The sequence below is a fragment of the Cysteiniphilum halobium genome, from assembly GCF_003574425.1.
GTDB classification, from domain to species: Bacteria; Pseudomonadota; Gammaproteobacteria; order Francisellales; family Francisellaceae; genus Caedibacter; species Caedibacter halobius.
Window position 1 is genome coordinate 1 of the sequence record NZ_QLIU01000009.1, and the last position, 57,671, is coordinate 57,671.

Sequence of the window (57,671 nt, forward strand, 5' to 3'; positions counted from 1 at the left end):
TTTTGGAACTACTATAAAAGGTTTAAATCCTTGCCATGCGCCTATTTGATTTACTTGTTTAGTATATAGCTCACTTTCTTTTTGAATCAACAAATTAGCTAAATAGCCATAGGCTTCAGACCATGCATTAAGCACTTCATCCTCTGGGTTTAAAACTTTTATGATTGCTTCGATAAGGTATTTAGCAATAACTGGATAGTGCTCTGGTTTAACATGGTTGGCAACGTGCTTAGTAACCATTACTTCAATCGCCTGTGATAAGACAGCAAGATTATCAATATTTTGCGCATATGCATAAACGGCATTGGCTAATGCCTTAGGTTGTGCGCCTGAGTGTTGATGTGATTGATTAAAAAGCTTTTTGATCTCGGGTTCATTGGCAAAGACATTTTTATACATGGTTTGTGTAATCTCAAGCCCTTTTTCAGCCAGGATTGGCGCCGTTGATTTGACGATATCAATAGTTTTTTGTGATAGCATATTTTGGCCTTGTTTGACGTATGAAATTAAATATGTGATAAATATACATATTTACAAATATGCATGTCAAAAGCATATTAGCAAAAGTTTAATAAAAGTTGAGAAAGATCAATCATATGCAACTGACGAGCTTTACAGATTACTCATTGCGTACTTTGGTTTATTTAGGTATGCATCAACAGCGCCTATGTACAGCAAAAGAGGTTGCCAAGTTTTACCATATTTCACAGAATCATATGGTTAAGATCGTGCATAATCTGGCAAAGTTAGGTATTATAAATTCATCAAAGGGTAAAGGTGGTGGAATCACCTTGGCTCAAACACCTAAAGAAATCAATATTGGTGAATTAGTAGCTAAATTAGAGCCAAATTTCTATATTGCAGAGTGCTTTAACCAATCACTTAAAAATTGTGTTTTATTGCCTGATTGTAAGTTAAAAGGTCTTCTAAATAATGCGCTTCAAGCATTCTTTAATGAGCTAAACCAGTATACTTTAGCAGATGTTATAACATTGGATAGGATGGGATAATGGTGGTTTTTCTAGGTAATCTCATTATTCTGAATAGACCATTAAATAATTGCTTATTGCCAATAAATGACTGTTTAAGTGTTATGCTACAAAGTATGATTTCATTGTGAGTTTTAATCTTGGACATAGCGTAATGCCTCTTTGAATGTATGAACGTCTGCCTCGGGGCAAGTAGCATGTTCACTTAAAAATCGGCGATAAAGGCGTGCGTTAGGGTAGCCATTAAATAAGTTAAGCGTGTGCCGGGTAATGTGGTTTAGTTTGCGATCAGGCGCTCTAAGTTCTTCTTCAATGTAGGGAATTAAGCTTTCAGCAACTTCAAAGGGTGTGAGATCACGATTTGGTGCATTATAAAAATACTGATCCATATCCTTAAACAGCATGGGATTGTGGTAAGCTTCGCGTCCAATCATGACACTATCAACATATTGTAGATGTTGATTAATGTCAGCTAAGGTCGTCACACCGCCGTTAATGCCGATTAACTGTGTGGGGAACAACTTTTTAATTTGATAAACTGTGTCATATTGCAAAGGCGGGATCGTGCGATTTTCTTTAGGGCTTAAGCCATTTAACCAGCCTTTTCGCGCATGAATACAAATAAAATCTGCTTTGGCATCGACAATGCCTTTGATAAAGTATACAAGTTCTTCAAAGCTATCTTTGTCATCAACACCAATCCGACATTTTACTGAAATAGGGATTTTGACAGCCTGTTTTAAAGCGTTGACACACTCAGCAACCAGCGCAGGCTTATACATCAATGACAGACCAAAATCACCACGACAGACACGATCACTAGGGCAGCCAACATTCAAATTAATTTCACTATATCCCAAATCTTCAGCAAGTTTAGCGCAAAAGGTGAGATCGATTGGGTTATTGCCACCTAATTGTAATGTGAGAGGGTTTTCCTCTGGTGAGTACTGTAATAAACGTGCTCGAGGACCGTGAATGATTGCGTTAGCTGTAATCATCTCGGTATAGAGCATAGTTTTTTTGGTAATTAAACGCATTAAATAACGGTAATGTCGATCCGTCCAATCGATCATTGGTGCGATACAAAGTGTGCGATTGAGTGGTTGTGTCACTGATATTCTGCTAAAGGTTTTCATAAAACACTTTGATAATGCCATCTTCTAGCATTCGTGCTTTGATGCGCTGATAGTGTGTGAGATTATTCAACATAATTGAAAAACTTAATAGGTGATTACGCTTTGTTAAAAGGTAGCCAGAAAGCGTTGAGACACCAGCTAATGTACCTGTTTTGGCATGTACGCGGCCTTGTAGTTTGCCACCCATGCGATAAGCCAATGTGCCATCTTCACCAGAGCTAGGTAATGCACTGTATAAGCGTTTGCCAATGCTGCTGTTATAGACGCTAGTTAATAAGGATACCATAAACTGAGGTGTTACAGAGTCAAGCTTAGAAAGACCAGAGCCATCCTCCATGTGCAATTCACCGGTATCAACTTTATAGGTTTTACGAATGAGTGATTCAACAGCTTTGGTACCAGTATCATTAGTGCCTTGACCTGCTTGCGTATAACCGATAGTACGCATAAAGCTCTCGGCATATAGGTTATCAGATTTCAATAGCATATGCGTAAGCAAAGCATCGATAGAGTCGGATGAGATGCTCGCAACTTCAATTAAGCTTGATTTGCTAGGTAAATTGCCAAATAAAGTATTACCACGATGCTTGATGCCAACTTGTGACATGAAATCATCAATTGTTTGCTTGGTTTTTAAGGCTGGATTAGCAATTGCAAGATTAAGGTAAGTTTCGGCTTTTGGTGGAATACAACCTGAAAGGTTAAGTACATTATTTCGGGTCATATCAATGTCAAATTTACACTTGCCACGATCCTTTGCTGTGGCTAATCGCGTTGTATTGTTAATTGTAATATTGGTTGTATTAGCAATTTCTTTGACCTTGGTATTTGTGCCACTGGTATTGATAAGCTTTATCACAAAGCAGTTTTTATTCATATTTAAGCTGGAAGCAGGGGCAGCAAAACAGTAAGGTATGTCATTTTTAGACCAGCCGTTAGGAACGTAATTGCCAGAGAAGTGATTGGCAATTAACACAACATCACCATTAATACGTTTGATCCCATGCTGCTTAGTCTGTGAGATAAGATTGTATAGTGCAGCTCCGGTGAGGCTTGGATCACCTGTGAATTCAATGTACAAATTACCATTTAAGGTGCCGTTTTTATATTGTGCTTTTTTATAAAAAACTGATGTTGTAAACTGGAAGTTTTTTGGCAGTGCTGTTAACGCAGCAATTGCTGTGAAAACTTTGTTGTTACTAGCTGGAGTAAAGGGTCTATCTTTGGCATATTGATAAAGGAGCTGCCCTGAGTTAACACGCTCAACTGCGATGCCAATAGAGGCATCAGATAAGCGGTACATCTTAACAAGTGATTGAATCTCACTGCGCACGGAGGCGTGCGCAACCATAATGGTGCTGATTAAAGCACAAGCAAATAAAATAAATTTTTTCACAGTGAATGCTATTTAAAACTATCGATATTTAACGATGTCGTCGATAATACCAAGTTTTGGAAGTGAATGTAATTACTGAATTGGCATATACCACTTGTAAATCATTTTATGGTGTTTTATGTCGAAGAGGTTTTTGATATTTATGGGCGGTACATATGTATAAATTGAAATTAACTGAAGTCATCCTGGATGTTTACCTTGGTGTCTATGATTTTGAGCAAGTGCAATTGCAGCAAGTTAAACTGGATTTAATCATTAGCTATCACAAAGCACCAACAGCGTGTATGAGTGACGATCTTAATGAAACGATTTGCTACGCAACAATCAATGAATTATTATTAAAAACCGCGCGACAAAAGCGCTATCAATTGATCGAGCATCTGGCGCAATCACTCCTTAATGCGCTTAAAAATATGCTCAAAGCACATGAGGTAGATATTTACCTTGAACTACATAAAAAGCCACCACTTGATAATGTTGCATTGGCAAGCTTTTGTGTGGAGCATATATGCGCGAGGTAGTTTTAGGTTTGGGAAGTAACGTTGGGCATAAGCTGTCTAATTTGCGTCAAGCTGTTGATTTGATTACAAAACATGTTGGTCAGGTGCAAGAAGTCTCACCCATCTACCAAAGTAAAGCATTATTGCCACCAAATGCGCCGTCGACTTGGGATATTGACTATTATAATTTGGCGATACTGGTGCAGACGGATTTAGATCCAGAGGCACTGTTAAATGAAATTAAAGGTATTGAAACAAAGCTAGGGCGTGATCCTGATCATGCCTTTTGGTCACCACGTGAGATCGATATTGATATTTTGTGTTGTGCAAATTTAATCTATCAAAGTGATTATTTAACGATTCCGCATAAGGAATTGCTGAAACGCAACTTTGCGCTAAAGCCCTTGTTAGACGTTTATCCTTGTTGGCATCATCCTGAGTATCCAAATGATCTGTATCAGTATTCAAAAACAATGCCAGCGCTTAAGATAGCTCCTTTTACTTTATCAGGTAGCCAAATTATGGCAGTTGTGAATTTATCCAGTGATTCATTTTCGCAAGATGGTGAGTGTGTTATTTCGCTTGACGCATTTGCGCAGTATATTAGAAAACTTGTTGAAGAAGGCGCCGAAGTGATTGATTTAGGGGCTGAGAGTACCAAACCAGGTGTGAGTCCGCTAACGGCGAAAGTTTATTGGCAGAGATTAAGACCTTATTTGGAGATTGTTGAGTCGCTTGTTAATGCGCGTGTTTTACCTATTGACCTTAAGGTGAGTATTGATACCTATCATGCTGAAGTTGTGGCAAAAGCACTAAATTACACCTGTGTCAAAATCATTAATGATGTTTACGGTCTTGAAGCAAAAGAAATCGTAGCGTTGATTAAAGACAAAGCGATTGATTATGTTTTTATGCATCAGTTAGGTATTGCTGGTAGTAAGTATCTAGCAAGTGACAGTAATCCTATCTCTGAAGTCATTGCTTTTGCTAAAAAGAAAATAAAAATGCTAACAGATGCTGGTATGCATACAGAAAAGCTTATTTTTGATGTTGGTATCGGTTTTGGTAAAACATCGTATCAAGCACAATGTTTACTTGAGAATATTGCTGAAATTAAAAAAAGTCTTGGTATTAAAATACTCGTCGGACACTCACGTAAAGCATCTGTGATGCCATATGTTGTTAATAAAGACAACACCCAAAAAGATCTTGCCACAGCGATGATTTCGCGTGATTTGATCAAAAAAGATATTGATTATCTGCGTGTACATAATGTTGCATTAACAACTATGGCGAAGCATATTTAATCGCTTAAGGCCACTGCATCTAGCAAATAGTTATGTTACACTTTTGCCCGCAAACATTATTAACTTTTGGAAGGCAGATGAATTCAAACGTAACACTTGCAAATGCTATTCGTTTTCTCTCAATGGATGCTGTACAGAAAGCAAAATCAGGACACCCAGGTATGCCCATGGGCATGGCAGATATCGCGACAGTACTATGGCGTAAATATTTCAAACATAACCCTAAAAACCCACATTGGCTTAATCGTGATCGCTTCGTATTGTCAAATGGCCATGGCTCGATGTTGCTGTATTCGTTATTGCATTTGACAGGATATGACCTATCAATTGATGACTTAAAGAATTTCAGACAATTACACTCAAAAACGCCAGGCCATCCTGAGTATGGCTATGCTCCAGGTATTGAGACAACGACCGGTCCTTTGGGACAGGGTCTTGCTAATGCCGTAGGTATGGCGTTGGCTGAGAAATTATTAGCGAATGCATACAATAAATCATCCCATGAGATTATTAATCACTTTACCTATGTATTTATGGGCGATGGTTGTTTAATGGAAGGAGTTTCACATGAGGTGAGCTCCTTAGCAGGCACTTTGAAACTAGGCAAATTAATCGCTTTTTGGGATGATAATAGCATTTCAATCGATGGTGATGTAAAGGGTTGGTTTACTGAAGATGTTGCTAAGCGCTATGAAGCTTATGGTTGGCAAGTTATTACACATGTTGATGGGCATGATTTTGATGCGATTGATGCTGCCATTGCTAAGGCACAAGCCGAAAGCTCAAAACCTACATTGATTTGTTGCAAAACTAAGATTGGACAAGGCTCACCAAATAAAGCAGGTAGCCATAGCGTGCATGGTGCACCTTTAGGGGATGAAGAGATTGCAAATACGCGTAAAGCACTTGATTGGCATTACGCACCTTTTGAGATTCCAGATGATATCTATGCAGATTGGTCATATGTTGAAAAAGGTTCAGTGTTAGAAAGTAGCTGGAATGTGCAATATACCCAATATCAAAAATCTTATCCTAATGAGTTTAACGAATTAAATGCGCGTTTAACCAAAAGCCTACCACAAGGCTTCGTAGGTCTTGTCGATGGCTATATAAATAAACTACTCAATGACAAACCAACAGTAGCAACACGTAAAGCGTCACAGATGGCATTAGAGGAAATCTGCAAAGTATTACCGGATATGTTTGGCGGTTCAGCAGATTTGACGGGCTCTAACTTAACCAACTGGTCAGGCAGCAAGTGGCTTAATAATCACGAACAGCATGCCAACTACTTATCCTATGGGGTACGCGAGTTTGGCATGGCAGCGATGATGAATGGTATGTCGCTTTATGGTGGTTTTAGACCATATGGTGGTACTTTCTTGGTGTTTAGTGATTATGCGCGAAACGCCATTCGTATGAGTGCGATTATGAAGCAACCAGTTGTCTATGTGATGACACATGACTCGATTGGTTTAGGTGAAGATGGACCAACACATCAGCCGATTGAACACGTCCCTAGCTTGCGTGTAATGCCGAACTTAAATGTCTGGCGTCCGGCGGATGTTGTAGAGACCGCTATTGCTTGGCAGTGTGCGGTTGAAGAGCAAAATACACCATCATTATTAGCGCTTTCTCGTCAGAATCTACCAACCTTGGTAGTGAGTAGCACGCAAGCTCAATTGGTTAAAAAGGGTGGTTATTTATTAAAAGAAACACAACATCCGGAGCTTACACTCATTGCCACAGGCTCTGAAGTGAGTATCATGTGTGATGCAGCGGAAAGGTTAGCTAAAGAAGGCATTGCTGTGAATGTTGTATCTATACCATGTGTTGAAAAATTTATGCAACAAGATGATTTATATCAACAGTCAGTGATAAATGAGCATATTCCTGCAGTAGTTATGGAGGCTGCACAAGGTGATTTATGGTATCGTCTATTACCAAAAGCAGGCGGTGATGTGATTGGTTTAAACCACTTTGGAGAGTCTGCTCCAGCTGAAAAGTTATATGAGGCATTTGGTTTGACGGCACAAAATGCTGTTGCTAAAGCCAAAGCGCTTCTAGCCAAAACAACGGTTGAAAGTTTATAAGTCATATATGGTATGGCTAGTTTAAAAAAGGAGAAATGAAAGATGGCAATTAAAATTGCAATTAATGGTTATGGTCGTATCGGTCGCTGTGTATTACGCGCGATTTATGAAGCAGGTTTAACAAACGAATTTAAAATCGTTGCCATTAATGATTTGGGTAGTCCTGAAGTCAATGTTCATTTAACAAAATATGACACAACACATGGACGATTTCATGCGGATGTTTCTTTGCAAAATAATGAAATGGTAATCAATAACGATCGCATTAAAATATTAGCTGAGCGTAATCCAGCAGATTTGCCATGGAAAGATTTGGATATCGATGTGGTATTTGAATGTACTGGTTTATTTACTTCAAAACAGAAATGTGGCGCGCATATTCAAGCAGGTGCAAAAAAAGTTGTTATCTCAGCTCCTGGTGGCAATGATGTGGATGCGACGATTGTTTATGGCGTTAATCACAATGTATTAACCTCTAATATGACCGTTATTTCTAACGCATCATGCACCACAAACTGCTTAGCGCCTATAGCCAAGGTATTAAACGATAGCATTGGTATTCAAGAAGGGTTAATGACAACCATTCACGCTTACACCAATGATCAAAAAATCGTTGATAGCTATCACAGTGATTTGCATCGTGCGCGTGCTGCAGCACATAATATGATTCCAACTAAGACAGGAGCTGCTGCAGCTGTAGGTTTGGTGTTGCCTGACCTTAAAGGGCGTTTGGATGGTTTTGCAATGCGTGTGCCAACCATTAATGTATCCGTTGTTGATTTGACCTTTACCGCAAAAAAACATACCTCTGTAGCAGAAGTTAATAGCTTATTAAAAGCAGCTTCTGAAGCGGGTAATTTAAAAGGTGTGTTAGGCTATAATGTTGAGCCATTAGTTTCTATGGACTTTAACCATAACGCGCATCCATCAATCTTTGATGCAACACAAACACGTGTTATTGGTAATCTTGTTAAAATTCTTTCTTGGTATGACAATGAGTGGGGCTTCTCAAACCAGATGTTAAGAACCACAAAAGCATGGTTTGCAGCTAAGTAAACAAGTAGTTAAGGCGTTAAGACGCCTTTTTTGTTTTTTAAGGATTAATAATGAACTTTTTATCAATAACGGATGTGCCTTTAAAGGGCAAGAAAGTGCTGATGCGCGTTGACTTCAACGTTCCTGTCAAAGATGGCAAAGTTACAAGTTTCGTACGTATTGATGCAGCACTGCCAACCATTAAATATGCACTAGATAAAGGTGCGAGTGTTATGCTTATGTCACACTTAGGTCGACCTGAGGAAGGTGAATATAATGAAGCATATTCACTTAAACCTGTAGCCGAATGCTTATCACAAAAACTAGATAGATCGGTAAGCCTTGTCAAAGACTATCTTTCAGGTATTAATGTCAATGCCGGTGAGGTTGTGATCTTTGAAAATGTGCGTTTTAACAAAGGTGAGAAAAAATCAGATGATGCACTATCACAAAAACTTGCTAAGCTTTGTGATGTGTTTGTAATGGATGCATTTGCAACAGCGCACAGAGCACAGGCCTCTACCTATGGTGTCGCCAAATACGCACCGATTGCCTGTGCGGGTATTCTATTAACTGAGGAATTAAACGCACTCACAGCAGTATTAAAAAGTCCGCAAAAACCACTAGCAGCAATTGTCGGTGGCTCAAAGGTATCAACCAAATTAACGGTACTTGAGAACTTAATCGATCAAGTTGATCAACTAATTGTCGGTGGTGGGATTGCCAATACCTTTTTAGTAGCCGCGGGTTTTAATGTTGGTAAATCATTGGTAGAAATAGATCTTGTTGATACAGCGCGTGCTTTGATTGATAAAGCCCGTGCAAAGGGTGCTGAGATCTCGTTACCAGTTGATGTTCGTGTTGCAAAGACCTTTAGTGAAGATGCCAAAGCTGAGGTTAAAACAATCGAATCAATTGAACCGGATGATATGATTTTAGATATTGGTCCTTTGACGGAAGTGAAGCTTGCCAAAACGATTGCCAAAGCCAAAACCATTTTATGGAATGGTCCGGTTGGTGTGTTTGAGTTTCATGCGTTTGCGGCGGGAACCAAAGCGATTGCTAAGGCAATTGCTGATTCAGATGCTTTTTCAGTTGCCGGTGGTGGAGACACTATTGCTGCAATTGAGAAGTTTAATATCAAAGACAAAGTATCATATATTTCAACCGCGGGTGGCGCCTTTTTAGAATTTATTGAAGGCAAAACACTGCCAGGTGTTGAGGTGTTATGTGAACGTGCACAAGAGGTGAAAGCATGAGAAGAACAAAGATCTTAGCAACGATAGGACCAGCCAGCGAATCCAAAGAAGTGCTAAGTAAAATGGTGGATGCCGGATTAAATGCCGTGCGTTGTAATTTTTCACATGGTACGGCTGATGATCACCGTAAACGTGTGCAACTGATTCGTGAAGTTGCCAAAGAAAAAGGTGTTTATATCGGTATTTTGGCGGACTTACAAGGGCCAAAGATTCGTGTGGCTAAGTTCAAAGATGGTAAGGTAATCCTGAAAAATGGTGATGCATTTGTCCTTGACGCTGAAATGGATAAGGCAGCAGGAGATGGAAAGTCAGTTGGCATTGACTATAAAGAATTACCAAATGATGTTAAAAAAGGTGATGTTTTACTGTTAGATGATGGCAAAATCGTGTTAACGGTTGTCAAAGTAGAGGGTGCCAAAGTGCATTGTAAAGTTACCGTTGGCGGTACGCTTTCTAATAACAAAGGCATTAATAAAAAGGGGGGTGGTTTAACTGCACCTGCGCTAACAGAAAAAGACAAAGAAGATATTAAAACGGCAGCAGCACTTGAGGTTGACTATGTTGCAGTATCTTTTCCGCGTGATGCTAAAGACATGGAGTATGCGCGTAAGTTATTGCTAGAATCTGGCTCAGAAGCGGGTGTTGTGGCTAAGGTTGAACGCACTGAAGCTGTGACTAATATACAAGAGATTATTAAAGCATCTGATGCAATTATGGTTGCCCGTGGTGATTTAGCCGTTGAGATAGGGGATGAGAATGTCCCAGCAGCTCAGAAGATGATTATCCGTTTAACGCGTGAACTCGATAAAGTCGTTATTACTGCAACGCAAATGATGGAGTCGATGATTACAAGCTCAACACCGACACGTGCTGAAGTATCCGATGTTGCCAATGCCGTGATAGATGGTACGGATGTGGTTATGCTCTCGGCTGAATCAGCAGCAGGAGAGTATCCGGTTGAGACAGTTGCAGCAATGTCACGTGTGTGTGAAGCAGCTGAGAATAGTAACTTAGTACACATCGTATCTAAAGATAATGTTACGCGTCACCATGATCGCGTTGATGAAGCAGTGGCAAGTGCTGCGGTTTATTTAGCAAATCATGTGGATGCTAAAGCGATTATTTCATTAACTGAATCAGGCTCTACCGCGTTATGGATGTCACGTATTAATACCCATTTGCCGATTTATGCATTATCACGCAATCGTTTGACTTTAGGTAAAATGACACTGTATCGCGGAGTGGTACCCATTGAGTTTGACTCAACGCGCATGGCACGCTTTTATGTTAACCGTGAGGCGTCTCTTGAGCTTGAAAAGCGTGGTATTGTCAAGCCGGGTGAGTGGATGGTATTAACCAGTGGTGATCACATGGGTGTTCATGGTGGCACCAATAAGATTAAGGTTATTCAAGCCGGTAATGTGGTTTAAATAAAAACAAAGGATAAGAAAATGGCATTAGTATCATTACGTCAATTATTGGATCATGCAGCAGAACATAGTTATGGTATTCCTGCATTTAATGTTAATAACTTAGAACAAATCCGCGCTGTGATGGAAGCGGCAAGCAAAGTCAAAGCGCCAGTTATCTTACAAGCATCAGCAGGGGCTAGAAAATATGCAGGTGCACCATTTATTCGCCACTTAGTGTTAGCTGCGATTGAAGAATATCCAGATATTCCAGTCTGTATGCATCAGGATCACGGAACATCTCCAGATGTTTGTCAACGTTCTATTCAGTTGGGTTTTTCATCAGTAATGATGGATGGCTCATTAAAATCAGATGGTAAAACGCCCGCAGATTATGCTTATAATGTTGATGTTACAAAGCGTACAGCTGAAATGGCACATGCTTGTGGCGTATCCGTTGAAGGTGAGCTTGGCTGCTTAGGGTCACTTGAAACAGGACAAGCCGGTGAAGAGGATGGCGTGGGTGCAGTTGGTACCTTGTCACATGATCAGTTACTTACAGATCCAGAAGAAGCTGCACAATTTGTTAAAGCAACAAAGGTTGACGCATTAGCAATTGCGATTGGTACCAGTCATGGTGCGTATAAATTTACTAAACCACCGACAGGAGATGTGTTAGCCATTTCACGTGTCAAAGAGATCCACGCACGTATTCCTGATACCCATCTGGTAATGCACGGCTCATCTTCGGTACCGCAAGATTGGCTCAAAATCATCAATGAATATGGTGGTGATATGGGTGAAACCTATGGTGTGCCTGTTGCTGAAATCGTTGAAGCGATCAAATACGGTGTCAGAAAAGTCAATATTGATACTGATTTACGTATGGCGGCAACTGGTGCGATTCGCAAGTTTATGGCGACACATCGTGCTGAATTTGACCCACGCAAGTATAATGCTGTTGCTAAAGATGCAATGCGTGATATTTGTCAGGCGCGTTATGAAGCTTTTGGTGCTGCGAGTATGGCAGATAAAATCAAACCAATGTCTTTAGAGAAAATGTTCCAAAGATATCAAACCGGTGAATTAGATCCGCGGGTTAAATAGTTATACCCATCATAAGTTATTTTGCGGTGTTCGATTGTAAAGTAGTTTGTGATGATTTTGATAAGCTGGGTGTATTAGCTCGTATGCTTTTTGTTGACTAAGGATAATGTCTTAGCGAAGTCTTTAGTCAGTGCTTCTATACTATTGTACTTATGATTACTAAACTTAGATTTTTTAGAAAATACGGTGTAATACGTTTTACTAAAAATCGGTGTTGGATGAATGACAATACCTTCAAGTTTAATGTCTTTATCTAAATGTTCTACGACTTCTGGAATTGCGGGAATGAGTTGAATTTTGTTCATGATTAACATTCTTAATGCTTGCTCAAGGGTGTTATATGTTTTGATATGCTTGGTGTTATATGATTTAGCTAAGCAGCTTAATAACTGACTTGAGTAGCTGTTGTCTTTGACAAGCCCAATGGTAATATTCAGTGCGCCTAGGTTTGGGCATAGATCAAAGTATTGTCTTTGGTAGTTTTGATTAGTAATCCAGGTGTAATTGACATGTGCTGTGGGTGTGTCAGGGTAATAGACATAAGCCTCGCGGACTTTCTTTTTAGAAACCATAAAAGCACCATCCATTTTGCCTTTCTTTACAAGTTGCCAGCATTGCTTCCATGGCATGACATAGGCTTGTGCTATGACATCGAGTTTTTTTAGCACTTGTTTATTTAAAGTAACATCAGAGCCTAGTACCGTATTGTTATGTTTGTAATCATATGGTGGCCAAGGCTCTGCACAAAACTTCAGTGTTGAGTGATTCTCTTGTGACTGGCTTAGAATAGGAATGACACATATGCCAAGAGCGATTATTTTTAGATATTTTTTAAGGTATTGTTGAAATCGTTGTTTACCTTCCATGTTATATTTCCTTCCTGTTTAATACGATAGGCAATACCAACATTACCACTTATACAGTTAGAAATCATCCATAATAATAGTCTTTTTTCATCAGTTAATTTTGGACACTATCACAGTTATCAGCAAAGATGGCATTAACAAATTTATAACCGTTAGCCGCATCTTGGTTAATACTCCAGCTCATCGCGCCACCAAATTGCGGATCATTAAAGACACTTGGTGTTTGGTATGCTTTGCATAGCTCACTGTAGGCACGTTTTTCATAAAATCCGTTGTAGACAGTGGCAAGTCCAGCTGCAGTTTTATCCGATGGTTGTCCTGGGACAATTTTAGTGCTTTGAGGAATAATTTGCTTTAAGCGCACAAAACTGTTCACAACGAATTGCGGATGCATTTGATTGATGTTGGTTTCGCTGGCACCATTACAGATTGAACCGACACCAAATTGATCAATACAGTAATGACCTGTGTTGTATTCTTGGATAAATATGTAATCAAACATTCCTGCGGCAACTGATTTTTCATAGATGCGTTGTGTGCCTGTGTTTACTAGGTGCACCTCACCGTTATTGATCAAGTTAAACTGAGGTGCAGCAGTAATGACAAAATCAGGATCAATTTGTTTGATAGCCTGAATCGTTGCATAGATATCGGCTTCCATTTTCTTTTCATCAATACCACCTAAATTTTCAAGGTCAAAATCAATGCCATCAGCACCAATTGACTTGGCATATTCAACAATATTTTGTGCAACAAGTTTTGGATCTGTACCATTTGGTTTAAAGGTATTATGTTCGCCACCAACGGATAAGATCACATGCTTTAATTTGCCACTTTGTTTTGCTTGTTCAATATCTTTTTGCATATTATCTTGCCAAGCGCCTTCATTTTGCCAGTCAGCATAGATATTCCAAGGGTCGGTCATCGTTACTGGGTTTGCACCATTGACGACAGCAAAGGCAAGTACAATCGTATTATAACCACGCTCAACGGCGTCACTTATTTTGACTTGCGTATTCCAAGGCGTTAAATAACCAACCATCAGCGGCTCATCTGCTTTTGCCTGATACTCTAGTTTAGCATCCCCTTGAATAGCTCCATCAATAATTGTAACAGGGGTTGCACTATATTTTAAACCACTGATGGTGAAGCCCGCGGCTTTAATTTGATAACTACCAATGCTTGGCACTTTAAATGCATTATTGCCTGCTTGTAAGTACTGCGCATCGGATTGATATTGATTGCCATTAGTGCCAACTATCGATGCTTTAGGATATGCCGCTGGCGCTGCACCATTAAAATTAACATCGATATTAAATGTGCTATAAGGTATTTCTTGAACATCAAAGCTAATATCAAGTGTATAGTGTTCTTTGTCTTTGGCGTCAACACTTGGTGTACTTAATTGTGCAACATAGATATGCCCATCTTCAAAGTCAATAATATCATTAACGGTAAAGCTATGCTCACCTTTGCTTAAACCAATGGTTGTGCCTGAAAGTGGGATCATATGAAGCTTGTCATCAATCATTAAGGCAATTTGATGATCATCAGCAATGCCATGGGTATCTCCACTTATGGTGACTTTAAGGTCAGCAACAATATGACCATCACATATTTGCCAAGCACTTGAAGTGCCAGGGACATCATTTGTCCACCAAGTGTTACTAGCTACTTGCCATATTTGATCTTCATGTAGGACAAAATCACCTTTACTGTAACCACTCCAATACCCACTATCACTACCTTTATATGCTTGTGGGTTGTTTGGTATATCACCTATACATTGTTCTGGTGTAGGTGTTGGGTCAGGTTGTGGATCAGGTGTTGGATCTGGATCAGGTGTTGGCTCAGGGTCTGGGCTTGGTGTGTCTGTTTCTTGCCAGGCAGATTGCCACCAGTGCTCAAGTCCAGCAACACCTGGCTCATTATGTGACTGTGTGCACCAAGCACCACCAATACACTCATAGGTTTTGCCATTATTCGTAACGGTATCTCCTGTTTGATAGCTTGCGATATTCTCAGGATAAGCAAAATGTGCGCTATGGGCAACACCGCTTAATCCCGCACTCATAATGCTAGCAATAATGACTTTAGATAAGGTTTTTTTATTTTTCATACTTTCCTCCGTAGATGGTTTAACTGATTTGTTTTTGACAGGGAAAGCATAAGTTGAAAGATACAATTAGTCGATAAAATGAGCATCAAGCGTTGTTATGGTAATATAAGATATACTAATAATGATTATACCTTTGTAAGAACATAACATAGGCAACAGTCAGTTGACTACGTAGTGTTGTTGACAGCTACCACAGAGCCATGGTTTGACTTGGTTTTTAGCATTCTGACAGGATTTTAATGCACTTTCACAAGCATTTTTATTAGCAAATGGCTGGCAACTTTGATGTGATATATCCCCACTGCACAGTTGATATGTAGCCTCATTGCCTTGACACTCTTTAATGCTTGGCAAAACAAGCTTTTGACCAGGGGTAATATGGTTAGGGTTATTGATATGGTTTCTCGCTTGAATGCATGCCATATATGCCTTAAATCCAATTAATTGTTTTGCCGCAATTTTGGAGAGTGAATCGCCTGCTTTGACAACATAGGTTTCGGTGTTGTTGTTTATTAAGTCGTGTTGTGTACTGCTGGTATTGTTGGCTTGTACAGAGCAAGTCAGGGTGATAGCAGTGGTTATGATTAGTAATTGTAATAAGTGTTTCATCATCTATTATCCTTAAAATTGGTTGATCACCAATGATAGATTAAGCGTAATTAAGGCAAATCACAATGGCATAACAAGGGATATTCTGTGTATAAGTGATAGGAAATCCATAGGTTTTTTGATACTCTTTTAAAGGGATTAAATCAGAAGGTTAAGGAGTCACTAATTATGTCAAAAGGTTGGTTGACAGAATACGCACAAAGTATTGAGCAAACTAAAGCATTCTGGGCAGAAAAAAGTAAAATTATAGATTGGATAAGTCCTTGGCAAACCATTAGTAGTGGTAGCTTTAGAGAAGGAAATATTAAATGGTTTGAAGAGGGCAAGTTAAACGCATGCTATAACTGTGTTGATCGCCATCTGCAAAAGCATGCTGATAAAGTTGCTTTCTATTGGGAGGGTGACAATCCTGAGCATACTCGCTCCATAAGCTATCAAACACTTTACGATCAGGTCAATCGTTTTGCTAATGTGTTAAAGTCAATGGGTGTGCAAAAAGGTGATGTGGTTTGTATCTATTTGCCAATGATTGTTGAAGCGCCTATTGCAATGTTGGCATGTGCACGTATTGGTGCAATACACTCGGTTATTTTTGGTGGATTTTCACCTGTTGCTATTGCTGATAGAGTCAATGATGCCCAATCAGAATTTATTATTACGGCAGATGGTGGTTTCAGAGGTGGCAAAGCCGTTGCTCTTAAGGCAAATGTTGATGAAGCATTAAAGCACTGCCCAAGTGTTAAAAAAGTGTTAGTCATTCAATATGCTAATAATCCAATCAACTGGAATAATGCTATTGATGTTGATTATAAAAAAGTCTCTGATAAGGTTCCGGCAATTTGCTCTGTTGAACCCATGAACGCTGAAGATCCATTATTTATCTTGTATACCTCAGGATCAACTGGGAAGCCCAAAGGTGTAGTACATACCACCGGTGGTTACTTAGTCTATGCTGCGACAACGCATAAGCATATTTTTGATGTCCAGAGCAATGATATTTATTGGTGTACGGCAGATGTGGGTTGGATTACAGGACATTCGTATGTTGTCTATGGACCACTAGCAAATGCAACCACGAGTGTGTTATTTGAAGGCGTACCAAGCTATCCTAAAAAGTCACGTTTCTTTGATGTGGTTGATAAGTACAAAGTCAGTATTTTCTATACCGCACCCACGGCAATTCGTGCGCTACAAGCAGAAGGTGATGATGCTGTATTGGGTGGAACTAAACGTGATTCTTTACGTATTTTAGGTAGTGTGGGTGAGCCAATTAATCAGGAAGCATGGCATTGGTATTATGCGCAAGTTGGTAAAAGTCAATGTGCCATTATCGATACTTGGTGGCAAACTGAAACCGGTGGCATTATGATTAGTCCGGATTTTAGTCATAAGCAGAAACCAGGCTCAGCGATGACACCATTTTGGGGTGTTGAGTTGGCCATTTTAGATAAAACATCAGGTAAAGAAGTCATAGGTGCACTAGAGGCACATGATTATGGTGCACTGGTAATTAAAACACCATGGCCAGGTATGATGCGTAGCTTATGGGGGGACCATGATCGCTATATGCAAAGTTATTTTGATGTTTATCCTGGGTATTATTTTCCAGGCGATGGAGCTTATCGCGATCAAGATAATCATTATTGGATCTCTGGACGCTTAGATGATGTCATTAGCATTGCTGGACATAGAATTGGTACGGCTGAAGTTGAAAGTGTGATTGATTCACATCCAGCTGTTGCTGAAACTGCTGTTGTTGGTATCCCAGATAGCATCAAGGGAGAAGTCATCTATGCATATATTACCTTAGAAAAAGGCATTAACCCTGATGATGCGCTTAAAAAAGAGATCATTCAATGGGTGCGGCAAACCTATGGATCTATTGCAAGTATTAAGGTGATTCAATGGGCCCAAGTGCTACCAAAAACAAGATCAGGCAAAATTATGCGTCGTATTTTAAGAAAGATTGCACATTTTGAGGAACAGCAAATTGGTGACACCTCAACCTTAGCAGATGAGAATTGTGTTAAAGATTTAATTGTAAATCGTGTAGACTATCGAAAAACAGTAAGTATATAGCATATACCCGTCGTAAATCATTTTGCGATGGGTATATTTTAAGGATTTATGACAAGCTTTACTTTTAATCTTCGCCACTTTAGTGGTATGGCACCTACGCTTAATACAGTGGATGAATGGCAAAAATGGTATAAACATAAAAAGAATCTGCCAAACTCTAGTAATATTGAAATAACACACGTACCTCTCAATTTAAAACGTCGATCAAGCTTAGGTGTAAAACAGGCATTAGAAGTTGCATTAAATTGTCTTGCGCAATCTCAAGATGAACGAGCTATTGATTATACGGTGTTTGCATCGCAACATGGTGAGGTTAATCGCCTACAGTCATTATTGACCCAAGTGGCACAAAAAGAGCTGTTATCACCGATGGATTTTTCACAATCGGTGCATAATACAGCGTCCGGTCTTTTGTCATTAGCTCAGGGCATCAAAACCAATATCAACTCAATCGCTGGCGGTAAAGATACATTTTTTATGGCGGTTTTTGAGGCATTGACTTATTTAAAGCTTAATCCGCATTCGCAAGTATTGCTGGTCATCTATGATGAGCCATTGTCAGCGTGCTATAAACCATATGCTTGCCACTATGATCAGCAATATGCTTGTGCTTTTATTGTCGATAACTATAAGCATACGACAGAGAACGCATTTAATTATCAATTGACGTTATCACAAAGCACTAAAGCAAAAATAAATGCCTTTCCACCTGCTTTAACATTTTTAGCTTGGGTGTATAATCAATCTGATAATACACTACAACAAGACAGTGCATTTTGGCAGTTTAATTGGTATAAGAAAGTAATACTATAGTGCAAAGACATAGATAAATCAGGTGAAGAAAATATGACTCAAAAACAAATGAGGAAAGTTGGCTTTATTGGCTGGCGCGGCATGGTCGGGTCGGTACTTATGACACGTATGTATAAGAACAATGACTTTGAATCATTAACACCTGTATTTTTTAGTACATCGCAAAAAGGGCAGCAGGTTGATATTCTTGGTGTCGGGGCTAGTGTGTTAAAAGATGCGTATGCCATTGATGTTTTGATGCAAATGGAGATTATTGTAACGTGTCAAGGCAGTGATTATACTGCTGATATCCTGCCAAAGTTAAGAAACAGTGGTTGGCAGGGATATTGGATCGATGCTGCCTCACATCTGCGAATGCATGATGACAGTGTTATTGTATTAGACCCAATCAATGGGGATTCTATTCAAAAAGCCCTTGATAAGGGTGTTAAAAACTTCGTTGGTGGTAATTGTACTGTAAGTCTTATGATGTTGGCGATTCAAGGTTTACTTAAAGAAGATTTAATTAACTGGATTTCGGTGATGAGTTATCAGGCTGTCTCTGGAGCTGGTGCCAAGGCAATGATTGAATTGGTCAACCAAATGTCTTTAGCTGGTAATGTGGATATTACAGATAGTTTGACGCTTGAGCGTGATATTCATACTAAAGTGAGTTCAAGTGATTTCCCATGCACTGAATTTCTGACACCAATGGCATATAATATTCTGCCATTTATTGATGCGCCATTGGCAAATGGGCAAAGCAAGGAAGAGTGGAAAGCACAAGCGGAAATGAATAAGATTTTACAAAAAACTCCTGCCTTACCAATTGATGGCATTTGTGTGCGTGTGCCTGTGTTAAGAGCACATAGTCAAGCACTAACGATTGAGCTGAAAAAATCGATTGCTCTGAATGACATACAGCAGAAACTTGAAAAAGCCAATGAATGGGTACGTTTTGTTGATAATGATCCAAAACTTACCGCCAAGCATTTAACACCTATGGCGGTGAGTAATACCTTGGATATTGCTGTTGGGCGCCTTAAAAAAACCAATCTCTCAGATAGACATATTCAGCTCTTTACTGTAGGAGATCAGTTGTTGTGGGGGGCTGCTGAGCCTTTAAGAAGAATGTTAAATATTTGCCTTGCACGAGTCTAGATTGGCAGTCTTTGAAAGATCAAACAGTGCTTGAATAAACTCACGCATTACTTTGTTAATCGGCTTATCTAAATGATAGGCTAAATAGGCGGTAAATCCTTTCATTGTGACTTTTTGTAAATCATTGGCAGAGGCTCCTTTGGCTTTTAACGCGTCCACAATCCGAATTAGTCGGCCATCTTTAATTTCCTTTTGCAAAATAAAGTCAGGCAACCAGCCGATACCTAAATTGGCAACAATGGCTTTTTTAGCAACTTGTGCATTTGAGAAAATTGAAATATCTGTGTTTTTGGGTACAGATTTAATGGTTTGTTCATAAATTAGAGATTGCAGTTTGAGTGTGATAAAGGTTTGTTTAAAGATATTATCAAGGCTAAGATTGTTCAGTAACTCAAAATTACTACTTGAGCAAACCAGAGAGTTTTCTAAGTTGCAGACCTTTTCGTTATAATACTTTTTATCCATAATGTCACGTGAGGCGATAATTAAATCGCCATCGTAACGTTCATAAAGTGTAGTGTAATCAAGTGTTGTAAAGTTAATGTTGTAATTTAGTTTGGGGTGTGATTTTTTAACTTGTTTTAAAATTTGAATAATCCATTCATCATAAATAGGTGAGACAACTAGGTTCAACTTGTAGTCTTTATTTTCGTCTGATAAATGATATAACAGTTTTTTAAATGAGGTTTGAATTTCACGAGCATAGGGGAGAAAGTCCTCACCTTCGACGGTTAAGAGTGACTTGCGTCCATTAAAATAAAAAAGCTTCTTGCCAACATCCATTTCTAAGCTTTTGATTTGTTTAGTGACAGCAGGTTGTGTTAAGTGAAGTAAGTTAGCTGCTTCAGTTAAGTTTTCTGTTTCAACTACTTGTAAAAAAATTTGAATTTGTTTGTAGGTTAAGTTATAGGCCATTTTATTGGTTCCTATTTGGATAAACTTATGATGTAAATGTATTATAAGTAGCTTTTAAACTAATGTCATTGGTTGTTTATATGTGTAAATCATTTAAAGAAGTGTAAAGCGTAGGCGCAGCAAGTCAGAAAACATCCGTGTGAATCACGCTAGGGGGAGTGCGCTACTGCTTGTTTTTCCTGCCACCTACGGTAGCTAATACTATAGTGTTTACATGCTTAATGCAAGTCGTTGATTTCTAATTAACCATTAGAGATCAGAGCATATTTTGCAAAGATATAAGATAAATCTATACGAGTTTGACTTAAAGTCGCTTTTTAAGTGATGTTTGAAAAATAAAGATAATGACAGAAAATCCAAGTGCCACCAATAAATAAGACTTGTCGATCACAATATCAATGCCTGCAGCCATTAATATTAATCCTATAAAAATCAGTGAGGTTAATGCAATTAATTTAAGTTGTAATGAATGTGTTAATTTCATTAGAAATCGTGAAGCCAATAGCATAATGGCACATGAGGCAAGGATGGATGCTGCAATCACATAAATACTGTCACTTAAGCCAATTGCAGTGATAACGCTATCGATTGAAAAAACGGCATCGATTAAAATAATCTGAGCAATTGCGCTCAATATATTTTTGGCAACCTGTGTTGAAATACTTTTAGGACGATACAGCAGATAAATTTCATGCAGTGCTTTACAGAGTAAAAATAACCCACCAATGATTAAAATCATATCTTTAATGCTAATGCCATTACCAAAAATTGAAAAAAGCGGTATTGTCCATTGCATAATTAAACTAATGAACAGTAATGATATGATGCGCATTACTGCAGCCAATGATATAGCTGTTATTTGAGCTTTTCGTTGTTGATAAGCAGGAAGTTTAGCGGTTACAAGATAAATAAACAGCAAATTATCAATGGCTAAAATCGTCTCTAGTGCGGTGATGGTTAAAAAGCTTGTAATAAGTTCCAGCGGAACGTCCAATCTAGGTATCCTCTTAAATCGATAATGACGTTACAAATAATAAAGGCATACAGCAATAAATGTAAACTTGCTACGGCAATTATTTTTTAAGTTGTTTTAACTTGTTTTTAGCAGCGTGACTGTGGCAGACTTTGAATGAGAATACAAATTCAATATATTAGGAGAAATACAATGGAATTATTTGCCGCAAATAAAGATAAAGTTTTCCATGCTTTAAATAAAATTCTTGAGCATGAAATGGCAGGGGTAGTTCGTTACACACATTATTCATTAATGATAATTGGTCATGGTAGAATTCCAATTGTGAGCTGGATGCGTGCGCAAGCGCAAGAGAGTCTAACGCACGCAACACAAGCCGGTGAGATGATTACGCATTTTGGTGAGCACCCATCACTTAAAATTGCAACTTTGACTGAAACACATAAGCATAATATTGATGAAATTTTAACTGAAAGCTTAGAGCATGAGCATGGAGCATTGAAACTATATCGTGAGCTTCTGGCATTAGCAGAAGAAGCAAACTCAATTATTTTAGAAGAATATGCACGTAATCTTATTGTTGAAGAAGAGACGCATATTGGTGAAGTTGAAAAGATGCTTAAAAAGCCATTTTAAACGATAGAAATCATACTACTTTAATCTTAAAAACCAACAGACCCAAGGATAACTAAGATAAAGGATTGCTTATGCTATAGCTGTTGTGAAAATTCTATAAATATGGTTTGTGATGGGTATATTTATATTGCTACAATAGTTTCACGCATTAAGTGTGGAACCGTTTATGTCTGAAACTATTATGTATCAAGAGGCGTTATCAACGCCTTCTAAAGTTGCCGCGCAATTACAATACAACGCGAGTATTTGGCAAGAAATTTGTACTTATCTTAAGGCATATAAGCCAGCATTTGCAGCAACGGTTGCCCGTGGCAGCTCGGATCACGCAGCAACCTATGCCAAGTACTTATTAGAAAGCAAAGCGGGATTGATTACCGCATCTATTGCCCCGTCAATTTATACGATCTATCAAAGTCAAACAGCGGTAACAAACAGCTTATTTTTAGGTATTTCACAATCAGGTAAAAGTCCTGATTTAGTTCAGTCATTCTTAAATGTAGCAAATCAAGCAACTACTATTGCTTTGGTTAATGTCGAAGGTTCACCATTAGCAAATGCAGCACGATTTGTAGTTCCTCTCTTGGCAGGAGAAGAGAAGGCCGTTGCTGCAACCAAAAGCTATATTTGTGCTTTGACTGCACTAGCGCAATTTATTGCGATTTATACAGAAGATAAAGTATTGCAAGAAGCACTTAACGCATTACCTGAGTATTTGACGTTAGCGACGTGTCTTGATTGGCAGGTGTTGATTGATGCGTTAAAAGATGAACAAGATGCCTATGTTATTGGACGGGGCTATGGCTATTCAATTGCCCAAGAGGCAGCCTTGAAACTTAAAGAAACAGCATGCTTACATTCTGAACCATTTAGCTCAGCTGAAGTATTGCATGGTCCATTTGCTTTAATTAAAAAGGCATTTCCGACCTTGGTGTTTGCACAAAATGATGCATCAGCTAAGAGTACAATTGAGTTGGCACAAAAAATGCATCAAATGGGTGCTAATGTGATGTTTGCTATGCCTGGGTCACAGAATATAAATGTCACACATAATCTTAAAACAACGAAAAGTTTGCATCCATTACTAGATCCAATTCTATTGATTCAAAGCTTTTATATGATGGCGGCAAAACTTGCTATAGCGCGTGGCTTAAATCCAGATCAGCCAGAGAATCTTAACAAAGTTACACAAACGGTGTAATAATGCAAAGCTATCGAATAACTGATGCGCAAATTATCACCAAAGACGCTGTTTTAGCAGGTGAGATTGCTGTTGAATGCGGTAAAATTATGTCAATTGGGGATCCAAACCCAGACTTTTCACATTTACCAAAGTTTGAATATCATGCTAGTGATCGTGTAATGCCTGGGTTTATTGATACACATATTCATGGTAGCTGTGGTTGTGATGTGATGGATGCTGAGATTGAATCCTTAAAAGTAATTACATCATCCTTATATCGCCAAGGTGTTACCTCGTTTTTAGCAACAACAATGACGCAGACGGAAGCAGCAATTAGTAAAGCGCTTAGCAATGTTGCTGACTTTAATAAGATACATGCTTATGGGCGACACTTTGCCAATATCTTAGGTGTGCACTTAGAGGGTCCTTTTATTTCACCGGATAAAATTGGCGCGCAAAACCCAAAGTTTTTGCAGGAGTCTTCGGTTGCTAAGCTTAAAAGTTGGCAAGATAAAGCCAATAATCTTATTAAAAAAATTACGATTGCGCCGGAGATATTAGGTGCTAGTCATATTATTGATTGGTGTGTGCGTGAACAGGTTATCGCCTCTATTGGACATACTAATTGCACAGCCCAGCAAGCATTAGCAGCAATTGCTCAAGGTTGCGCTCAAGCAACACATCTATTTAATGCCATGAGTGGTATAGATCATCGTAAACCAGGAGCTGCAACTGCTCTTTTAATGTCGGAAGATATTGTGGCGGAGCTTATTGTTGATGGTATACATTTAGCGCCTGAAATCGTTGATATGGTTTATCGTATTAAAGGAGCTGACGGTATTCTTTTAGTCACTGATGCAATGTCAGCACAAGCTCATGGCGAAGGTATATTTGATCTTGGTGGTCAAAAAGTCATTGTCAAAAATAATGAAGCACGTCTAGAAAATGGTGTATTAGCAGGTAGTGTGCTGACGATGAATAATGCATTAAAAAATATGTGCACATTTAGTGACTGCAGTTTATCTGAAATTATTAAGATGACGAGCTATAATGCCGCGAAGAGTCTTAATATACATCGCAATAAAGGGGATATTAGAACAGGGGCGGATGCCGATTTAGTTGTTATTGATAAACATTTTCAGATCAAACAAGTGTTTAAAGCATTACAATGAAAGTAGACGTTATTGTTATTGGTGCTGGTGCCTCAGGGCTTATGTGCGCCATTGAGGCCGGTAAAAGAGGGCGTAAAGTACTCGTTCTTGATCATGCCAATAAGGTAGGCAAAAAAATATTAATGTCAGGTGGTGGACGTTGTAATTTTACGAATTATTATGTTGAGCCGGCGCGTTTTCTATCGCAAAATCCACACTTTTGTAAGTCTGCATTAAAGCGTTATACGCAATGGGATTTTATTGCATTGGTTGACACTTATCAGCTTAATTACCATGAGAAAACATTGGGGCAGCTTTTTTGTGATGGAAAGTCACATGAAATCGTTGATATTCTACTTAATGAATGCCGACAATATCAGGTTGAAATTAAACTTAATACGGTGGTTAAACAAATTCTTCAATATGATCAAGATGCCTTAGCTACACATGGATTTTACATTAAAACAACAGCATGTGATTATCATGCTCAGTCTGTCGTTATTGCCACAGGTGGTCTTTCAATTCCAACGATGGGTGCCTCGGGTTTTGGCTATGAGATAGCGCGTCAGTTTGGTCTTGAAGTTTTACCAACCTCAGCGGCATTAGTACCATTTGTTCTTGCTGCGCATGATAAATTAAAATATGCCGAGCTTGCAGGTGTTTCAGTGTTTGCTGAAGTCAGTTGTAATGGGCAAATTTTTTGTGAGAATTTATTGTTTACACATCGTGGTTTAAGTGGGCCTGTGATGTTGCAAATTTCATCTTATTGGCAACTTGGAGAATATTTGCACATTAACTTATTGCCAGAAATAAATATATTAAGTGAAGTGCTTCAACAACATAAAAAAATGCAAGGAGTGTGTCAACTTAAAACATTGTTAGAAAATTACTTACCAAAGAGATTACTAGCCATATTCATTGATAATTTACTATTGCATAAAAAGCTCGCCGATCTTTCTAATAATGAGATAGAGCATATCATGCAGTGTTTACAATCATGGCAGATTAAACCATGTAGTACCGAAGGGTATCGTACAGCTGAAGTCACAAAAGGTGGGGTAAGTTGTGATGAAATTTCTTCAAAAACAATGGAATCTCACAAGGTTAAGGGACTTTATTTTATTGGTGAGGTTGTTGATATTGCTGGCTGGCTTGGTGGTTATAACTTTCAATGGGCATGGGCATCAGGTTGGGCTGCTGGCCAGTTTGTATAAAACTAAGTTATATATTTACAAGCTTTAAAAATGACGCTATAGTCTGTCGTCTTATGACGGCAAGTATTTAACAAAAATAATGCTTTATTTTTAAACATGTATACCCATCGCAAATCATTTTGTGGTGGTTGTGAAGTGTAAAATAATGTCAATAAAAGAACCAAAAGAGGGAAGAGGAATATGGGTGCAGAGTTCACACCAAAAAAATCAGGCGTGTCACTATTGAGTGCAACCTTATTGAGTGCAACTTGTATGGTTGGCTCAGGCTGGCTGTTTAGTGCGCAATTAACTGCGAAAATCGCGGGTAACTGGGCATTTGTTGCATGGATTTTAGCTGCTGTTTTAGTACTGTTAGTTGGCTTGTGTTTAGCAAAGGTTGTTGCCATTTACCCAGTGCGTGGTGCGACAACACGATCTAGTGCCTTATCACACAATGGTATCTTTGGTATGCCGTTTGCTTTTGCCAACTGGTTTGGCATTATGGTCGTTATTGCCACAGAGGCGCAGGCGACAACCCAGTATTTATCAGCAGCGATTGGCTCTGAAGCATTAATGCAGAATCATGCACTAACCTATGGTGGTAAATTTTTAGCTTTAGGTATTTTATTTGTTTATCTGGTGGTGAATTTTTATGGTATTAAATTACTAACACGTGTGAATAATGTCGTAACCGTACTTAAGGTTTTCACCCCACTATTTGCAATTATTGTTTTTCTTATTGCAGCATTTGATCACTCAGGATTGAGTAACAACTTTAATTTACCAACAAATAGTCATTATGGGTTTAGTAGTGCTGTAATGGCAATTATTGGTGCGGGCTTGATTTATTCATTTAATGGCTTTCAAATCAGTGTATCCTTTGCCAGTGAAATCAAAAACCCAAAACGCAATGTACCGTTGTCGATTATACTATCAATACTCATTATTTTGATTGTATATATGGGGTTGCAATATGCCTTTATGGCAGCTGTTCCGCATGATGTTTTAGTAAAAAATGGTGGTTGGCAGGGAATGAACTTCTCATCACCGCTATTGAATTTAGCAATGTTGCTAGGTTTGAACTTTTTGGCTATTTTATTATTAGCAGATAGTGTGGTGAGTCCATCTGGCACAGGATATACCTATCTTGGTGCATCATCGCGTATGCTTTATGCAATGTCAGCAGAAGGGCAAATGCCACGTTGGATTGCTAAGCTTGATCCGGTATACAACTTCTCTAAGCGCTCGATGATGATCAACTGGGTATTAGCAGCAATTGTATTATTTAATGCCGAAAGCTGGGCAGCCTTAATGGTTGTCGTAACAGGTTATCATGTTGTCGGGTACATGGCAGCGCCGATTAGTATGGGTGCAATCTCCCCTAAAACACGCTGGTTAGGATTGATTGTTTTTGTTATTTTAGGGCTTATTATGTTGACCATCCCAAGTAATGATCTAATGATGGTGAATAGCTCATTAACGATTTTATTGATTATTTATGCTTTTGTGCAGCACAAGGTGGGGGTGCAAAAGCTTTTATTATTTATTTTGCCATTTATTGCTTACTTGTGGTTGTTGTATATTGTGCCAAATATTTGGTTTGTCGCAATTATATCGGTGATATTTTATATTTTAATCACTACTAAATCTTATGTTGGAATGTGTAGGGAGCATGGTGATATCAATCGTATAATTGAGGATTAATTACTCTTGCAAGCTTAGCTTTTTCTGATGTTAAAAAGGACTTTACCATATAATTTTAAGAGCCAAAAAGAGTAGCATTTTTTAAAAATGTCTCTGCGTTTTTTGTTAAACTTATTTTGTGTTTTTTTTCATATTTTTAGTATTCACTCTTAACCCTAACCTAGGGTGATAGTTTAAAGTGTTTTGTCATTGAGTGCTTATTGATAATAGACAAAGGATGTTTTTATATGTTAAGGATAAAGTTAAGACAATTACTAGTAGTTATTATATTTATTTTTTTGCAATGCGATGTAGTAGCTAACTTAAAAGCTGGTCTCAAGTTATGGAAAACTGCGATTTTTACTCCTGTTAAATATTATGATGATCAAGGGAATTTGAAAGGTAATTATAATGGATACAGTAGTTCCCACTGAAAAACTCTCTGAAAGCCTATGGTTGAGAGGTTTATTAGAAAAAAGATTACGAAAATAATTTTCTGGAAGCCTTGATTTATCTAGCCTGGCGAGGTTAATGGAAATTGCTGAAAAAAGTATAATCGGATAGCTATTGCAGCAGTAAAAGTTACTGGAGGTGTTATCTTATTTATGTTGGCAGTAAATGCTTTATCCGCCTCATGAGAATACGAAGTCAAAAGATGACTCAGATTATAGCTGATCTGCTCTAAACAGTTAACTGATAAGGAACTTCTACAATAATTCGTGCTTGACCTTTGGTCTCAGTTTTACTGACGCTTTTTAAACCCCAACGTAAAAGAGCTGTTTTTTGATTATGCAAGAATGTATGCCATAGCTTGGTTGTTTCAGCTTTAGGCAGAACTAATACAGCAAGTCCTCGTTCAGGTTCTGTTAAATCCGTACGACGAATAAATTTAATCAATGGTCTTGATAGGGATTGATATTGAGAGTCTAGGACAACTAGCTTTTCAGGGAAGTTTAATTCGTTCCATTGTTTTTGTAAGCGTGAGGTTCTTTCAGGGTTAATATTGATTGTCACTGGTGTAATATCAGGCGATATCTTGCGTGCAAAGCTAAGAGCTGCAATTGTCCCTTTATGTAGTTTAGACACAGGTACAATGACTTTTAGCTGTGTATTTTTTTGTAATGAGGTTTCAATCAAACCAGTATCCGCACTTAATGAGAGTTCTTGATCAGCCAAGTGATAATGGTGTGCAATGCGGTAAAATATTAAAATTAATATTGGTAAGGCGATGATAATAATCCAAGCACCTTCAAAAAATTTGGATTCAATAACGACAATAACAGCAATAAAAGTACAAAGACAGCCAAAGCTGTTGATACAGGCTTTGATCCACCAGCTTTTGACATCACGACGACGGTTATACCACACGCGCACAAGACCTGCTTGACATAAGGTAAATGCCAAAAATACACCAATTGAGTATAGTGGGATCAGTGCACTGGTATTGGCTTGAAAGATAATAATTAACACACAAGCAAAAACAGCAAGTGCTAGAATGCCATTACTAAATGCCAAACGATCACCAACGTTTTGTAGTTGTCTTGGCAGGTAACCATCTTTACTAATCATTGAGGTTAGTAGTGGGAAGCCTGCAAAAGAAGTATTAGCTGCTAATAATAAAATCAAGCAGGTTACAGTCTGCAAAAGGTAATAAAATAAACCGCCACCAAAAATATTGTGTCCGATTTGTGATAACAAGCTTTCATCAGTTAGTGGTTGCAATTCAAGTTTTGAGGCTAAAAAAGAAATACCTAAAAACATTGAGATCAATAGCACGATCAAAACCATTAGGGTAATCGATGCATTTTTAGCACGTGGTTGCTTAAAGGACATCACGCCATTAGCAACAGCTTCAATCCCTGTCATGGCGGAACATCCAGATGAGAAGGCGCGTAGAATAAGTGTTAAGGTTAATGCTCCAGTTAACGGTGTCATAAGATCAGTGACATGTGAATAATCAACCGGAGGTAAATTACCAGTAAGATAGCGATAAAGCCCAATGCCAACCATAGATAATATAACAACAACGAACGCATAGGTTGGCCACATAAAGGCAGAAGCTGATTCTTTCATGCCACGCAGGTTCATCCACATAATAAAAATAATCGCGATAATTGCCATGAGCTCTGCATGAGGTTGTGTCTCGGGGAAAGCAGAAGTGATTGCCAAGATGCCAGCAGAAACACTCACAGCAACTGTTAAAATATAGTCAAGCATGAGCGCGCCAGCAGCAAGAAGCCCCATAAAGGTGCCTAAATTCTCGCGTGCCACAATGTATGCGCCACCACCTTCCGGGTAAGCATCAATTGCTTGTTTGTAAGACACACCAACGACAACGATTAGGATTGCAATAAAAATAGCAATATGCATTGACATTGCTAGGGCCGCAGTTCCTGCTAGGATAAGTACTGTTAGAATTTCACCAGTTGCGTATGCCACTGATGATAATGCATCAGAAGAAAAGATCGCCAGTGCATGTTTTTTTGATAAAGCATGCTCTTCGGCTTGGGCTTTGGGGATAGGGTCGCCAAAAAAAATGCGTCCTAATTTCATAAGTGAAATCCGTTGTATTTTCTCGTAAATATAAGCCTGCGAATTTACACTATTTTTATTTTTTAGGCAATGTTGGCAGAATATTTAAGAAACGCAAATGACTTAAACCGGGTTATCAATATCAATAAAATGGTGTGTTAAGTCAAAGTGTTGCGCCAGATACTGCCCAAGTGCTTTGATGCCATAGCGTTCAGTGGCATGGTGACCTGCGGCAATATAGGTAATACCTAGCTCACGTGCAATTAAAGTCGTACGCTCAGAAATCTCTCCTGAGATATAAACATCAGCACCTGCATGATAAGCATGTTCAATAAAGTCTTGTGCACCTCCGGTGCAAATTGCGATTTTTTGAACTTCCTGATGCATTTTGCCAACAATAACTGGTGAGCGTTGAAGTTTATGTGTAATAGTGTTAGTAAGCTCAGTTAATGTCGTTTGATTTTCACAGATAACCCCATAATTAGGTGTTGTCCTTGTATCAAATTCAGATGTTACTGTAAGATCCAGAAGTTGAGCTAATTGTGCGTTATTTCCAAGTGTTGGATGGATGTCAAGCGGCAAATGATAAGCAAATAAATTGATATCATGTTGAATCAATGATTTGATTCGTCGATATTTTATCCCAGTAATTACTTGATTTTCACCTTTCCAAAAATAGCCATGATGTACCATAATGGCATCTGCTTTTTTAGTAATAGCTGCTTCTATTAACTCAAGGCTAGCGCTTACTCCCGTGACAATGGTATGAATGTGTTTTTTGCCTTCAACTTGCAAACCATTAGGGCAATAGTCTTTTATCATATCAACATTCAATAGGTTATTAAGGTGATCTTTAAGTTCTTTTTGATCGATCATATAGGACTCATTAAATGGTTGATTTCAGCAAGGTAGGGGATGGACGTTTGCGCACCCAGTTTAGTTACAGAAAGAGCTGCGGCGGTATTGGCAAATACAATAGCATGAAGCAATGAATGATCTTGAGCAAGTGCACTGACTAATGCGCCATTAAAGGTATCACCTGCTGCAGTAGTATCAATTGCAGTGACTTTATGGGTGGCGATAAGTTGTGGGTGATAACCGTCATAGAAGAAAGCGCCTTGGGCGCCCATGGTGATAATAATGTTTTTAACACCACGGTTAAAAAGCACTTTAGCAGCATTGAGGGCTGACGATTCATCTGTCACCTTAATCCCAGTTAAAAGGCTAGCTTCAGTTTCATTTGGAGTAATAATGTCGATTAATGGGTAAAGTTTCTCTGGTAGGTTTCGTGCAGGGGCTGGATTAAGCACAAATAAACACTGGTTGTTTTTTGCCAGTTGTGCAGCATGCATGATGGTTTCAATCGGTGTTTCTAATTGTGTAAGCACGATTTTGGTATGCGCAAATTGCTCAGTGAGCTTGTCCAGATCTTCGGGAGTTAATAAGGCATTAGCACCTGGCGCTACTGCAATCGAGTTTTCACCACTTTGGGCAACATAAATCATAGCAACACCTGAAGGATCAGAAGTGCGTTTAATGTGCTTTGTATTGATGTTGTCTTTGTGATAGTTATTAATAAGCGTTTTACCAAAGCCATCTTCACCGATACAGGCAATAAAGTGCACATTGCTACCTAAACGTGCTGCAGCAACTGCTTGGTTGGCACCTTTACCGCCAGAAGCCGTTAGAAATTGACCTCCTAATATAGTTTCTCCTGGGTTTGGAATGTGCTCAACTTGAATAATCAGATCCATATTAGCACTACCAATGACCATTATTGTCATAATCACGATCCTTAAATCAAAAATATATAAAGCAAGAGTATCGTATCATATTTTACCTTACTACACCTAAACAGTTAATGGCAGCAAATAAGCTAGAAAGCGTTTCCTTGAATATCTATCCATCATAAGCCATTTCACAGTATTTCTTCATCATTACTTAGTGCATGTAAAGCCTGCAAAAGTCTTGTGTCTGATATACAATAATGCGCTATGTATCTTTAGAGTGTTGATAAAATGATTCATATTGCGTTGTATGAGCCCGAAATTCCACCCAATACCGGAAATATTATTCGTTTATGTGCCAATACCGGAGCAAAGCTGCATTTAATTGAGCCCTTGGGTTTTGATCTTGATGATAAAAAGTTACGTCGTGCTGGGCTTGATTATCATGAATTTGCCGCAATTGCTAGATACAAAAACTTTCAAAGCTTTATTGATATGCATGCTGATAAGCGGATATGGGCATGTACGACAAAAGCAAATCAATATTACCATCAGGTGTCATTTCAAAAAGATGATATTTTGCTTTTGGGACCGGAAAGTCGAGGACTACCGCAAGAAGTCAGGGATCTGTTGAGTCAAACGCAAATAAAATTGCCGATGTTGGCAAATAGTCGCAGTTTAAATCTATCCAATGCTACTGCGATTATGCTATTTGAAGCATGGCGACAATTAGGATTTGAAGGCGTGTTGTGAGCAATCAAAAGCCTTTTGTGGTTCAGCAGCGTTATTATGAGTGCGGTTATCCAGCTATCTAGTGCTTTTGCTGTTGCATGGGTTGCAAACTTGTTAGCAACGTTTTCGAATGTATTTGAGCTAAGTGTGCATTCTGTAATTACACTGCATGCTTTTAGTTATGTTATGATTTTTTGTGCTTTAGGCATGTTTATAACAGGTGTTTATTTATTTTTTTGTCAGCAAACACATCGCTTAAGCGATATCCAATTAACGTAATGAACAAATTACATGCTTTTTCATTGTTTTTTAATGATTGATTCGGTACACTCCAAGGCGTATTAATCAGTAGCAACCAATATGGAGAACAATATGAAACAAGCGTCAGCACGTCACATCCTCGTTCAAACAGAAGCAGAATGTGAAGCTTTAAAGAAAGAAATTGAAGCAGGTACAGACTTTGCAAAAGCAGCTGAAGAAAAGTCATTATGCCCATCAGGCAGAAACGGTGGTGAGTTAGGATCATTTGGGCCAGGTCAAATGGTTCCTGAGTTTGATAAAGTGGTTTTTTCTGAAGAGGTCGGCAAAGTGCATGGTCCAGTCAAAACACAATTTGGTTATCATTTGGTTGAAGTGACATCACGCTCATAATCTTCATTTATACGATCTTTTAGGGGCGTATTGCATACGCCTGATATTATTATACTTTTTATTCTATCAACAAAAAAGCTGTTGCCAGATTGCTTTGACTTCATTAGCTTGTTGTTGGCAGCTATCAAGCGGCACAACATAAGATTGTTTATCAAGATAACGCTTAAACCCTAAGTCGCGAAAGTAGCAATAATGTTCAATCAGTGCATTTGCTATTTCAGTGTTTATTAAACTTGCGCTTTCCATGGTCTGTATGATGCGAATACTATCGCTATAGTAGCATACAAAGGGAACTTTATAACTATAACAAAGTGCAAAAAATTGGGCGATAAATTCAATATCAACCATTCCACCAACACTTTGCTTAAGATCAAACTCTTGGGGCGTAACTTGAAGTAAATGTTCACGCATTTTATGACGCATATCCACAATATCCTTTTTCAATTGCTCCATATCACGTTGTTGGCAAATAATAGCAGATCTTAGTGCATTAAACTTATGTGTTAAATCGTCAGATGCATAAATCATCCGTGCGCGGGTTAGGGCTTGATGTTCCCATGTCCAGGCAGATGTTGTTAAGTATTGTTGATAAGACTCAAAACTCGGTACAATAAATCCATGATCACCCTCAGGGCGTAACCGTAGGTCAATCTCATATAAGGTGCCATGATATGTTTTTATTTGCATGAAATGGATAAACTTCTGTACGACACGTACAAATAAGTAAGGTGATAACTCAGCATTTACTCGATTATGAACAAAGACTAAGTCCAAATCAGAAGCAACACTAAGCTCAAGTCCACCTAGTTTGCCATAGGCGATGACACCTAAAGAGCGTTTATAAGCGGTTTGTAAAGCTTTGGAGATGTTACTGTATTGAAATACTTCGCGCCACGCACCATCAAGCACTGCTTCAATAGTTACTGTTGCTAGGTGGCTGAAAAGATCACTAGATTCCATTAATGAAATATGCCCATGCGCTTCACTGACAATAATATTAAATACTTGCTCTAAGCGGAAACGCCGCAGGCTTTCTAAAAAAGCTTCGATATCCTCAATGTCGATCGCCTGTAGATAAATACGTAGGTTATTACGCAAATAATCAACATCTAAGTAAACATCATCAGGCGCTTTATAAATCAATGCGTGTTCCAACAAAAAAGCGTGCTCAGTCAACATTTCAATAATGCGTCGCCCTTTATTAAGAAGTTGTAGGAAATCTAGATGACGTGCTTGGTATTCTAACAGCAGAAACAAGTAAGTTTGGCGCTTACTTAATTTGTTGAGCAGTCCCAAAATATCGTGAATAAGGTGAGGGTGGGTATTTAAGCATAGCTGTAATAAGTGCTTAATTGCTGGTAGTACATCTTTGGATATCTGGTTTTGATGGTGCAAAAAGAAGTGATCTATTTCAATCTGTTTATCCTGATCATTGTTAATACTAGCTGTTGTGTCAGGTGTATTTTTATAGTTTGCTGTATGTGTTACTAGGACATTGTTTGAAGTTAATGTGTTAAAGCGTGTTAACTCATCAAATAATGTACTGACTCTTGCGCGCGTATCATTTATTTTGTTAAGCAATATTTGCCAGTGATCAAAACCAATTAAGCAGGCGACATTTTTTTGTGTAAACTCTGCATCAGGCAGTTGATGTGTTTGCTGATCATCAAACATTTGTAACGCATTTTCGACATCACGCAAAAACACATAGTGGGCATACAAATCATGGGTTTTGGTTTTAGGTAGAATATCTGCATTTTGTAAAGCATGTAGTGCTGTTGCTAGTTGATTCGTTTGTAAGGTAATATTTTGACCACCATAAACAAGTTGATAACACTGGCAGATAAATTCGATTTCACGGATACCACCACGACCCAGTTTGATATTGTTTTTTAGTGTAGTAGATTTCATCTCAGTCAAAATCTTTTGCTTCATATCACGAATAGCATTGAGCATGCGATAGTCGTGATAGTGGCGATAAACAAATAGATAAATATTGTGTTTTAAGTCACGGATAACGTGAGCATCTGCGTGTAAAATATCTGCTTTGACATAAGCATAGCGTTCCCAATCGCGTGCATGATGAATAAGATAGTTTTTAAAGCTCTCAAGCTCGGTGACCAAGGGTGCGCCATCACCAAATGGGCGCAAGCGCATATCAATGCGATAAACAAAGCCATCAATTGTGACATCATTAAGTAGTGTAATTAAGCGCTGTCCAAGCTCAGTATAAAAGCGCATGGTGCTATATTCTCTACCGCATTGTCTTAGTAATGTTATATTGCTTGTTTGAATAAATACAAGATCAATATCTGAGGAGAAGTTAAGCTCATTGCCACCAAGCTTACCCATAGCTATAATCGCCAAACGATCAGGTATATTAATAAGTCTACGCTCTAAGGTGATTTGTTGTAATAAATAGTGTTGTGTTTGGCGCAGAATTTCTTTAGCAGTAAATGAAATAATTTCAGCAATTTGTTCAAATTGAATGTATTGATGTTGTTGTTGAAAAACAAGTTTGGCATGAATACGTTGGCGAAAAAGGCGTAAATTTTTTGGCAATGATTTATGAGTGGTATGCGCTGAAAATAGCGTAGTAATCTCAGTGGTGATGTCTTTTAGATCATCTGTTTCAAACCAGTTGATATCATTCAGAAACTGAGGGTTTTGTGTGAAAAATCGAGCAAAAAAAGCACTGCTATTAAAGGTGATAAAGAGTTTATTTAAAAGATCAGGTTTAAGATTATGTAAATGAAAGTAATCACAAAATTCTTGTTGGTTCATCAAAAATATAAACTTTACCAATCAATGGTATTAAGTCTATATTAGTCTTAAAAAGTTTAATAGGCTTTCTGCTATTTAGTACGCTTTCTTTTATAAATACAAATAATCAAAGCAATCACCATAAACAACAAAGATAAGAGGGTAATGGGTAATAACCCATATATCGTCCACGGCGTTTGTCCTGTCATGCCATAAACCTTACCCTTTAATATGGCTTGTTTGTTGCGCGGAAGGCTGGCAATGGTTTGCCCCTTAGGGTTAATAATTGATGTAACCCCATTATTGGTCGCTTGAATAACGTAGCGTCCGGTTTCGATTGCGCGCATTTGTGAAATTTCCTCGTGCTGCCAAGGGGCAAGAGAGTCACCAAACCACGCATCATCACTGATAACAGCGATAAGATTGGCATTTTGCAGTTGCGCGCGTACCTCTGAAGGGTAAGCGATTTCATAACAGATAAATAACGCAACACTTAAACCATTCATTTTAAGTAAGGGTTGCACTTCATCACCTTTGGTAAAGCTCGACATTGGAATATTGAAGTAGGCCATAAATGGTTCAAGAAAATAGGCAAAAGGGTAGTATTCACCAAACGGAACTAAATGATGCTTGTAGTAATGACCGGAGCCTAAACCGTAAACAAAGGCGGAGTTGAAGTATTGCTTTTTACTATTTAATGCGACAGTACCAACCAAAATTGCACTATGCTGTTTATCACCCAGGTCATCTACTTGACGTAATAAAGGCGCAATAAAAGTTTTAAATGTGGGAATCGAATTCTCAGGCCAAAAAACCAGATCGGCTGGATTGTCTTTTGTGGTGGTATAGTAATAGTTAATAATTGTTTGTAGCATGCTTGGATCCCATTTCTGATCCTGAATAAAATTGCCTTGTAGGATGCTAACACTTTTTTCAATACCATCACTTTTCGTCCACTTTATTTGCTGCAAAAGTAAAGCAATCACTAAGGTAACAATAATGCTAATAAGCATTGATATTATAATCTTTGGTTGACGGAAATGATTGATAGCCTCACTAATGCATGTTGATATAAAACATACGATAAAGCCTACTAAAAAAACACTACCAATGGGAGCGAAGCCTGCTAAGAAAGTATGTGTTTGTGAATAACCAAGTAATACCCATGGAAAGCCAGTAAAAAGATGGGTACGTAAGAGTTCTAATATCAACCATACAACGGGTAATAACAAAATTCTGTAAAAAAAATGATGATCTTTGAGTTTGGCATAGGCATAGCCAAATATTAAAAAGAATAAGCTTAAAAATAAGATAAAGACAATGGTGAGTGTTACACCCAAAAAGATGGATTGACTAAAGGCGTGAATGCTGACGTAAATCCACGAAATACTCGAGCCAAAAAAACCGATACCATAACAAAATCCTAGCCAAAGGCATCGACGCATGTGCTGCTGTCTTTGCAGAATCTGCATGAGTAGTATAAGTGAAATAAACGCAAAAATACTCAAGCCAATCGGTGAAAATGACAGGGTAAGCATTACACCAGTGATCAATGCTAAAACACTCATTGGAATAAAAAACATATGAATTTAATTTAGTCTTGACTGATCATAACGTGAAGTGCACGTACACGGCGCTTATCAGCAGCGGTTACTTTAAAGGTAAACTGCCCAATAGTCACCTCTTCGCCAACCTCAGGTAGATGTTCTAGTTTATTGATGATCAGTCCACCAATGGTATCAAATTCGCTATCGTCAATATTTGCATCAAAGAAGTCATTAAAATCTTCAATTTCAGTTAATGCATCGATGCTAAATTCGTTTTCATTGACTTTAAGAATTTGTGTTGCTTCTTGATCAAATTCATCCTCAATGTCACCGACGATCTCCTCTAAAATATCCTCAATGGTGACGAGCCCTGATATCACTCCATATTCATCAACAACGATGGCAAGATGGTTATGGCTCGTTTTAAAATCACGCAAGAGTGCATCGAGCTTTTTACTTTCAGGTACAAAAATTGCACTGCGCAATATAGGTTTTAAATGTTCAACACAAAGATCTTTGTGCTCAAGTACAACTTTTAATAAGTCTTTGGTATGCAGTATGCCCAGAATGTCATCACGATTTTCAGAGAATACAGGCAAGCGTGTGTGACTCGAGTTGATAATAGTTTGAATGATCTCTTTGCTAGTCATACCAGCATGAATTGTTGCCATTTGTGTGCGCGGAATCATAATATCACCGACCGATGATGAGGCAATATTTAGTACCCCTTTGATCATGTCACGCGACTCGCTATCGATCGTACCTTTCTTAACAGCAAGACTCACAAGACTCAAAAAGTCAGAAGGGCTGTGCGGCATTAAAATGGTGGCGGCTATTTTTTCAAGCCAAGTTTGAGAATGTTCAGCGTTATCGTTTTTCGTCTGTTTTTCATCCATTGTTTACTATTTCTCAACATAAGGGTTATCAATACCAAGCTCTGCCAATAAAGCGATTTCTATGCTCTCCATTTCAAGGGCATCCTTTTCATCGATATGGTCATAGCCAACTAAATGTAGTATGCCATGGATTAGAATGTGGCACCAGTGAGCATCGAGCAATTTACCTTGCTCTTTTGCTTCTTTTTGTAAAACGTCAGGACAGATAATCAAATCACCTAAAAAATACGCAGTTTCGTCGTCTTTTGGTAACCCAGGAGGCGCATCAAAAGGAAAGGAAAGAATGTTAGTTGGCTTATCCTTAGCGCGATAGTTATTGTTATAGTGTTGCATTTCATCAGCACTAACAATTTGAAGACTAATAATTGCATGATATTTTTTAAGGAATTTTAAAGTATTTTCGGCCCAAGTTTTCAGTTTATCTTCAGTAGGTAAATAAAGGGCATTAGGGTTGTTAATATCAATCTCAAGCATCATATTAATTTAATAATCTTGACTATGATGTTGTTCATAGACGTCATAGGCGGCTACAACGCGTTGGACAATTGGATGGCGTACCACATCAATCGTTTCAAAGAACGTCATACTAATTCCGTCAACACCAGCAAGCACTTCAATTGCATGACGAAGCCCAGGAGTCACACCTTTAGGTAAGTCAACTTGGGTGATATCACCCGTAACAATAGCTGTTGAGTTAAAACCAATCCGTGTTAAGAACATTTTCATCTGCTCTTTGGTGGTATTTTGACTTTCATCAAGAATGATAAAAGAATCATTAATCGTGCGCCCACGCATATAGGCTAGAGGAGCGATCTCAATAATTTGTTTCTCGATTAATTTGCTGACATGCTCAACACCCATCAAATCATATAAGGCGTCGTACATAGGTCGTAAATAAGGATCAACTTTTTGTGCTAAATCCCCTGGCAAGAAGCCTAGCTTCTCACCAGCCTCAACCGCAGGGCGTACAAGTACCAAGCGTTTAACAAGGCCTTTCTCAAAAGCGGCAACAGCACACGCCATCGCCAAATACGTTTTGCCGGTACCAGCGGGGCCTATACCAAAGTTAATATCATTCTCTTGAATACGCTTTAAATAGCGCTCTTGATTAATAGTGCGTGGATTAATAGGGCGTGAGCCAATCATGACCTGAAACTCAGGAATAAACTTTTCTTTCTTATCTGTTTGTTCCCTTTTAGCAAGGCTATTTAGGGCGATATTGAGCTCTTTATTGCTAAGTTCAAACTGAGCATCATTGACAAGTTTTTGATAAAGTTCTTCTAAAAAATCTTGGGCATCTTTAATTGCAGTTTTTGGGCCTACAATACGAAAATTATTGCCACGTTGAATAATCTCAACGGCTAAGTATTTTTCGATTAAGTGTAAATTTTCATTTAGGTTGCCGCACAACTTAGCAAGCATTTGTGCACTATCTGGTTCAAGGTGAAACTGTATTGATTTCATGAAGCTAAATTATTTCTCCGCGCAGTGAATGTGGTAAGGCTTCAATAATTTTAACATCAATTAATTGACCAATTAAACTAGAATCACCAGCAAAATTAACGATGCGATTATTTTCTGTGCGTCCGGCAAGCACTTTATCATCTTTCTTAGAAATTCCTTCTATCAAAATACGCTGTGTTGAGCCGACCATTTGACGACTAATGACCATGGCATTATGATTAAGCTGATCTTGCAGACGCTTTAAGCGCTCTTTTTTAACTTCAATGGGTGTGTCATCGGCTAAGTTGGCGGCAGGAGTTCCTGGGCGCTTACTATAGATAAAGCTAAAAGATTGGTCAAAGTGTACGTCTTTGACAAGATCCATTAATTTTTCAAAGTCTTCTTCAGTCTCTCCTGGGAAACCAACAATAAAATCAGAAGATATAGTGATATCTGGGCGAACTTTTCTTAGTTTACGGATTTTTTGTTTGAACTCCAAAATGGTGTGATTACGCTTCATGGCTGTTAATATACGATCTGAACCATGTTGTACTGGTAAATGCAAGTGATTTGCCAATTGTGGTACTTCGGCATAGGCATTAATCAAATTATCTGAAAACTCAACCGGATGAGAGGTGGTAAAGCGAATACGCTCAATGCCGTCAATCGCAGCTATAAAGTGAATAAGTAGCGCCAGATCTGCCGTGTCTCCTGAGGCCATTTTGCCAAGATAGTGATTAACGTTTTGACCTAAAAGTGTGATCTCTTTAACGCCTTGCTCGGCTAAGATGGCGCATTCTGCTAATACATCTTCAAATGGTCGATTAACCTCAGGCCCTCGCGTATACGGCACGACACAATAAGAGCAGTATTTATCACAACCTTCCATAATCGAAACAAATGCCTTAGCACCTTCAGCTTTAGGTGCCGGGAGGTGATCAAATTTCTCTACTTCAGGAAAGGAGATATCAACTTGGGAGATTTCAGTTTTTTGTTTTTGTTTAATTAAATCAGGTAAACGGTGAATAGTTTGTGGACCAAAAACAATATCAACGAAAGGGGCGCGTTTAATGATGTTTTCACCCTCTTGTGAAGCAACACATCCACCAACACCGATGACAAGTTCAGGATTTTTATTTTTAAGATTTTTCCAGCGTCCTAATTCATGAAATACTTTCTCTTGAGCTTTTTCACGAATGGAGCAGGTATTGATAAGAATAATATCTGCCTCGGTATAATCTTCAGTTTTGCTGGTATTAAAATGCGCGCCTAAAACTTCATTCATGCGTGATGAATCGTATTCATTCATCTGGCAGCCAAGTGTTTTGATATATACTTTTTTATGTTGCTTTAAGGGCTTTTCAATCACGCTGTCTGTCATTTTTATTCACCTGATTTTATTTATTGTATGATTTGCATTTATTGCCAAGCGTATTTGATTTGAAATAGATTGTTTATTAGCCTGACAAAAAGTCAAAATAGGGTAGCGGTTTTTGTGTGAAAATGCTAGTGAAATCTCAAAGTCTATACAAAATGCGTAATGAGAAAGTAATTGAAAAATATAGGGGCGTATGGTGTACGCCCAATAGAGTTATTTGCCTTGTGCTTTATTAATTGCTGCTTGAATAACATCTTGCTGTGCAAAACCAGGAATAACGGTTGTGTTGGCTGTTGTTGCTCCTGATAGAGGCATAACGATAATTGCTGGTGTGCCTTTAATACCTAGTTTATCAAAACCAAGCTTCATATCAGCAGCAATATTGTCAGTCACTTTTTTCTCTTTGATTAAGCTTTCAGCTTTGGCAACATCAATACCTACTTTTTTCGCCATATCATTAACATCTTTAACCGTTAATTTTCCTTCATCAATGCCACTTGCAAAGACGGCATTGTGATATTTCAAATAACCTTCAGCACCATTTAGCATATAGGCGGCAATACCCATTTCAGCGGCATATTGCGATGCCTCCCAGCGTTGACCAAAGATTGGAAATTCTTTGAAGATGTATTTTACATTTGGATTAGCATCCATCACTTTTTCCATAATAGGGGCGACTTTATGGCAGAATACACATTGATAATCAAAGAATTCAATCACAGCAACTTTAGCATCTTTTGGTCCGATTGTTGGCGTTTGCTCATTAGAAAGTAGCGCTTTGACATTGTCTAAAACAGAAGTTACTTGTTTTTTCTCTTGTGCTGCCATTAGATTTTTTTGGAATGTTTGCATAATCGTTTGCATTTGCTCTGGCGAGAACTTACTTTGCTTGTTTGCAATACCTGCTTTAAATCCAGCTAAAACTTGAGCGTTATCTAAAGTTGCATCTTGTGCTTTTAACTGTGCGCTTACATTGCCTGCTACTCTATAGCCTAATGTATAGCTTACGTTATTGATAAGTGTCGCTCCACTTTGCTGAGTGTCGGCAGTTGTTTCAGCTGTTGGCTTTGTTGCAACTGTTTTTGTGACTTCTGGCGTTGCTTTTGCTGAGTCTTTTGAGTCTGATTGAGAACAACCAGCTAAAACAGTAGCAAAAAGAGTAGCGCTAAGCGTGCTTACGATAATTTTTTTTGACATACCCATTGTAAATAAAGCTCCATGTTTTTCAGTTAATAAAATAATATTTTCGAACTATAGCAAAGTTGTTTCTAAAAAGAAAAAGGTTCATGCTCAAATAGTAAATTTTTTTCACAAAAAAGCCCCAATAACGGGGCTTGTGTCTATTAATAATGGTTTTGTATACTGATCACGGGTGATCTTAGTTTGCAGCAGCGCTTGTTGCATCAACTGCCTTTTTAGCACTATCAGCAGATGTTTTTGCTGTGTCAGAAGCAGTTGTTGTAGCTTGTGCTTTTGCTGCATCAATTTTGGCTTTAGCTTTAGCAGCTTCGGCTTCTGCTGCCTCTTCGTGTGCTTTCATTTTGGCTTCCATTTCTTTTTGGAAAGCTTGCATTGATTGCTCCATTTGCTCTTGGCTTAACTTAGGTTTGCTACCTTCAATACCAGCAACAAAGCCTTGTTGAAGGTCATCAGTATTTAGACTGACATTTTGCTGCTTTAATTGTTCTGTCATGTTTTTACCAATCGAATAACCAATTGTGTAGCTTGCATCCGCGGTGTTGTTTTTGGTTGTTGCCGCTGCTTTTGCCGGTTCAGCTTTGGTTGGCGTGGCATTAGCAAAAGCGCCAGAAACTAATACGCTGCCGGCTAAAAGTGAAAATGCAATAGTGGTTAATTTCTTCATATTTGCTCCATTTTAATGATTAATGTGTTAAATCGAACTTCACTAGCTTAAACAGCACCTTAGCAAAGAACAAGCGTTTTACAGTGAAAAGCATTAAAAAGATCAAAAAACAATGACATTTAATATACAATTGCTAAACTATCGCTCATTTAAAATTATGCTTATCGTAACCTAATGCCAAGACGAATTAAGAAAAACTGTCCTAGTGGTGTATTTAATACAACCATTTCTAGCCTATCACATGAGGGACGAGGAATTGCTAAAATCAATGGTAAAACAACTTTTATTCCATTTGCTTTAGAAGATGAAGAAGTAGCATTTGAATATACTTTATCTAAATCAAATTACGATGAAGCGAAATTGGTGCGCGTACTTACGCCAAGTACTAAACGTGTCTTTCCACCGTGCACGTATTTTGAGATTTGCGGCGGCTGTTCTTTCCAACATGTGGCGCCTGATGCACAGATTGCCTTTAAAGAAGAAACTTTGCTTAATCATTTCAAGCATTTCGGACGAGGGCTTCAACCACTTACGCGTATTGCTCCTTTGCGATCAAACTCACATGAGGGGTATCGGACAAAAGCGCGTCTTGGTGTGCGCTATGTACATAAGAAAGGTAAAGTTTTGGTGGGATTTAGAGAACGAGATGGACGCTTTCTTGCCGATATTGATCACTGTAAAATATTGCATTCAAGTGTTGGTAAAGATCTAACATTACTGCAGAACCTAGTGTTTAGTCTATCTAACTATAAAGAGATTCCACAAATTGAAGTAGCCGTTGATGATCAGGTAACAGCGCTGATTATCCGACATTTAAGCCCATTCACTGATGAAGATCTATTGAAATTAACTGATTTTGCGAAGGCATATCATTTTTGGGTTTACTTACAAGCTAAGGGGCCTGATACGGTAACGCGCCTATATCCAGAAGTAACACAAGAACCACAATCACTATCCTACGATTTGGTAGATTATGGTGTGCGTATTTATTTTGAGCCAAATGACTTTACACAAGTCAATCACGATATCAATCGCAAGATGTTAAAACAAGCGATTGAATTATTAGAAGTATCAAAAGATGATACGGTACTGGACCTTTTTTGTGGTTTGGGTAACTTTAGTTTGCCATTGGCAACGAAAGCGACATTTGTCGTTGGTGTCGAGGGTGATGAAGCGATGACCATGCGTGCTATGAGGAATGCTAAGCGTAATAAAATAGATAATGTTGCTTTTTATCCGGTGAATTTATTTGAAGATATCTCAAAACATCAGTGGATTATAGAGCATCAATTTAATAAGCTGCTATTGGATCCCCCGCGTGCAGGTGCCGAGATGGTTTGTCAGCAGATTGAAATAATCAATCCTAAGCGTATCGTCTATGTATCATGTGATCCAGCGACTTTAGCGCGTGATGCAGGTATTTTGGTCAATGAAAAAGGCTATAAGCTACTTTCAGCTGGCGTGATGGATATGTTTCCACATACCACGCATGTCGAATCCATTGCTGTTTTTGAAAAATAAATGTGGAGTAGCGTATTGCATATGCCCAAAAACAGGCAAAACCAAATTTTAAAAACTTAATTTTATAAAGAATGAAAAAATAAAAGAAGGTGAGATTGTGGAGATTGAATCATTAGTCAATCAGTTGTTAAGTGATGAAACAAACGAAGATGAGCAATATCAAATTATTCAGAAAATAGATAGTGAGTTATATGAAGAGCAAACGCTTTTTGCATTAGCAAAAACCTTTTTGAATTATAGCATTAAGGTGGAAAATCCTTTTGCTCAAACAATAGATATTGTGGGTACTGGTGGAGATGGCTGCAGAACCTTAAATTATTCAACGCTCAGTGCATTAATGATACATGTCTTAGATGCCAAAGTTGCCAAGCATGGTAATCGTTCATCAACATCAAAATGTGGTAGTTTTGATTTTCTACAACAGCTTAATGTTGATATTCCAGATAGCCCAGAGGCTGCTTTAAACTTACTAAAAGAGCAGGGGATAGTGTTTTTATTTGCGCCATTTTTCCATCCGATTTTTGCCAAAGTGATTAATGTGCGCCAGCGCTTTGCCAAAGAGGGTAAACGCACCTTTTTTAATGTGCTGGGTCCTTTATTGAATCCTATGCAAGTCAAAAGAATCGTTGCCGGTGTTTATGATGAGCGTTTACTTAAGCCTTATCTTTATGCACTGAAAAATCTAGGTGTTACGCATGCTTATATTGTTTATGGTGATGGCATGGATGAGTTTTCGGTTTGTGGTGCAAATAAAGTCATTCAGCTACATTATGAAGAAGTGACTGAGTTTAGTTTACACCCAGAGCAACTTGGGTTTGTGCGTGGCAAGTTAGATTACTTAGAGGCAGGTGATTTGTATCAGAATATTGCAGAGTCAAAAGCATTATTAAATAATGAAATGTTAGGGGCTAAACAGGATACATTAATCTTAAATGCAGCTGCTGCGATGCATGTTGCCAGTGGTTTTGGTGATACATTATCATCACAGGTTAATCTAATCAAGGAGGCTTTGTCGCAAGGAAGATTTGCACATTTAATTCCCTAGTCAATAGGATAACTAAAGAGCTAGGGTGGGAATCAATAATAATAGTATTGTGTCAACAACTTCTAAAATATATGCCACTACTAGCTTAGGCTAAGGGTGTCTAGCAATACAATACCATTCTTGGTCATTATGCAAGTGAGCAATATGGCCATTCCAGTCTATAGGTTATTACAGAGTAAAAAGAGATCACCCTGCAGTATATATAATGATGAGAAGGGGGGAGTATACTGCAGGGCAATTTCACGGTCTCAAGGTTTCGATCATAGAGCACACTGAAAGAGAAGGGAGAGAGAAAAAAGTCTGCTCTGTGATCGTGATCCCCTTGAGTGACTCCAGTATCACAAGCCAACATTAAGATAATCTTAAGATATGCAAATAATTTTTAAAAAATATATTCTTTGCAAAAATGACGTAAAGAAGCGTGATCTATGTTTGCTTTCTAGCAAGGGCTTTGCTAAAAGATTAGTTACTGACTCTAAAAAACATGCGATAAATCATGCAAACGATTAAAAAGTATCTTATGATTCCGTTTTTTGTTTTGTTAGTTTTAGACTTAAGTGCTGCAGACACTACGGGTAAAACAAATGATCAAGTTAAGGTAGGCGATAGTCCAGTAACACAAAGTTGCTCAGCAAAAACCAGTGATTGCAATTTTGGTAACAATTGGGAGCTGTTTAAACAAAATGTATCAAATGCAGCTAGCTCAGGCGCACAAGTAGCTAAAGATGCTGCCAATAAGGCAGGCGATTATGCCCAACAAGGTTGGGATAAAACGAAATCGACTACAAAAGAGGGTTGGCAGAACACCAAAGATGCAAGCAATGAGGCTTGGGAAAAAACCAAAAAAGTGGCTGCTGAAGGTTGGCAAAATACCAAGGAAGCTGCACAAAAAGGTGCTGAAAAAGTAGACAGATACTTTAATGCAAATAAAGGTGATAAAAATCAAGCACAAGAGCCAAAGAATTCAAAAAATCAAGTACAGTCACAATAAAATAATTGATAAAATTATGCTGAACTTGCTGGTAATTCATGCGTGTAGGCGCTATCTTTTAATTATTCAAAGTTGACTTACAAACCACCACGACACTCGTGGCTATACAATGGAGGACTGCACTATGCAAATTCAAATTACAGGTCGTCATTTAGAAGTTACCCTTGCATTAAAACAATATGTGGAAGAAAAGTTAAGTAAACTTGATAACCATTTTGATCATATTATTGCTGCACGCGTTATTTTGTCAGTGGAGAAAGGAAAGCAAATGGCTGAAGCTGTGATTAACGTGCCAGGGACTGAGTTTGTAGCTAAGTCGGACTCACAAGATATGTATGCAACCATTGATATGTTACAAGATAAATTAGATGCTCAAGTAAGAAAACATAAGCAAAAATTAAAAGATCACCGTGCTGAGCGTCCTGAAGCTGAAGCCTTGATGGAAGATGATGAAGTAGTGGATATTGATGAGGAACATTGATAGAATAACACACCATCTCGTTGAGTAATTAACCATAATCCTTATGAATTTCCTATCTTCATTTATTTCTCCACAGCGTGTTATTAATAAGGCGGCATTACAGAGTCAAAAGCGCGTCTTTGAGGTATTAAGCCAGTTGTTAAAAGATGATGATATCGATATCAGTGCTGATACAATTTATCAGAAACTTTTTGAGCGTGAGCGTATTGGTAATACGGCTATTGGCAAAGAGGTTGCAGTGCCACATTGTCGAATTAAGGGCTTAACAATGACGCGTTTAGCTGTGTTAACCTTGGAGGAGGCGATTGATTATGGTGAAGAAGATCGTAAAGTCAATATCGTGATTGCCGTAATTTTTCCACAAAATGTCAATGATGTGCATATTAAGTTTATGGCTGAGCTGGTGAAATTTCTAAAACAAGAAGGAGTGATTGAAAAGATTAAAGCGTCTACTTCAAATGAATCTCTTTACCAGCTTTTTCTAGGTAATGCCTAAGTGGATAAATGACAGAAAATAAAAATGCAATACTGGCATGCAAGCTTTATAACAAACAACATTAATACTGGATTATTAGTCATCGGACCACCAAATATTGGGAAAACTGAACTTTGTTATCATATGATTAAGCACTTAAATTATTATCTAGTGGCGGATGACTTGGTAAAAATCATTAAAATTAATAGTATTTATCAAGGGTTTTTGTGTAATGATCAGTATTTTGGCGTCATGCATCACAAAAAAAAGGATTTTATTCAAGTTGAAAAAGCATTAAAGCAGTCTGTGATTAGCCATGTTGTGTATTTATATTGTCAGGTAAAAGACCTAGAGTATGTTAGTAAAGCACGTACCTTAGCTTTACCTTTAATTGAGATCAATGTCTTTGAGAAAACCTGGTATGAGTGTGCTAAGCAGTTGCAAAATATATTAGGGTAAATACAAAAGCTTTGGTAAACTGAGCAAATTATGATGAGTGAAAATGGTAAAAATTGCGTGGATAGTACATCCAAATCGGTTGTGCTTTTAGCTGGTGTTTCCGGAGCTGGTAAGTCAACCGTTTTGAGTATATTGGAAGATCAGGGATTTTTTTGTATTGAAAATCTGCCTTTATTTTTATTAGAAGAAACCCTTGCATATGTTTTAAGTCATCCGCAGTATAAACAAAATATTGTTATCTCATTGGCCCCACACTCATTTTTGGAAAATGAAAACTGTCATGTGAAACATTTGCAGAACAAGTATCAGGCGAGCCTTACTTATTGGTATATTGAAGCCAGTAGAAATGTACTGATGAAACGCTATGATGAAACACGTAGACGTCATCCTTTCTCGGATAAAACAATTACTTTAGAAAATGCAATTGATGCAGAGTTTAACGTTTTGGAAAGCTATGCAAGTGTTGCTGATTATACCTTGGATACAACGAATTTAAGTTTACAAGAACTCAGAGAAATAGTGTGCCAAAAACTTTTAGGTAAGGGGAAACTATCCAGTCAAATTAAGGTTTTCTCATTTGGTTTTAAATATGGGATGCCGCAAAAAGCAGATTATCTTTTTGATGTCAGAAGCTTACCTAATCCATATTGGGATAAGCGCTTGCGTTTGCAGACAGGACTTGATGCTGATGTAATTGCTTATTTGCAGAAGCAGACACAAGTATTAGCAATGATAGATGACATTAGTCAGTTTCTTCTGAAGTGGTGTGAGTTGCAGCAACAGCAAGGCAAAAGTTATATTGATGTGGCGATTGGTTGCACTGGTGGACAGCATCGATCCGTGTATATTGTGGAACAGCTGGCGGGCCGATTAAGAGCGAATTTTAATCATGTGATTGTGAGCCATAGGGAGTTAAAAGGATGATTGGAGTTGTATTGATTACGCATGGACAGATTGGTCAATCAATGCTTGAGGTGGCAACGCGTTTGGTCGAGATTCAAAAAGAGTATATTCAAGTAGTATCATCCTGCTCATATGATCAACCAGAATTATTAATGCGCGTTGAAAATGCCTTTAAGAATATGCCCAATTGTGATGGTTTTTTGGTATTAACGGATCTTTTTGGCGCAACGCCAACTAATGTTACACAATCATTTATGCGAGTATATAATTTAGCTGTTATTACAGGGCTTAATATGCCGATGCTTTTAAAGGCATTGACATATCATAAGCAAGCGCTATCTTTAGATGAGTTTGCAGAAAGAGTTTATGATGCATCAAAAGCATGCATTGTATTAGAAGAAGGTAATAAGTGAAAGAAACACACATGAAAGAGATTGATTTAGTGTTGATTAATCAGTTAGGATTACATGCGCGAGCGGCTTCTAAATTGGTTAACTTAGCTTTGCGTTTTAGTAGTGAAATCGAAGTTGAGGTTGTTAAAACCGGTGTTAAGGCAAATTGTAAAAGCATTATGGGATTGATGATGCTTGGTGCCAGTTGTGGCACATCGATTCGTTTAAGTGCTAAAGGAGATGATCAAGAAGAAGCACTTGATGCTATCAGGGTACTTATCCAAGATAGATTTGGTGAAGAAAGTTAAAAATGAATGGAAATCTTAAGCTTGACTTAAGTTTGCACTTTTAGAATATGTGGTATTGTTGATATTTTATAAACCTAGACAAAAGAGGAATAAGTCATGGCAAATCAGTATACAGGAAGTTTTGAACATATTATTCAACAAAAATATAACTGCAGTGCACGAGAAGTTTTAGAGCGTTGTGCGGATGAGGGGATGACCTATCAGGATGCTGAGAAGATGCTTGGGTTTAAGCATGGCACAATTCGCAAATGGGCAAACCGTTTTGATATTAAATTAAAATCCGGCATTGTTGAAAAAACAGTGAAACGGGATAGTTTTATGAAAATGTTTAATCAAAAGAGTTTGAATAAATACAATGTTTTAAGTCGTTGCTGGGGTGTTAAAAAGCGTCAGTTTGCATATATCTCAACAAATGTTAATTGAACTTAATAAAGCAACATATACCACGCATAGGTAACCATAAAGATAGTAATCACTAATAACAGTAGTCCTAGAAAAATATCTGGGACACGTGTTTTGTAGCTGATGGTTTCAACAGCGGTGATATTCTTTCGATTCATTGCAAAGCGAATGGATGAAATGATAATAATCACAACTGCTATAAGCATAATCAAAATGCCAATGATTTCAGCGGACTGTGACATCATGTTACTTGTTCTAACGCCTACACCTTTGGCCATTATGCGCAAAAAGATATCAAATTTTTCAATCAAAAAGCCAAATGCCATGAGTGCAATGGCAGTTCTAACCCACGATAGATAGGTTCGCTCATTAGCAGCGTGATCGTTGAAATGTTCTATCATATCAATATGCCAATTATATTATATTAATTTATAGTGTAGACGAAATTATAGTGATTTTTTGTGGTATTTGTTGCATTGATTCTACGATTATCTGTGATATCGTATTTCAGTTGAACAATAAAAAGGGAGCACAAAATGGCGGGAACTAAAAAAGTGGCAATATTATTGGCTGGATGTGGTGTTTATGATGGCAGCGAAATTAATGAGGCGGTTTTAACATTATTATCTTTATCAAAGCGTGGTATTAAGTATGAGATGATCGCACCCAATATGATGCAGCGCCATGTGATTAATCACATAACGGGTGATGAAGAGTCTCAAACACGCAATGTTCTTGTTGAAGCAGCACGTATTGCACGTGGTCAGATAAAAGATCTAAGATTAGCTTATCCGGATGATTATGCGGCATTGATTATTCCAGGTGGATTTGGTGTGGCTAAAAATCTGTGTGATTTTGCCTTTAAGCAAGACAGCAGCTTTAGTGTAGAACCCGCTGTAGCAGAATTTATTAATAAGTTTAAAAATGTACACAAGCCCGTTGGTTTTATCTGTATTTCGCCAGTTATTGCTGCTGAGCTTTATCCAAATGCTAAGTTAACCATTGGTAATGATCAAGCAACGGCTGATATTATTGAGCATAAAGGGGCTAAACACGTCAATCAATGTGTCACTGAGGTTTGTGTTGATCAAATAAATAAAGTTGTGAGCACGCCTGCATATATGCTTGGTCAAAGTATTGCAGAAGTTGCTTTAGGCATAGATCATTTGGTTGAAGCTGTTGTGTCTTTAATGACTGATGAGGCTTTGGCATCTTCTGACGTTAAATAAAATCGTTTAACGCGTGGGTTAACAGCAGTTAGCATGGCATAACTGGATGTACCAATTTGTTTGGCGACATCGTCCACTAATAAATGATTGATACCAAACAAAGTCACAGTATCTCCAATAGTAATATCTGCATGATTGCCAATATCAATTGCCATAAGATCCATAGAAACCTTGCCAGCACTTGGGTAGAGTTTATTGTTAATTGACACCATTGTGCCATTAGGTGCAGACTGTGGATAGCCATCGCCATAACCAATCGCAGCAATAGCAATTCTTGTTGTTGATTTAGCAATATATTGACGGTTATATCCAACTGAATCACCCTTATTAATCAACTGAATGGCGATGATATGGCTATGTAATGCCATTACGGGCTTGAGTGAACATTTTAATAATTGATGTGCTGCCGCACATGCACCATAGAGTGCTAAGCCAATACGGATCGTATTGGTGCCAAAATCATCATTATTTAAGAGAGAGGCTGCGGAGTTAAAAGCGCTAATATGGATAAAGGATTTATTTTTGACTAACACTTGAAAGCGCTGTAATTGTTTTAAAGTAAAAGCTTTATCATGAGCTTCAGATTCTGCTAAATGTGTTAATGTGTTCATTGGTTTATTATAAGCTTGCGCTTTGTGATAAAGTGATTCAAACTCATTTTCAGATAATCCCAAGCGGTTCATGCCGGTGTTGACTTTGAGCCATATCTCAGCTTGTTCACTTTGAAAGTATTCGTGCAGTAACATATATTGATAGGCGCTGTGGATAACCGGAATCAGTTTGTATTTAATCAGTGTTCTCACCATATCTTTGGAGAAAAAACCTGAAAAAATAATAACCTTGGTTCTCTTGATTCCTGCTAAAATAAGTTCAATACCTTCCTCGACACTAGCAACGCCAAAATAATCGCATAAACCATCTAATACTTTAGCAATTTCAACGGCACCATGACCATAAGCATTTGCTTTTAGCATAATGATGATGGATTTATTTGCATGCAATGCACGAATGTTGGCTAAATTAGTCAAAAGATGAGAAAGGTTAATATCTGCAAAGGCACGTAAATTGTGATGTTTTGGTGTCATGATAATAGAGCTAAAAGCCATTAGATCAATTGATTAAACTAGGATAGCGCCTTTTGCTTTAAGTACAAGTGCTTATTCGCTAAAAGAAAATTTTGTAATGTCTTTAATCCATGCTCTGTTAAATAAGCCTCAGGATGATATTGGATACCATAAATGGGTAACTGCTTATGCGCAAATGCCATCAGTTCGCCTTCTTTGGTAAGCGCTATTGGCTGTAAATCATCAGCTAAACTATTCTTATCTACAATAAGCGAATGATAACGTGTGACCAAGAGTGGAGATTGCAACCCTTGATATAATGGGTGGTTGATAAAATCGATAGAGCTGCATTGTCCATGCATGATGTTAGCTGAATGAATAACTTTGGCGCCAAAATATTGCGCTAATAATTGATGACCAAGGCAAACTCCTAAAATGGGCACGCTACTATCAATCATACGTTTGATTTCAGGATATAAATGACTTAATTCATTGGGGTGACCGGGTCCTGGTCCTATAACTACTGCAGTAAATTTGTTGTAGTTAATGGTTTTACCTAGTTGGTCTGATTTAAGTAGAGTTACTTTTTCACCCAATTGGGCAAAATAATCCATTAGAATATGTGAAAATGAATCATAATGGTCAATAAACAGCAACATATTAATTTATACTTCTTGTGTGATTGTTTGTATGCTTACAAAACATGGTATTCTACCTCTAACATCGTTAATAAGGTAAATATTCTTTGCACGTTTAAGATCTTTTATGCTGATTGAACGCTCATGGATTTGCCCTGATTGCAACAGTTTAGCGCGAGCAATGCCTGGTAGTAAGCCATCGTTAATAGGTGGTGTATATAAAATACCGTTAAGTTCAATAATGATATTATAAAAACGTGCCTCTGTTAGATGATTTTGCTCATTGAAGAAAACAAGTTCACTATTTGCCTTGTCACCAATATATTGCATATGTTTCTGTGTATAAAATCCGCGTGTAGTTTGATCGTCTGTTTTGTGTTGCCATAGTGGGTTATTTGAATCTATTGGCTCAGGACAAATAAAAAGCTCGATGCTATGAGTAGCTTGTGGTTTTTCAAGTTGTTGATGCGTGATCGTAAAATGCCCGTGATAGTTTATAGCAACTCTTAATTTATATTGTTCACTGTTTGAAGTGCTAAGAGTATTACAATATTTTAATAATGCATTTTTCAATTGAATTATATCCACCATGAAGTGTAAGATTTGTGCTGATTGTACAAGACGTTCAAGATGTAAATCATAAGATGTAAGTCCATTTTTGTTATACAGCATGGTCTCGATCAGTTGAAATTGGGGGCGATACAAGCGTTTGATAAATTGGATTTTAGCGTTCATTTCTTGCCATTCATCCTCTGGTGTGGATTGGATGGTAAAGCCGCCACCAACACCACAATGCCATAATTGATTATTCTGTTGAGTTAATGTGCGAATAGCAACATTAAAACACATGTCATTATTTGGCATAATATAACCAATACAACCTGTATATAGACCGCGTGGCGGTTCAATCTGTTGGATGATTTTCATCGTGCGTTTTTTTGGGGCACCGGTAATGGAGCCACAAGGAAATAGATGTTCAATAATATGTGCAAAAGAAATATTGCTATCCACTGTGCCAGAAATCGTTGAGGTCATTTGATAAACGCTTTTATAAGTTTCAATAACAAAGGGATTGCTAACTTCAATGGATCCAGTATGACAAATGCGTGCCAAATCATTACGCAATAGATCAACGATAATTAAGTTCTCGGCTTTATTTTTGGGATCTTCCTGCAAAAACTGGTATGATTTTATATCATCATTTTGATCTTCAAAACGTTTGCTTGTACCTTTCATTGGTTTCACCGTAATGGTTTCACCTTGCTTTTTAAAAAACAGCTCAGGTGAAAAAGATAAAACAGTCATCGGTTTGAAAGGTAAAAAGGCACTATAGCTAACCGGTTGTTGGGACTTTAGTTGAGTATAAAGTCCATCAGCGGTTAAGTTTGAGCGCAGTTGAATACGCTTGGTATAATTGATCTGGTAACTTTCACCATCGCTTAGTGCTTGTTGTACGCAAGCAAAGTCCTTAGCATACTGTGCTTTCGATAATGGGTCATAAATAAGCTCAATTGCTGGACTTTTACAGGTATTGGTCTTGTTTTTAAATGGGTTCGATGCGCATTTCTCAAAGGCGACAAAGTGTAATAATGGTATGGTGTGTTCCTTAAGCGTTGTTTTTAAGGAAGAAAAGTCAGGGTTTAGATAATATGCTGCTTCATAGCTAATAAAGCCAACAAGATATAAACCTTGTTGTTGTAAATCTATTAATTTCTCAAATGCGGATTTGAGCATCTGAAAATCAGTACATAGTACTTCACTATGCGGCTGGCTAAAGTAAAAACTCTTGTCATTGCTATCTAAGGTGTTTTCAAGATAGGCAAATGGTGGCAGATGATTCTTAAGCATGGTTGATCTCTGTTTTTAAGCGAAAGCGGTCGATTTTACCCGTGATATTAAGTGGTAATTGGGGGTATAAATAGAGCTGATCAATATGTTTGTATGTTGCGAGAAATGGTGTTAAAAAGGTATTAATGTTATTTAGAGCAAGTGGTTTATTTTCTTTGGTGGCAACACAGGCACAGACGAGTTCACCCCAAATGTCATCTTTCTTGCCAATAACTGCAACTTGTTCAATGTCAGATAGTTGATAAAGATAATGCTCAAGCTCCAAAGGCGCAATTTTAGAACCTCCTTTGACAATAATATCTTTGATACGACCCAAAAAATACAAATGATGTTCATCATCAATATAACCATAGTCACCCGTGGCTAGCCACTTTCCCTGGTGAGAGATCGGTTGCATTGGTGTTTTGATATAAAGTTCACCAATGCCTTGTTGAGTATTATTAAGATGATCATGTTCAATGGGTTTAGTTTTTATCTCGACATCATCAAAAATTTTGATTTTATTATAAGTGCTATACTCTGTTAAGTTCTGTGCATAGCCATAAACTTCCGTCATGCCCAAACCATTTAGTAGCGGCGTTTTAAATGTTTCTTTAATTAAATAGGATAAGGCTTCACTTGGTTGGTCACCAGCAACACTTAAGTGTCTAAGTTTATGATCGATTGGATTTTTTTTAGCTTCAAGTGCTAACTGGTAATACATCGTTGGTAGTAATGCCAATGCCGTAATCTTATATTTTTCAACTAGTTTAAGTGAGGTTGTTGCATCAAAGCTTGGTGCTAATACCATACAATTGCCTAAGGCTATGTTTGGTAACAGCTGATACGAGAAGGCATAAGCATGATTGAATGATAAATGCATCAGTGATATATCACCTCTCTTAAGACCATAATCAAATTGACGTGCATAGGCATAGGCTAGAATCTGATACGTATAATGCCCGTGAAAATTATAATGTCCACCCGTGCCAGAGCTTATATGATACGTAATACCGTCATGTTTGGCTTGAGCTAGACCTGTGGTGATATTGCCGGAGGTTTTCTTTACGTTGTGCAAATAATCCAAAGCATCATGAATAATAATTAATTTAATGTGTTGGGCTTGGCAGTAATCATTGAGCAAGTCAGAATGTTGTTGTGGTTCAATAATTAACAGATCAGGCTTCGCTCTTTTCACGAGTCCAAATAATTCATTGGCGATAAAGCGCGGATTAACTGGAATGCATTTAAGTCTTTGCTGCCAGCTGGCGAAAAAAAGCCCGACAGAAAAAGGTGAGTTATTTATTGCAAACATCACTTTGCGTGCTTTGTTTTTGCTTAACCAGTTAGAAATAGCGAGGCTATGTTCATACATGTTGCCATAGCTAAATACTTGATCTTGATAAATAAACATAGGCGCATTATCTAAGCGTTTTAGGTAAGTTAGAAAGTTGTCTATCGTTTGAATATCTAATGCTGTTAGCATGTTTGATCCTCCATTTATGCGCAGGTATTTTAGGGTAAAGGTGGACTTAACACAATTGAATCTTTGCTACATGGTTTACTATGTAACGATGTATAAATAAGTTGTATCAGCTAGGAGCTCTCCCCTTGTAGGATTGCTCGTGTAGCTTAAGCTGCACGGGTGAGGGGGAATTAAAACGCAACTTATTCTTTGATTTATTACTATAAAAGTGAAGTTTGCTGTTATAGAATGGAAACGTTATACAATGTGCTAAAAGGATGGTAAAGCGATGTCAAAGTATTTAATAAAATCACCAACCATTGTCAATGAAAATAAGATATTTGTCTCTGATGTGTTAGTGAAAGACGGTAGAATTGTAGAGGTTGCACGAGATATTACTGCTACGCCGGATACTAAAATCATCGATGCCGAAGGATTACATTTATTGCCTGGTATGATTGATGACCAGGTGCATTTTCGTGAGCCAGGGTTAACGCATAAGGCAGATATCGAAAGTGAGTCAAAGGCCGCAGTTGCCGGTGGTATTACCTCTTACATGGAGATGCCCAATTGTAACCCAGCGACGGTGACAATCGAGCGACTAAATGCAAAAAAAGCATTGGCGTCAACTAAGTCACATGCCAATTATGCTTTTTATCTGGGGGCAACTAACGATAATGTGGATGAGCTTCAACGTTTAAGGCCTGGAGATGCCTGTGGGGTTAAGATCTTTATGGGTGCATCAACTGGTAACATGTTAGTTGATAATGTCAAAACATTAGAAAGCTTCTTTGCCAACTCGCCAATTCTTATTGCAACACATTGTGAAGATACGCCCATGATCACACAAAATGAGGAGAAGTATCGTGCGCAGTATGGCGAAGATATACCATTTGATTTACATCCTTTGATTAGAAGCAGAGAGGCCTGTATTAAATCATCTACTTTAGCAGTCAGTTTAGCGAAAAAGTATAACACTAAGCTCAATGTGCTGCATATTACGACAAAAGATGAATTGCAATTATTTGCCGAGAATAAAGATATTCCATTAGCAGAAAAGCGTATTACTGCAGAAGTTTGTGCGCATCATCTGTTTTTTTCACGCAAGGATTATCACACGCGAGGCGCTTTAATAAAATGTAACCCAGCGGTGAAAGAAGAAGAAGATCGTTTGGCGTTGCTGCAAGCAGTTAACGACAATGTATTAGATGTGATTGCTACAGATCATGCGCCGCATACCTGGGCTGAAAAGCACCAAAGTTATTTTAAGGCGCCATCGGGGTTACCATTAGTGCAACATGCATTATTGTCACTACTTGAGCATTATCACCAAGGTGTTTTTTCACTGGA

General features: G+C 38.1%; 55 protein-coding genes (1 of these 55 running past the window's edge). 31 read left to right on the forward strand and 24 right to left on the reverse strand.

The genetic code is table 11. The annotated features are described in order from the left end of the window. The coding region (locus DNK85_RS02245) for a globin domain-containing protein (RefSeq protein WP_235842351.1) at positions 1–480 on the reverse strand (480 nt) is incomplete at its 3' end. 116 nt (positions 481–596) lie between these two features. Between DNK85_RS02245 and DNK85_RS02250 the strand changes: the two genes are divergently transcribed. Further along, on the forward strand, positions 597–1,010 hold the full coding sequence (locus DNK85_RS02250; RefSeq protein WP_119327960.1) for an RrF2 family transcriptional regulator: 414 nt from the start codon (positions 597–599) through the stop codon (positions 1,008–1,010). Positions 1,011–1,123: 113 nt separating this feature from the next. Here DNK85_RS02250 and dusA read toward each other — a convergent pair whose 3' ends face one another. Next, positions 1,124–2,125: a tRNA dihydrouridine(20/20a) synthase DusA gene (gene dusA / locus DNK85_RS02255; protein ID WP_119328013.1), complete on the reverse strand. Its 1,002-nt coding sequence runs from the start codon at positions 2,123–2,125 to the stop codon at positions 1,124–1,126. Beyond that, complete coding sequence (dacB, locus tag DNK85_RS02260; protein ID WP_119328014.1) at positions 2,112–3,476, reverse strand: D-alanyl-D-alanine carboxypeptidase/D-alanyl-D-alanine endopeptidase; 1,365 nt, start codon at positions 3,474–3,476, stop codon at positions 2,112–2,114. The genes dusA and dacB overlap by 14 nt, the downstream gene beginning before the upstream one ends. Before the next feature lie 200 nt (positions 3,477–3,676). Here dacB and DNK85_RS02265 point away from each other — a divergent pair, with 200 nt between their 5' ends. The 7 genes from DNK85_RS02265 to fba all read left to right on the forward strand — a co-directional run bounded on the left by DNK85_RS02265 (position 3,677) and on the right by fba (position 12,231). After that, a complete protein-coding gene (locus DNK85_RS02265) occupies positions 3,677–4,042 on the forward strand; it encodes a dihydroneopterin aldolase (RefSeq protein ID WP_119327961.1) in 366 nt (121 codons plus the stop codon). Continuing rightward, the gene (gene folP, locus DNK85_RS02270; protein WP_119327962.1) at positions 4,030–5,328 is read left to right on the forward strand and encodes a dihydropteroate synthase; all 1,299 of its coding nucleotides are present in this window, start codon (positions 4,030–4,032) and stop codon (positions 5,326–5,328) included. The genes DNK85_RS02265 and folP overlap by 13 nt, the downstream gene beginning before the upstream one ends. 77 nt (positions 5,329–5,405) lie before the next feature. Further along, a complete protein-coding gene (gene tkt / locus DNK85_RS02275) occupies positions 5,406–7,421 on the forward strand; it encodes a transketolase (protein WP_119328015.1) in 2,016 nt (671 codons plus the stop codon). Between the two features lie 42 nt (positions 7,422–7,463). Beyond that, complete coding sequence (gene gap, locus DNK85_RS02280) at positions 7,464–8,477, forward strand: type I glyceraldehyde-3-phosphate dehydrogenase (RefSeq protein WP_119327963.1); 1,014 nt, start codon at positions 7,464–7,466, stop codon at positions 8,475–8,477. Positions 8,478–8,527: 50 nt separating this feature from the next. Further along, complete coding sequence (locus DNK85_RS02285) at positions 8,528–9,715, forward strand: phosphoglycerate kinase (RefSeq protein ID WP_119327964.1); 1,188 nt, start codon at positions 8,528–8,530, stop codon at positions 9,713–9,715. Continuing rightward, positions 9,712–11,145, forward strand: a complete 1,434-nt coding sequence (gene pyk, locus DNK85_RS02290; RefSeq protein ID WP_119327965.1) for a pyruvate kinase — start codon at positions 9,712–9,714, stop codon at positions 11,143–11,145. The genes DNK85_RS02285 and pyk overlap by 4 nt, the downstream gene beginning before the upstream one ends. A 21-nt stretch (positions 11,146–11,166) precedes the next feature. After that, on the forward strand, positions 11,167–12,231 hold the full coding sequence (gene fba / locus DNK85_RS02295) for a class II fructose-bisphosphate aldolase (protein ID WP_119327966.1): 1,065 nt from the start codon (positions 11,167–11,169) through the stop codon (positions 12,229–12,231). 74 nt (positions 12,232–12,305) lie between these two features. Here fba and DNK85_RS02300 read toward each other — a convergent pair whose 3' ends face one another. The 3 genes from DNK85_RS02300 to DNK85_RS02315 form a co-directional block, all read right to left on the reverse strand. Continuing rightward, positions 12,306–13,097 (reverse strand): substrate-binding periplasmic protein, encoded by a 792-nt coding sequence (locus DNK85_RS02300; protein ID WP_119327967.1) that lies wholly within the window; start codon positions 13,095–13,097, stop codon positions 12,306–12,308. A 94-nt stretch (positions 13,098–13,191) separates the two neighbouring features. Beyond that, positions 13,192–15,216, reverse strand: a complete 2,025-nt coding sequence (locus DNK85_RS02305) for a glycosyl hydrolase family 18 protein (RefSeq protein WP_162896478.1) — start codon at positions 15,214–15,216, stop codon at positions 13,192–13,194. 159 nt (positions 15,217–15,375) lie between these two features. Continuing rightward, on the reverse strand, positions 15,376–15,828 hold the full coding sequence (locus DNK85_RS02315) for a LysM peptidoglycan-binding domain-containing protein (RefSeq protein ID WP_119327970.1): 453 nt from the start codon (positions 15,826–15,828) through the stop codon (positions 15,376–15,378). 165 nt (positions 15,829–15,993) lie between these two features. On the opposite strand from DNK85_RS02315, the gene acs reads away from it, so the two are divergent. The 3 genes from acs to asd are packed head-to-tail and all read left to right on the forward strand — an operon-like array spanning position 15,994 to position 19,857. Beyond that, entirely contained in the window at positions 15,994–17,904 is a 1,911-nt protein-coding gene (acs, locus tag DNK85_RS02320; RefSeq protein WP_119327971.1) for an acetate--CoA ligase, read from the forward strand. A 48-nt stretch (positions 17,905–17,952) separates the two neighbouring features. Continuing rightward, positions 17,953–18,717, forward strand: a complete 765-nt coding sequence (locus tag DNK85_RS02325) for a beta-ketoacyl synthase chain length factor (RefSeq protein ID WP_119327972.1) — start codon at positions 17,953–17,955, stop codon at positions 18,715–18,717. 48 nt (positions 18,718–18,765) lie between these two features. After that, a complete protein-coding gene (asd, locus tag DNK85_RS02330) occupies positions 18,766–19,857 on the forward strand; it encodes an aspartate-semialdehyde dehydrogenase (RefSeq protein ID WP_119328016.1) in 1,092 nt (363 codons plus the stop codon). Here asd and DNK85_RS02335 read toward each other — a convergent pair. Beyond that, positions 19,831–20,772, reverse strand: a complete 942-nt coding sequence (locus DNK85_RS02335; RefSeq protein ID WP_119327973.1) for a LysR family transcriptional regulator — start codon at positions 20,770–20,772, stop codon at positions 19,831–19,833. The genes asd and DNK85_RS02335 overlap by 27 nt on opposite strands. A 304-nt stretch (positions 20,773–21,076) precedes the next feature. Beyond that, positions 21,077–21,766: a TerC family protein gene (locus DNK85_RS02340; RefSeq protein ID WP_162896479.1), complete on the reverse strand. Its 690-nt coding sequence runs from the start codon at positions 21,764–21,766 to the stop codon at positions 21,077–21,079. A gap of 171 nt (positions 21,767–21,937) precedes the next feature. Between DNK85_RS02340 and DNK85_RS02345 the strand changes: the two genes are divergently transcribed. The 5 genes from DNK85_RS02345 to DNK85_RS02365 all read left to right on the forward strand — a co-directional run bounded on the left by DNK85_RS02345 (position 21,938) and on the right by DNK85_RS02365 (position 27,609). Beyond that, the gene (locus DNK85_RS02345; protein ID WP_162896480.1) at positions 21,938–22,381 is read left to right on the forward strand and encodes a ferritin-like domain-containing protein; all 444 of its coding nucleotides are present in this window, start codon (positions 21,938–21,940) and stop codon (positions 22,379–22,381) included. A gap of 166 nt (positions 22,382–22,547) precedes the next feature. Next, positions 22,548–23,579, forward strand: a complete 1,032-nt coding sequence (locus DNK85_RS02350; protein ID WP_235842353.1) for an SIS domain-containing protein — start codon at positions 22,548–22,550, stop codon at positions 23,577–23,579. A 2-nt stretch (positions 23,580–23,581) separates the two neighbouring features. After that, positions 23,582–24,733: an N-acetylglucosamine-6-phosphate deacetylase gene (gene nagA / locus DNK85_RS02355; RefSeq protein WP_119327976.1), complete on the forward strand. Its 1,152-nt coding sequence runs from the start codon at positions 23,582–23,584 to the stop codon at positions 24,731–24,733. Then, the gene (locus tag DNK85_RS02360) at positions 24,730–25,926 is read left to right on the forward strand and encodes a BaiN/RdsA family NAD(P)/FAD-dependent oxidoreductase (RefSeq protein ID WP_119327977.1); all 1,197 of its coding nucleotides are present in this window, start codon (positions 24,730–24,732) and stop codon (positions 25,924–25,926) included. The genes nagA and DNK85_RS02360 overlap by 4 nt, the downstream gene beginning before the upstream one ends. Before the next feature lie 180 nt (positions 25,927–26,106). Then, on the forward strand, positions 26,107–27,609 hold the full coding sequence (locus tag DNK85_RS02365) for an APC family permease (protein ID WP_119327978.1): 1,503 nt from the start codon (positions 26,107–26,109) through the stop codon (positions 27,607–27,609). Between the two features lie 660 nt (positions 27,610–28,269). Here the strand turns inward: DNK85_RS02365 and DNK85_RS02375 are convergent. From DNK85_RS02375 to rbsK, 3 genes are all read right to left on the reverse strand, one after another. Further along, complete coding sequence (locus DNK85_RS02375; RefSeq protein ID WP_119327980.1) at positions 28,270–30,141, reverse strand: APC family permease; 1,872 nt, start codon at positions 30,139–30,141, stop codon at positions 28,270–28,272. Positions 30,142–30,243: 102 nt separating this feature from the next. After that, positions 30,244–30,996, reverse strand: coding sequence for a Nif3-like dinuclear metal center hexameric protein (locus DNK85_RS02380; RefSeq protein WP_407919658.1), 753 nt, complete (start codon positions 30,994–30,996; stop codon positions 30,244–30,246). Further along, entirely contained in the window at positions 30,993–31,904 is a 912-nt protein-coding gene (rbsK, locus tag DNK85_RS02385; protein WP_119327981.1) for a ribokinase, read from the reverse strand. Before rbsK ends, DNK85_RS02380 begins: the two co-directional genes overlap by 4 nt. Positions 31,905–32,138: 234 nt before the next feature. Between rbsK and trmL the strand changes: the two genes are divergently transcribed. From trmL to DNK85_RS02400, 3 genes are all read left to right on the forward strand, one after another. Then, positions 32,139–32,600 (forward strand): tRNA (uridine(34)/cytosine(34)/5-carboxymethylaminomethyluridine(34)-2'-O)-methyltransferase TrmL, encoded by a 462-nt coding sequence (trmL, locus tag DNK85_RS02390; RefSeq protein WP_119327982.1) that lies wholly within the window; start codon positions 32,139–32,141, stop codon positions 32,598–32,600. Between the two features lie 36 nt (positions 32,601–32,636). After that, a complete protein-coding gene (locus DNK85_RS02395; protein WP_119327983.1) occupies positions 32,637–32,858 on the forward strand; it encodes a hypothetical protein in 222 nt (73 codons plus the stop codon). A gap of 93 nt (positions 32,859–32,951) precedes the next feature. Then, a complete protein-coding gene (locus DNK85_RS02400; RefSeq protein WP_119327984.1) occupies positions 32,952–33,230 on the forward strand; it encodes a peptidylprolyl isomerase in 279 nt (92 codons plus the stop codon). 66 nt (positions 33,231–33,296) lie between these two features. Here DNK85_RS02400 and glnE read toward each other — a convergent pair whose 3' ends face one another. The 8 genes from glnE to DNK85_RS02440 form a co-directional block, all read right to left on the reverse strand. Next, positions 33,297–36,014, reverse strand: a complete 2,718-nt coding sequence (gene glnE, locus DNK85_RS02405) for a bifunctional [glutamate--ammonia ligase]-adenylyl-L-tyrosine phosphorylase/[glutamate--ammonia-ligase] adenylyltransferase (protein ID WP_119327985.1) — start codon at positions 36,012–36,014, stop codon at positions 33,297–33,299. Between the two features lie 71 nt (positions 36,015–36,085). Continuing rightward, positions 36,086–37,576 carry an apolipoprotein N-acyltransferase gene (lnt, locus tag DNK85_RS02410; protein ID WP_119327986.1) on the reverse strand — a complete coding sequence of 497 codons (1,491 nt, stop codon included), beginning with the start codon at positions 37,574–37,576 and terminating at the stop codon, positions 36,086–36,088. A gap of 11 nt (positions 37,577–37,587) precedes the next feature. Further along, entirely contained in the window at positions 37,588–38,436 is an 849-nt protein-coding gene (locus DNK85_RS02415; protein ID WP_119327987.1) for an HlyC/CorC family transporter, read from the reverse strand. A gap of 6 nt (positions 38,437–38,442) precedes the next feature. After that, complete coding sequence (ybeY, locus tag DNK85_RS02420; RefSeq protein ID WP_119328019.1) at positions 38,443–38,910, reverse strand: rRNA maturation RNase YbeY; 468 nt, start codon at positions 38,908–38,910, stop codon at positions 38,443–38,445. 9 nt (positions 38,911–38,919) lie between these two features. Next, positions 38,920–39,900, reverse strand: a complete 981-nt coding sequence (locus DNK85_RS02425) for a PhoH family protein (RefSeq protein ID WP_119327988.1) — start codon at positions 39,898–39,900, stop codon at positions 38,920–38,922. A 4-nt stretch (positions 39,901–39,904) separates the two neighbouring features. Continuing rightward, positions 39,905–41,260 carry a tRNA (N6-isopentenyl adenosine(37)-C2)-methylthiotransferase MiaB gene (gene miaB / locus DNK85_RS02430; RefSeq protein ID WP_119327989.1) on the reverse strand — a complete coding sequence of 452 codons (1,356 nt, stop codon included), beginning with the start codon at positions 41,258–41,260 and terminating at the stop codon, positions 39,905–39,907. 210 nt (positions 41,261–41,470) lie between these two features. Continuing rightward, positions 41,471–42,460: a thioredoxin domain-containing protein gene (locus DNK85_RS02435; protein ID WP_119327990.1), complete on the reverse strand. Its 990-nt coding sequence runs from the start codon at positions 42,458–42,460 to the stop codon at positions 41,471–41,473. Positions 42,461–42,635: 175 nt separating this feature from the next. After that, positions 42,636–43,121, reverse strand: a complete 486-nt coding sequence (locus DNK85_RS02440) for an FKBP-type peptidyl-prolyl cis-trans isomerase N-terminal domain-containing protein (protein WP_119327991.1) — start codon at positions 43,119–43,121, stop codon at positions 42,636–42,638. A 174-nt stretch (positions 43,122–43,295) separates the two neighbouring features. Here DNK85_RS02440 and rlmD point away from each other — a divergent pair, with 174 nt between their 5' ends. The 10 genes from rlmD (at position 43,296) to DNK85_RS02490 (ending at position 50,119) form a co-directional block, all read left to right on the forward strand. Next, on the forward strand, positions 43,296–44,642 hold the full coding sequence (gene rlmD / locus DNK85_RS02445; protein ID WP_119327992.1) for a 23S rRNA (uracil(1939)-C(5))-methyltransferase RlmD: 1,347 nt from the start codon (positions 43,296–43,298) through the stop codon (positions 44,640–44,642). 97 nt (positions 44,643–44,739) lie between these two features. Continuing rightward, positions 44,740–45,687 (forward strand): anthranilate phosphoribosyltransferase, encoded by a 948-nt coding sequence (gene trpD, locus DNK85_RS02450; protein ID WP_162896481.1) that lies wholly within the window; start codon positions 44,740–44,742, stop codon positions 45,685–45,687. Positions 45,688–46,183: 496 nt separating this feature from the next. Beyond that, positions 46,184–46,678, forward strand: coding sequence for a hypothetical protein (locus DNK85_RS02455; protein WP_119327994.1), 495 nt, complete (start codon positions 46,184–46,186; stop codon positions 46,676–46,678). 124 nt (positions 46,679–46,802) lie between these two features. After that, positions 46,803–47,159, forward strand: a complete 357-nt coding sequence (gene hpf, locus DNK85_RS02460) for a ribosome hibernation-promoting factor, HPF/YfiA family (protein ID WP_119327995.1) — start codon at positions 46,803–46,805, stop codon at positions 47,157–47,159. A 43-nt stretch (positions 47,160–47,202) separates the two neighbouring features. Next, a complete protein-coding gene (locus DNK85_RS02465; protein WP_119327996.1) occupies positions 47,203–47,655 on the forward strand; it encodes a PTS sugar transporter subunit IIA in 453 nt (150 codons plus the stop codon). Between the two features lie 24 nt (positions 47,656–47,679). Next, the gene (locus DNK85_RS02470) at positions 47,680–48,093 is read left to right on the forward strand and encodes a hypothetical protein (RefSeq protein WP_119327997.1); all 414 of its coding nucleotides are present in this window, start codon (positions 47,680–47,682) and stop codon (positions 48,091–48,093) included. Between the two features lie 30 nt (positions 48,094–48,123). After that, positions 48,124–49,017, forward strand: coding sequence for an RNase adapter RapZ (gene rapZ, locus DNK85_RS02475; RefSeq protein WP_119327998.1), 894 nt, complete (start codon positions 48,124–48,126; stop codon positions 49,015–49,017). After that, a complete protein-coding gene (locus tag DNK85_RS02480) occupies positions 49,014–49,409 on the forward strand; it encodes a PTS sugar transporter subunit IIA (protein ID WP_119327999.1) in 396 nt (131 codons plus the stop codon). The genes rapZ and DNK85_RS02480 overlap by 4 nt, the downstream gene beginning before the upstream one ends. Before the next feature lie 11 nt (positions 49,410–49,420). After that, entirely contained in the window at positions 49,421–49,696 is a 276-nt protein-coding gene (locus tag DNK85_RS02485) for an HPr family phosphocarrier protein (RefSeq protein WP_119328000.1), read from the forward strand. Positions 49,697–49,792: 96 nt separating this feature from the next. Next, positions 49,793–50,119 (forward strand): hypothetical protein, encoded by a 327-nt coding sequence (locus tag DNK85_RS02490; RefSeq protein WP_119328001.1) that lies wholly within the window; start codon positions 49,793–49,795, stop codon positions 50,117–50,119. Positions 50,120–50,121: 2 nt separating this feature from the next. On the opposite strand, the gene DNK85_RS02495 is transcribed toward DNK85_RS02490, so the two are convergent. Further along, a complete protein-coding gene (locus tag DNK85_RS02495) occupies positions 50,122–50,499 on the reverse strand; it encodes a YidH family protein (RefSeq protein WP_119328002.1) in 378 nt (125 codons plus the stop codon). A gap of 135 nt (positions 50,500–50,634) precedes the next feature. On the opposite strand from DNK85_RS02495, the gene elbB reads away from it, so the two are divergent. Continuing rightward, complete coding sequence (gene elbB / locus DNK85_RS02500; protein ID WP_119328003.1) at positions 50,635–51,327, forward strand: isoprenoid biosynthesis glyoxalase ElbB; 693 nt, start codon at positions 50,635–50,637, stop codon at positions 51,325–51,327. On the opposite strand, the gene alr is transcribed toward elbB, so the two are convergent. Genes alr through DNK85_RS02520 form a run of 4 tightly spaced genes read right to left on the reverse strand, consistent with a single transcriptional unit; the run spans position 51,261 to position 56,342 of the window. Further along, positions 51,261–52,412, reverse strand: a complete 1,152-nt coding sequence (gene alr, locus DNK85_RS02505) for an alanine racemase (protein ID WP_162896482.1) — start codon at positions 52,410–52,412, stop codon at positions 51,261–51,263. The two genes, elbB and alr, sit on opposite strands and share 67 nt — an antisense overlap. Positions 52,413–52,450: 38 nt before the next feature. After that, the gene (locus DNK85_RS02510) at positions 52,451–53,050 is read right to left on the reverse strand and encodes an anthranilate synthase component II (RefSeq protein ID WP_119328005.1); all 600 of its coding nucleotides are present in this window, start codon (positions 53,048–53,050) and stop codon (positions 52,451–52,453) included. 6 nt (positions 53,051–53,056) lie between these two features. After that, entirely contained in the window at positions 53,057–54,877 is a 1,821-nt protein-coding gene (gene pabB / locus DNK85_RS02515) for an aminodeoxychorismate synthase component I (protein WP_119328006.1), read from the reverse strand. Next, complete coding sequence (locus DNK85_RS02520; protein WP_119328007.1) at positions 54,870–56,342, reverse strand: class I adenylate-forming enzyme family protein; 1,473 nt, start codon at positions 56,340–56,342, stop codon at positions 54,870–54,872. The genes pabB and DNK85_RS02520 overlap by 8 nt, the downstream gene beginning before the upstream one ends. Positions 56,343–56,610: 268 nt before the next feature. On the opposite strand from DNK85_RS02520, the gene DNK85_RS02525 reads away from it, so the two are divergent. Continuing rightward, positions 56,611–57,671, forward strand: partial view of a dihydroorotase gene (locus DNK85_RS02525; protein WP_119328008.1) — the 5' portion only. The gene runs 286 nt beyond the window's last position; the window shows 1,061 of its 1,347 coding nt (coding positions 1–1,061); its start codon is at positions 56,611–56,613; its stop codon lies off the right edge, out of view.

What these genes read in the sequence shown, in the direction of transcription:
- DNK85_RS02375 (WP_119327980.1), bottom strand. Translation starts at nt 30,141, where the DNA reads ATGAAATTAGGACGCATTTTTTTTGGCGACCCTATCCCCAAAGCCCAA.
- dacB (WP_119328014.1), bottom strand. Translation starts at nt 3,476, where the DNA reads ATGGTTGCGCACGCCTCCGTGCGCAGTGAGATTCAATCACTTGTTAAG.
- fba (WP_119327966.1), top strand. Translation starts at nt 11,167, where the DNA reads ATGGCATTAGTATCATTACGTCAATTATTGGATCATGCAGCAGAACAT.
- DNK85_RS02350 (WP_235842353.1), top strand. Translation starts at nt 22,548, where the DNA reads ATGTCTGAAACTATTATGTATCAAGAGGCGTTATCAACGCCTTCTAAA.
- DNK85_RS02480 (WP_119327999.1), top strand. Translation starts at nt 49,014, where the DNA reads ATGATTGGAGTTGTATTGATTACGCATGGACAGATTGGTCAATCAATG.
- glnE (WP_119327985.1), bottom strand. Translation starts at nt 36,014, where the DNA reads ATGAACCAACAAGAATTTTGTGATTACTTTCATTTACATAATCTTAAA.
- DNK85_RS02305 (WP_162896478.1), bottom strand. Translation starts at nt 15,216, where the DNA reads ATGAAAAATAAAAAAACCTTATCTAAAGTCATTATTGCTAGCATTATG.
- DNK85_RS02395 (WP_119327983.1), top strand. Translation starts at nt 32,637, where the DNA reads ATGAGTGCGGTTATCCAGCTATCTAGTGCTTTTGCTGTTGCATGGGTT.
- lnt (WP_119327986.1), bottom strand. Translation starts at nt 37,576, where the DNA reads ATGTTTTTTATTCCAATGAGTGTTTTAGCATTGATCACTGGTGTAATG.
- DNK85_RS02315 (WP_119327970.1), bottom strand. Translation starts at nt 15,828, where the DNA reads ATGATGAAACACTTATTACAATTACTAATCATAACCACTGCTATCACC.
- DNK85_RS02365 (WP_119327978.1), top strand. Translation starts at nt 26,107, where the DNA reads ATGGGTGCAGAGTTCACACCAAAAAAATCAGGCGTGTCACTATTGAGT.
- DNK85_RS02470 (WP_119327997.1), top strand. Translation starts at nt 47,680, where the DNA reads ATGCAATACTGGCATGCAAGCTTTATAACAAACAACATTAATACTGGA.
- DNK85_RS02415 (WP_119327987.1), bottom strand. Translation starts at nt 38,436, where the DNA reads ATGGATGAAAAACAGACGAAAAACGATAACGCTGAACATTCTCAAACT.
- DNK85_RS02300 (WP_119327967.1), bottom strand. Translation starts at nt 13,097, where the DNA reads ATGGAAGGTAAACAACGATTTCAACAATACCTTAAAAAATATCTAAAA.
- DNK85_RS02490 (WP_119328001.1), top strand. Translation starts at nt 49,793, where the DNA reads ATGGCAAATCAGTATACAGGAAGTTTTGAACATATTATTCAACAAAAA.
- DNK85_RS02465 (WP_119327996.1), top strand. Translation starts at nt 47,203, where the DNA reads ATGAATTTCCTATCTTCATTTATTTCTCCACAGCGTGTTATTAATAAG.
- nagA (WP_119327976.1), top strand. Translation starts at nt 23,582, where the DNA reads ATGCAAAGCTATCGAATAACTGATGCGCAAATTATCACCAAAGACGCT.
- DNK85_RS02380 (WP_407919658.1), bottom strand. Translation starts at nt 30,996, where the DNA reads ATGATCGATCAAAAAGAACTTAAAGATCACCTTAATAACCTATTGAAT.
- hpf (WP_119327995.1), top strand. Translation starts at nt 46,803, where the DNA reads ATGCAAATTCAAATTACAGGTCGTCATTTAGAAGTTACCCTTGCATTA.
- DNK85_RS02360 (WP_119327977.1), top strand. Translation starts at nt 24,730, where the DNA reads ATGAAAGTAGACGTTATTGTTATTGGTGCTGGTGCCTCAGGGCTTATG.
- DNK85_RS02325 (WP_119327972.1), top strand. Translation starts at nt 17,953, where the DNA reads ATGACAAGCTTTACTTTTAATCTTCGCCACTTTAGTGGTATGGCACCT.
- miaB (WP_119327989.1), bottom strand. Translation starts at nt 41,260, where the DNA reads ATGACAGACAGCGTGATTGAAAAGCCCTTAAAGCAACATAAAAAAGTA.
- folP (WP_119327962.1), top strand. Translation starts at nt 4,030, where the DNA reads ATGCGCGAGGTAGTTTTAGGTTTGGGAAGTAACGTTGGGCATAAGCTG.
- DNK85_RS02510 (WP_119328005.1), bottom strand. Translation starts at nt 53,050, where the DNA reads ATGTTGCTGTTTATTGACCATTATGATTCATTTTCACATATTCTAATG.
- DNK85_RS02455 (WP_119327994.1), top strand. Translation starts at nt 46,184, where the DNA reads ATGCAAACGATTAAAAAGTATCTTATGATTCCGTTTTTTGTTTTGTTA.
- DNK85_RS02495 (WP_119328002.1), bottom strand. Translation starts at nt 50,499, where the DNA reads ATGATAGAACATTTCAACGATCACGCTGCTAATGAGCGAACCTATCTA.
- DNK85_RS02520 (WP_119328007.1), bottom strand. Translation starts at nt 56,342, where the DNA reads ATGCTAACAGCATTAGATATTCAAACGATAGACAACTTTCTAACTTAC.
- rlmD (WP_119327992.1), top strand. Translation starts at nt 43,296, where the DNA reads ATGCCAAGACGAATTAAGAAAAACTGTCCTAGTGGTGTATTTAATACA.
- trmL (WP_119327982.1), top strand. Translation starts at nt 32,139, where the DNA reads ATGATTCATATTGCGTTGTATGAGCCCGAAATTCCACCCAATACCGGA.
- pyk (WP_119327965.1), top strand. Translation starts at nt 9,712, where the DNA reads ATGAGAAGAACAAAGATCTTAGCAACGATAGGACCAGCCAGCGAATCC.
- alr (WP_162896482.1), bottom strand. Translation starts at nt 52,412, where the DNA reads ATGACACCAAAACATCACAATTTACGTGCCTTTGCAGATATTAACCTT.
- acs (WP_119327971.1), top strand. Translation starts at nt 15,994, where the DNA reads ATGTCAAAAGGTTGGTTGACAGAATACGCACAAAGTATTGAGCAAACT.
- DNK85_RS02440 (WP_119327991.1), bottom strand. Translation starts at nt 43,121, where the DNA reads ATGAAGAAATTAACCACTATTGCATTTTCACTTTTAGCCGGCAGCGTA.
- dusA (WP_119328013.1), bottom strand. Translation starts at nt 2,125, where the DNA reads ATGAAAACCTTTAGCAGAATATCAGTGACACAACCACTCAATCGCACA.
- DNK85_RS02435 (WP_119327990.1), bottom strand. Translation starts at nt 42,460, where the DNA reads ATGGGTATGTCAAAAAAAATTATCGTAAGCACGCTTAGCGCTACTCTT.
- DNK85_RS02485 (WP_119328000.1), top strand. Translation starts at nt 49,421, where the DNA reads ATGAAAGAGATTGATTTAGTGTTGATTAATCAGTTAGGATTACATGCG.
- DNK85_RS02265 (WP_119327961.1), top strand. Translation starts at nt 3,677, where the DNA reads ATGTATAAATTGAAATTAACTGAAGTCATCCTGGATGTTTACCTTGGT.
- tkt (WP_119328015.1), top strand. Translation starts at nt 5,406, where the DNA reads ATGAATTCAAACGTAACACTTGCAAATGCTATTCGTTTTCTCTCAATG.
- DNK85_RS02400 (WP_119327984.1), top strand. Translation starts at nt 32,952, where the DNA reads ATGAAACAAGCGTCAGCACGTCACATCCTCGTTCAAACAGAAGCAGAA.
- elbB (WP_119328003.1), top strand. Translation starts at nt 50,635, where the DNA reads ATGGCGGGAACTAAAAAAGTGGCAATATTATTGGCTGGATGTGGTGTT.
- rapZ (WP_119327998.1), top strand. Translation starts at nt 48,124, where the DNA reads ATGATGAGTGAAAATGGTAAAAATTGCGTGGATAGTACATCCAAATCG.
- DNK85_RS02335 (WP_119327973.1), bottom strand. Translation starts at nt 20,772, where the DNA reads ATGGCCTATAACTTAACCTACAAACAAATTCAAATTTTTTTACAAGTA.
- ybeY (WP_119328019.1), bottom strand. Translation starts at nt 38,910, where the DNA reads ATGCTTGAGATTGATATTAACAACCCTAATGCCCTTTATTTACCTACT.
- DNK85_RS02250 (WP_119327960.1), top strand. Translation starts at nt 597, where the DNA reads ATGCAACTGACGAGCTTTACAGATTACTCATTGCGTACTTTGGTTTAT.
- DNK85_RS02345 (WP_162896480.1), top strand. Translation starts at nt 21,938, where the DNA reads ATGGAATTATTTGCCGCAAATAAAGATAAAGTTTTCCATGCTTTAAAT.
- gap (WP_119327963.1), top strand. Translation starts at nt 7,464, where the DNA reads ATGGCAATTAAAATTGCAATTAATGGTTATGGTCGTATCGGTCGCTGT.
- pabB (WP_119328006.1), bottom strand. Translation starts at nt 54,877, where the DNA reads ATGCTTAAGAATCATCTGCCACCATTTGCCTATCTTGAAAACACCTTA.
- rbsK (WP_119327981.1), bottom strand. Translation starts at nt 31,904, where the DNA reads ATGACAATAATGGTCATTGGTAGTGCTAATATGGATCTGATTATTCAA.
- asd (WP_119328016.1), top strand. Translation starts at nt 18,766, where the DNA reads ATGAGGAAAGTTGGCTTTATTGGCTGGCGCGGCATGGTCGGGTCGGTA.
- DNK85_RS02425 (WP_119327988.1), bottom strand. Translation starts at nt 39,900, where the DNA reads ATGAAATCAATACAGTTTCACCTTGAACCAGATAGTGCACAAATGCTT.
- DNK85_RS02285 (WP_119327964.1), top strand. Translation starts at nt 8,528, where the DNA reads ATGAACTTTTTATCAATAACGGATGTGCCTTTAAAGGGCAAGAAAGTG.